Source organism: Shewanella insulae, assembly GCF_009831655.1.
Classification (GTDB): domain Bacteria; phylum Pseudomonadota; class Gammaproteobacteria; order Enterobacterales; family Shewanellaceae; genus Shewanella; species Shewanella insulae.
In genome coordinates, this window is sequence record NZ_WRPA01000012.1 from 115,344 (window position 1) to 173,014 (window position 57,671).

The window sequence follows — 57,671 nt, forward strand, 5'->3', positions numbered from 1 at the left end:
ATGATCTTGGTGGGCATGGGCGCCGCCGATGCTAACCGCAAAAACTTCGGCGCCCTGTCGCGACTGAGCGGCCACTTCATGGATAGGCTGAGGGGGCTTGGCACCCTGCGTCTGTTCCATGCGGGAGAGCGGGAGCAGAAGGCGATCGAGAGCGCCTCGGAGGAATTTCGCAGCCGCACCATTGCGGTGCTGCGCATGGCTTTTCTTAGCTCGGCGGTGCTGGAGTTCTTCGCCGCCGTCTCTATCGCCGTGCTGGCGGTCTATTTCGGTTTTAGCTTCCTGGATCATCTCGACTTCGGTCACTATGGCGCTGGTATGACGCTGTTTATCGGCCTGTTTGTGCTGATTCTGGCGCCCGAGTTTTACCAGCCCTTGCGGGACATGGGCACTCACTATCATGCCAAGGCCCAGGCCATAGGCGCCGCCGAGGCTTTGATGGATCTGCTGAATCATCAAGGGGATGAGGCTGATGATGCGCCGTGCGTGCCTTTTACAAGTGAGACGCCTTTGAGCATTAAGCTGCAAGGGGCCGAGGTGTTAAGCCCGGACGGCCAGGTGTTGCTGGGGCCGATAACGGCCGAGGTTATCGGCGGAGAGCAGCTTGCCATCGTCGGGCCGAGTGGGGCGGGCAAGACCAGCCTGCTTAACATGTTATTGGGCTTCTTATCCTATCGCGGCAGCGTCCTGATAAATGGTACGGAGCTGAGCAGCCTAGACAGGGAGAGCTATCGTTATCATCTCGCCTGGCTGGGGCAGGAGCCGCAGCTGTTTCACGGCACCATTGGCGACAACGTCGCCATGGGCAAGGAGATGTCGGATGAAGCCATCTATAAATTGCTGGACGACGCCCGTATCGGCGACTTCGTGCGGGCGCAGCCTCTTGGGCTATCTCACCCCATAGGGGAACAGAGCGCCGGGGTCTCGGTGGGGCAGGCCCAGCGCCTCTGTCTGGCTAGGGCCCTCGGTCAGTCGGCCAAGCTGTTTGTGCTCGATGAGCCGACCGCCAGCCTGGACAGCCACAGCGAGGCGGCGGTGATGCAGGCGCTTATTGATGCGCGTAAAGGCGCCACCAGTGTGCTGGTGACCCATCGCCTGGATGCCCTCATCGACATGGACAAGATCTGGGTGCTGGATGGCGGCAAGCTGGTGCAGCAGGGGGATTATCACACCCTGATGGCCGAGCCCGGGCTGTTTAGCGACCTGTGCCATCGACAGGAGGAGGCGTAATGAAACACCTGCTGCCTTTTATCAAGCTGTTTAAGCGCCAGTGGCTGATGATGCTGGTGGGATTGCTGCTGAGCCTGACCACCCTGGCGGCGGGGATCGGCCTGCTGTCACTGTCGGGTTGGTTCCTGTCGGCCACAGCAGTGGCGGGGCTGAGCGTGGTTACCGCCCAGGCCTTTAACTATTTCACCCCCGCCGGTGGGGTGCGTTTCCTCTCCATCGCTCGCACCGCCAGTCGATACGGTGAGCGTCTGGCGACCCATGAGGCCACCTTCCGCCTGTTGACCGAGCTGCGTACCTGGGCCTGGGGCAAGCTGATGCCCTTGAGCGCCAAAGATCTTAGCCATCTGCGCGGCGGCGATCTGCTCAACCGTCTGGTGGCCGACATAGATACTCTGGATCATCTCTACCTGCGGCTCATTACCCCGCTGCTGGCCTCACTGCTGATGATCGCCGCCCTGTATGGCTTTCTCGCTTGGTTCGATAGCGAGCTGGCGCTGACCCTGTGCGGCGTGCTGTTGAGTTTATGGTTCCTGCTGCCCCTGGTCTTCTATCGTTTGGGACATAGGCCGGGTATCGCCCAGCTGGAAAACCGGCGCCAGTACCGGGTATTGCTGCTGGAATATTTGCAAGGTCAGGCGGAGCTGACCCTGTTTGGCGCCGAGAAGCGCTTCAGGGCCGAGCTGGATAGCGCCCAGGAAAAATTGTTTGCCAGCCAGTCCACCATGACGGCGGTGACCGCCCTGAGTCAGGCGCTGTTGATCCTAAGCCATGGCCTGGCGCTGGTGCTGCTCCTGTATCTCGCCGCCGACGGGGTGGGAGACAAGGTGCCGCCAGGGCCGCTGCTGGCGCTGGTGGTGTTTATGACTCTGGCCTGTATCGAGATGCTGATGCCGCTGGCAGGCGCCTTTCAGCACCTGTCGGCCTGCGTGCAGGCTGCCGAACGGGTGAGCGATATCACCGAGCGTTGCCCCAGCATTGGCTATGGCGAAGAGGCTAGCCTGGCGGCGAGTCGCGGCGCCCTGTCTATTGCGGGTGTCAGTTTCGGCTATCAGCCGGGCCAACGGGTACTGGATGATTTGAGCCTTGAGGTAAAGCCGGGCGAGAAGCTGGCCCTGCTGGGGCAGACGGGCTGCGGTAAGTCGAGCCTGTTGTCACTCATCACCCGGGAGTGGATGCCCGAGTCGGGCACTATCTTGCTCGATGGTCACCCCATAGAGAGTTACAGCGAGCAGGCGCTGCGCCGCGCCATGACGGTAGTGAGCCAGCGTATCTATCTATTTGCCGGCACCCTGCGCGATAACCTGACCCTGGCACAGTTTGAACAGGCGCCAGCAGGTAGCCGAGCCGAACGCAAGGCCTGGCGTGAGGCCAACGATGCCAGGCTGATTGCTGTGCTCCAGCGCGTCGGCCTGGGGGCCTTGACTCAGGGCGACAAGCCCCTGGATAACTGGATAGGCGAGGGGGGTAGGCAGCTTTCGGGCGGTGAACGTCGCCGCATCGGCGTGGCCAGGGCGCTGCTGCGGGATGCACCGCTATTGTTGCTGGACGAGCCCACAGAGGGGCTGGATCAACGCACCGAGCGGGAGATCATGGCGCTGCTGCTGGAGTTTGCCAAGGATAAGACCATGGTGATGATCAGCCATCGACTGACGGCCATGGATAAGATGGATAGCATCCACCTGATGGAGGCGGGCAAGATCCGCATCAGCGGCACTCATCAAAACCTGCTGGCTCAGGATACCCACTACGCCAGCCTGAATCGTGTGCTAAGTTAAGGCGTCTTCTTCGCCTTGAGGTGCTAGTCCTTAGTTCTTTTAGCCCTTGTGACGGGTAATAAAAAAGCCAGTGGAAATCCACTGGCTTTTTTGTTTGTCGCTTAGTGAGAGCGCTTAACTAGAGCGCTTAGCGAGTGAGATTACTCCTCGCTGTCACCTAGAGAAAGCAGGGTGGCGTTACCACCGATGGCGGTGATGTTGTTGGTGCGCGTCTTCTCGGTGACGAAACGGCTCAGGTAGTGTGGACCACCCGCCTTAGGACCCGTGCCCGACAGGCCTTGGCCGCCGAACGGCTGCACGCCAACTACGGCGCCGATCTGGTTACGGTTGATGTAGACGTTACCCACGTTGACCTTGTCGGCTACTTCCAGGGCATGGCCCTCGTTGCGGCTGTGGATGCCAAGGGTCAGGCCGAAACCGGTCGAGTTGATGTCGTCGATCACCTTAGGCAGGTCGGCTGCCTTGTAGCGGATCACGTGCAGGATAGGACCGAAGTGTTCTTTTTCAAGCACCTTGATGGAGTCGATCTCTACGGCGGTCGGTGCCACGAAGTGACCATTCTCCGTGTCTGCGGGCAGCTCTCGCTGGTTGATCAGACGACCTACCTGCTTGATATGGTCTATGTGAGCATTGAGGTTCGCCTTGGCGGTCGCATCGATCACAGGGCCGACATCTGTCTTCACCGAACTTGGGTTGCCTATGGTCAGCTCGTCCATGGCGCCCTTCATCACGTCGATTACCCTTTCGGCGATATCTTCCTGTAGATAGAGTACGCGCAGGGCCGAACAGCGCTGACCGGCGCTGGTGAACGAAGAAGAAACCACGTCGTTAACCACCTGCTCAGGCTGTGAGGTCGAGTCCACCACCATGGCGTTCTGACCACCTGTCTCGGCGATCAGTGGGATGATGGCGCCGTCACGCTGGGCCAGGGTCAGGTTGATTCGCTTGGCGGTCACTGTAGAGCCGGTAAAGCAGACGCCGCCGATACGCTCATCGGCCGTGATGGTCGCGCCGACTGTGGCACCCGTGCCAGGCAGGAACTGCAGGGCTTCTGCCGGAATACCGGCTTCATGGGCCAGCTGCACCGCGCGGTAACCTACGATAGAGGTCTGTTCGGCAGGCTTGGCAACCACAGTGTTACCCGCCGCCAGGGCAGCAGCAACCTGACCGAGGAAGATCGCCAGTGGGAAGTTCCATGGGCTGATACAGACGAATACGCCACGACCTTGCAGGAACAGCTCGTTCAGTTCACCCGTTGGGCCAGGCAGCAGCTCTGGCTTGCCCATCATCTTCTTGGCTTGCACCGCGTAGTAACGACAGAAGTCGACCGCCTCGCGCACCTCGTCGATGCCGTCTTGAATGCTCTTACCCGCCTCACGGGTACAGAGGGCGATCAGCTCTTCACGGTTCTCTTCCAGCAGATCTGCCAGCTTCTGTAGCGCGTTGGCGCGCACTTCAACCGGGGTTGAGCACCAGCTACCGAAGGCGTTGTGGGCGCTGGCCAGGGCCTGCTCTATCGCCTGATTGTTGGCGAAGGCCACCTTGCCGACGATCTTTGTGGTGTCGTATGGGCTCTTCACCTCTACGGTGTCACCGCTGAGGGTTTCGCCATCGACGATAGGGCCGGCAGACCACTGCTGCTCTTTGAACTTGTCCAGCGCGGCGAAGAAAGGCTCAGATTCTGAGATGATGTTCATGTTGATTCCCTTAGAGTTTTTGCGCTCGGCACCGAAGATATCGATAGGCTGAACGATTTTATTGTTGGCTAGGGTTTTATAGCGTTTTAGGGTCGTCAATGGGTGGACAACCAAAGATTCGATCGGTGTCTTAGGGTCGACCAGCTTGTGCACGAACGAGGTGTTGGCGCCGTTTTCCAGCAGGCGACGCACCAGGTAAGGCAGCAGATCTTTATGGGCACCGACAGGGGCGTAGATACGTACAGTGCTTACGCCGCTCTCGGCCAGCAGGGTGTCGTACAGCTCTTCGCCCATGCCGTGTAGGCGCTGAAACTCATAAAGACGATCGCCGGCCATGTCGGTGATGGCGGCCACCGTCTGGGCGTTGTGGCTGGCAAACTGCGGGTAGATGGCGCCGCGGGTGGCGTCAGACAGCAGGTAGCGTGCACAGGCCAGGTAAGAGACATCCGTGCCTGCCTTGCGGGTAAACAGTGGGTAGCCGCCTTCGCCAGCGACCTGAGCCCACTTGAGCTCGCTGTCCCAGTAGGCGCCCTTCACCAGGCGTACAGGGATCTCATCGCCCTGATCCTTGGCCAGACGGGTGATCCAGCACAGCACGGGTAGGGCGCGCTTGGAGTAGGCCTGTACCACTATGCCCAGTAGACCCCAGCCCTTGGCGGCGTCTGAGTTATACAGCTTCTGGAAGAGTTTCAGTGACAGCTCTAGACGGTCCACCTCTTCGGCGTCGATAGAGACGCCCACTTTGAGGCTGCGCGCCTGTTGCACCAATTTAACGAGCGTGTCATACAGCTCTGTCATGGTTCTGTCTTCGTTGGCCACCTCATAGCGAGGGTGCAGCGCCGATAGCTTGATAGAGATGGTCGGGCGTGGCGCCTCGCTCTCATCGTATTCTTGGGCGCCTAGTGCCGCGATGGCATCAGAGTAATCTTGATAGTACTTCTGCGCGTCCTTCATGGTCAGGGCGGCTTCGCCCAGCATGTCGTAGCTGTGGGTGTAGCCCAGCTTGCGCTTGTCTGTGCTGTTCTTCAGCGCCTCTTGTACCGTGCGGCCGAGAACGAACTGCTTACCCATTATCTTCATCGCCGCCAGCATGGCTTGGCGGATCACAGGCTCGCCCAGACGGTTGACCAGACGGTTCAGCAGGCTGCTCGGCTTGCCATCTATATTCTTGTCCAGGGAGATGATCTTACCGGTAAGCATCAGGCCCCAGGTTGAGGCGTTGACCAGGGTCGAGTCACTCTTACTCAGGTGCTCGTCCCATTTGGCGCCGGAGAGCTTATCGTCGATCAGGGCGTCGGCGGTGGCCGCATCAGGGATACGCAGCAGGGCTTCGGCCAGACACATGAGGATGATCCCTTCTTGGGTCTCCAGGCTGTACTGCTGTAGGAAGGCATCGATACCGACCATGAGTCCTTTCTTGTCGTATTGACGCACCTTGTGCACCAGGTCATGGGCACGCTGGGTAATACGTTGAATCTCTTCGTCGCTCGAGGGAACAAGTTTAATCAGTTCAGAGAGGTATTGCTCTTCGTCGACAATATAGTTGTTGGTGATCGCTGTAAATAACTCATCTAGAGTAGCTGAGTCGTAACGACCAGTCAGAACTTCACTTGCTTTGAACATAGTAATTACTTCCACCTGGACCTAAATAGGGACAGTTTTGGCTTGAACAAAAGGTAAGTTTTCAGGCGTTTAGTATTATTTTTGTATACAATCTGGCGCCTTTCGCGCGCCGATTATACCTCCAAAATGTGACGAGGAACACTCTTGTGTGGGTGAATGTGAGCTTTGTTTGATCTCGTCCGGCCAGAAGGCGGTCGAGGCCACTGTTTATGGGGGTTACAGGCATAGCCTCTCGATGAATTAGTCGGGACTTTTATCGCTCATTCAGGCATAAAAAAGCCAGGGACTCTGCCCTGGCTTCAGTTTATCGCTTTCGAATCGTCCAGTGCGTTTTACCAGCGGTTCTTCTGGCGACGACGTGGACGCGGCAGGTAGACCAGAATCACACCGATCAACACACCTATACCGGCGATCATGCCGCCCTGCTTCATCAGCTCGAAACGCTCATCGTTCTTCAGCTTGGTTAGCTCGCGGGTGGCGCTATCGCGCTCGCTCGAGGCCTTGGCCAGGGCTTCTTCGGCATTGGCCAGTTGTGAGCGTAGCTGGCGGATCAGCTGAGTGCTGCTATCGCTCTCGTTGGTAACGCTCTCAAGCTCGGCTTTTACCTTGTCGAGTTCGGCCTGAACTTCCGGTAGCTGCACACGAAAGCTCTTGCCTGAGCTCAGCATCTTGCTGTCGACCCAGCCCTCACGGCCCTTGTGGTCGACGATCTTGGCGTAGTCGTTTTGCGTCTCACCCATGTAGGTGACGGGCTGACCGGCCTCGACGCTGCCCAGAATACGGTACTGGGTGCCCGGGCCTCCGTGAATGAAGGTGTAGACGTTATCTGAGATATAACGGGTTTGCTCTGCCGCCATCAGGGTCGATGACACTAGCATCATGGCGAGAATAGATAGGAGTCTTAACACTTTGAGTTCTCTTCAGCGAAATATTGGCACATGCTAGGGATTTAGCCCTCTATTTGCAAGTGCAACATGGGAAGTGTTACCAGGAATTAATCTTTGTAACTGCTCGGTTTGGCAGGTAAGTTGCACAGAAAAGAATAGTTGAAAACGGCAATAAAAAAGGAAGCCCTGAGGCTTCCTTTCGTTTTTCTCATTGGTAGGGCCTAGCCTAGCTAAAGATACCCTTGATCATGAAGAAGAAGATGATCGACAGACCCGCGCCCGCAGGCAGTGTCACCACCCAAGAGACAACGATGTTACGTACCACGCCTATGTTGATGGCGGCGATACCACGTGCCATACCTACACCCAGCACGGCACCGACCAGTGTCTGTGTGGTCGAGATCGGCAGACCCGTACCCGAGGCGATAACTACGGTCGAGGCGGCAGCCAGCTCGGCGGCAAAACCACGGCTAGGTGTCAGGTGAGTGATGTTCTTACCGATAGTCTGCATCACGCGCTTACCGAAGATAGCCAGACCCATGACGATACCGAAGGCACCCAGAGGTAGGATCCACCATACCAATTCGGCCTTGCTGGCGATCTCGCCACCGCTGTTTACCACAGATACAACGGCCGCTAGCGGGCCAATAGCGTTGGCGACATCGTTAGAACCGTGGGCAAACGCCATACAACAGGCGGTCACTACCATCAGAACAGCGAATACCTTTTCCACGTTGCCAAACTGGGTCTGCTGATCGGCGCTCTTGCTCATCTTAAGACGCTTGATGGCAATCATACCGCCTATGCCAACCAGTACCGCGACAACCAGGGCCAGCGAGTATGCTTCGACGTTGGTAAAGTGCAGACCCACGTGCTTGAGACCCTTCTTGATGGTCACCAGCGACATGACGAAGCCTGCCAGTGCCATGTAGAAAGGCACGTAACGCTTGGCGTTCTCCAGCGGGTTATCGGTGTTGAAGATCAGCTTCTGTACGCTTTGGAAGATGGTAAAGGCGATAAAACCTGAGATAGCAGGGGTCACGACCCAAGAACCTACGATACCCAGTACCTTGCTCCAGGCGACAGAATCGGCGCTCACACCCACGGCGGCAAAACCTACGATGGCGCCGACGATAGAGTGAGTGGTCGATACCGGCCAACCTAGTGCTGACGCTGCGACCAACCAGATACCGGCAGCCAGTAGCGCCGAGATCATGCCGTAAACCAACAGCTCAGGCGAGTCGACAAAGTATGCCGAGTCGATGATCCCTTTACGGATCGTGCTGGTTACTTCACCGCCTGCGAGGTACGCGCCGGCAAATTCGAAGATCATCGCGATGATGATCGCTTGTTTAATGGTGATCGCGTTTGAACCTACTGAGGTTCCCATAGCATTAGCGACATCGTTTGCGCCAATACCCCACGCCATTAAAAATCCAAATGCAGCCGCAATGGCGATCAGCCACGGGCCATTGGTGATTAATACATCAACCATGTTGATACCTTGATAACTTTGTTTTTAGACGCGAGCTAGCATTAGCTCTAGGCGGGAACCGACACGCTCGGCAAGGTCTGCCAAGTCTCCAACCCACTCAATTATCTTATAGAGGAACATCACATCTACAGGGTTTAGCTCATTCTCTATGCTAAACAACTGACGACGAATTTTGATTTGTAGATCGTCTGTGTCCTCTTCAATTTTGTCGAGTTCAACGATCATTTTAGCGACAAGATCGACTTCACGGCCCCTAAAACCTGTTTCGAGCAGGTCGTCGAGTTCGTTAATCGCTTGCTTAGCCTGTGCCACTGCATCGATACAGCGTGCCAGGTAAGCATTGAAAGGTTCTTGAATTGCTTCTGGGACAAGTAGTTGTCGGCCGATAATACGACCGGAAATGTCTTTCGCCTTGTTGGCGATCTTATCTTGCTGGGTAAGTAGCTCCAGTAAGTCAGTTCTTTCAACTGGCATAAACAGGCCGCCGGGCAGGGTTAAGCGGATCTCACGCTTGAGTTCATCTGCTTCACGTTCTGCTTGGCTGATTTGTTTACGAAGTTGAACAGCTTTGTCCCAGTCTCCTGCGACAGTAGCTTCAAAAAATGGTACAAGGATCGAGGCACAGTAGTGCACTTTGTCGATATGATCTTGTAATGGTTTAATTGGCGATTTTGCAAACACGCCCAAAATAGAGTTTACTGGCATTGCCGTGTACCTATTTAGGTTATTCCACTGTTGGAAAATGCGGGCGCATGTTAACCCAAGCGTCCACGTATTGAAACTGCGTTTTTATATAAAAACCGATAGTTTTTATTCTAACGAGTTATATATAAACTGCAATGCGAGATACTAATGCCCGTTTATGACACTAATATGACATTGTGAAATTTTCATTAAAGTATAATGACACATTCATTACAGTTCCGAATCCTAGATTAAAAAAGTGAGCAGCTGGCGAATGGAAGCCGAGATAGAGCTAAAACTATTTTTCCCCGAAAACAAACGCGAAGCCTTGGTATCACTGCTTAACAGTCTACCCCATAGCGATGCAAAAGGCGCAGTTCATCTGTCCAACAGTTACTACGATACCCCTGACCTTCAGCTTAGACGCTGGGACATGGGGCTGCGTATTCGTGGCCGTGACGGCCAATTTGAACAGACCATCAAGACCGCCGGCACTGTGATCGGTGGGGTGCACTCCCGTCCCGAGTACAATATTGATATCGATCAAGCAAAGGTCAATTTGTCGCTCTTCCCTAATGAGATCTGGCCAGAAGGAGCCGATATCGCCACTGTGCAGGACGAGTTGACCTCCCTGTTTGATACCGACTTTACTCGCATGAGCTGGCACATCTACCTCGACGAGAGCCTGGTCGAGGTGGCGCTGGATATCGGCACCATTATGGCTAACGGCCAGTGCGAACCTATCTGCGAGCTGGAGTTTGAGCTGCTCGCCGGCGATGCCCAGGCGTTGTTAGCCCTGGCCGAACGGGTCACGGCGGAGATCCCGGCAAGACTTGGCCGCGCCAGCAAGGCCCAGCGCGGCTATCGTCTGGCGGCCATGGCCAGTCCCTTGCAGCTAGACACGCTAGCCTTTATCGCCTTGGCGCAGAAGGGCAGCCTCAAGCAGGCCCTGATGACCCTGCTGGAAACCGGTTTAGATCGTTGGCAGCTATTGGAAGAGATGCTGCTGGAATCCCGTCAGATGGCGCGCCAGCTGCCGCTGCTGGGTTATCGCCTGCGCGCCTGTATCCGCCTGCTGCGTTGCACTTTGGCGCAGTTTTCTCTGCTGGACGAGGCTCTGCTGGAGGCCTTCGGTGCCATAGAGTCTCAGCTGAGCTTTGTCGATAAGGGGCTCAGCCTGTGTGAGCTATTAGATGGCGACGGTGCCTTGTTGAGTAACCTAAGCGAGCCAGAAGGATTGCTCGATGCGGTGCATCAGGAGCTGGCCGCCCTAGATATGCCGCGGCAGATAGATGCTATGCTCACCGATGTGACCTATGGTCACTTGCAGGTGCGTCTGGTGAGCCTCTTGATGGCGGTGAACGCCGGGCAGGTGTATATCAGCGAGCAACAGAGCCTGCAGGCCTTTGCCGATACCTTGCAGGAGGCTTCCTGGCAGCAGATCGTCTCACTCATGCCCTCCAATGCCCAGCTGAGCAGCGAAGATTATCAATCTTTTGCCAAGGCGCTGGATGAGAGCATCCTGGTTGGGGTGGCCTATGGGGAGTTGTATAAGCATAAGTCGCGGGATCAGTTCCGGGCCCCTTGGCAGGATCTGGTATTAGGCATACGTACCCTGGGGGCCTACCACTGTCTAAGGGAAACCGCCGAGGGGCAGGGGCGGGATATTAATGATTGGCTGGATAACAAGGAGCAGAGCCTGCTGTTTGCCATGGAGCACTCACGTCGTTCGGCGCTCAAGGTACAGCCTTACTGGCGCTAACTATCTAGTATCTTGATTAATTTGGCTTTTTACTCAGCTTTTACTTAGCTACTCGGCGCGATCGGCGCCGAGTCATTCGTTAGGACTTACTCTTCTCATCCAGTTGGCGCTTGAGCGTTGCTATCTCCTCAAGCAGGGTTTCTTGATTCTTCTCCATCCGCTGCAGCACCAACTCTAATTCATCGCGCATCTGCTGGCTCTGGGCCTCCTGTTGCTGCTTATTGTCCGGCGCGATGAAGATGGAGGCCATGTAACCCGAGATCACCCCGAAGAAACTTACGCCGCAGACGATCACCAATCCGCCGATGAAGTGGCCTATGGTGCTGACCGGATAGTAGTCGCCGTAACCCACTGTGGAGATGGTGACCAGGGCCCACCAGATGGCATCTTCTGCGGTATGGATATTGGCATTGGGCTCGCCGCTCTCCACTAACAGAATCATCACCGAGGAGAGGGTGAGTATGGTCACCATGGCTACCAACAGGCTGGCCAAGGTGGTCTCTTGACGCTGACGCATCAGGGGGATCAGGATAGAGCGGGTCATGCGGATCAGGCGGATCACCCGCAGTATCTGGAAGAAACGGGCCAGCCTCAGCGCTTCGATGGCGGGGATACTGGCCACCAGATCGATCCAGTGGTGCCTGACGTAGTCGCGTTTGTCCTCGGCGCGAAACAGGTTGACCAGAAAGTAGCTGATGAAGATGATGCAGATGCTGGTGTCGATGAAGAAGAGCAGGCGACGGGTCTCATCATCTAACTTGGCAAAGGTCAGCATGAGCACCACGATGACGGAGATCAATGAGAGCAGCATCATCGCCAGCTCGAAGGGGGTCGGGGTCTGGTTGATGGGCAGAAGCCAGCGCTTTTTATCGATCATGATATCGATTCCTTTTAGGCTGCGGCGCTCAAGCCGAGTTTCCCTGCGAGTCGCCCTTGAATAGTTTTCAGCCCATGATCTTATTCGTTTTCGTCGACAAAATGAACCAGGTCGTCCAATACGCGGCGTTTTATTTCCAGTTGGTCATCGGCGGTCAGGCCATACTTCTCTGCCAGCTGTTGATAATCTTCCGGACTGAGGGAAACGGTGAGGCGCGGACGCTTGGGACGCTTGGTGGTGGCGAGTCCAAGTATGCTGCGGATCTGATCCGAGGGGCTGACGCCTGCATCCAGCGCGGCCTTGCGGATAGAGTATTGAAACTTTTCGTCCAGATCGAAGGCGACCTGAGTGGCCTTGGCGGCTTTCTGATTCTGCTGCCACTGTTCGGGAAGCAGCTTCTTATTCTTGGTCATTGGCTTGCCTTAAGGTGCTGTGAATCTATCAAAGGGGGCGGCAAGACCGCCCCGTGTTGTTTATAGCTGCCCTGGCCAATATTGGCGAATATCGCTCAAGGGACGGTAGAGCGTGAGGCTGACATCTGTGTCGCCTCCTTCATACACCTCGACCTCGACGGCGCGGTTTTCCTCTTCATCCAGCAGCAGATAGCTCTCGAACGGCTCGCCCGAACTCATCCCCTCGTCTTGGGGGGGGCGCATGCCGCGATAATCGGCGCGGTGGAAATAGCCAAACTGGGCGAAGTTCACCTGATGATAGCGCTCGCCCAGCCATCCGGTGAGGGCGGCTGGGGTCTCTTTGACCTCCAGCTCGGCGTGAGTCTCCTCTTCGAAGATCTCGCTGAAGGCGTCCAGATCGAACAGTTGCTCCACCTGACTGCGGGGGAGCTTGATGGAGAAGGCCAGATAGGTTTCATCGTCTTCATCCAACGAAAGGCAGAGGCTGTCGTTGCCGTGGCCCTTGAGCACCCACTCGCAGAGCTGCTTACGCTGGTATTCGTAGGTGTTGATCCCTTCGACTCTCAGCTGTTGGCCTCGCAGTTGCTCGGGCAGGGCGAAGCTGTCATCCAGGCTGATAATATCGCCTTTTTGCAGATGATTTGGATGGTTGAGTTGGCGTTTGGGCGCCTCTTTCTTACCAAACAATCCTTTTAAGAATCCCATGAGCGGCCCTCAAGATGAATAATTAGTTAATACCAACCGCAATAAATAAATGCTCATTCTAGCTCGTAAAACCCTGTCTGGTTCTCAAGGGTTTTGCTAGGCGATTTCTGAGCACTTACTCTGATTGGCACAAAAGCACCTTGGGCGGAGCCGCAAGGTGCTGATACGAGGTGTGAATGGCCTTACTTACGGGCTTTAAGGCGATCCAGTACCGCGTTGGCATTGGATTTCTGCTCGCCGATGCCCGCCTCGGCCAGCTTGGCCTGTAGCGACTTGTCGCTGTTCTCGTCGGCCAGGGTTTCGGCAGCTTGGAGACGGTCGTCGAACTGTTGCTGACGCGCCTTGATACGCTCCAATGAGTCCTTGGCGTTTAGCAGCTTAGAGTTGCTGCTGGCGAAGGAATCGGTAATGGTCGCCGTGGCCTTCTGCACGCTTTCCGTGGTCTTGACCATGCTGAGCTGACGCTGATAGTCGGCCAGCTGGCGCTCTGTCTTACGCACCAGGTCTTTCAGACGAGTAGCATGGGCGCTGAAGTTGTCGTTTGCGCTCTGGTGCTCGGCCAGTTCCTGGTCAAGTTGAGCGATCTTTTCGGCCACTTCTAGGGCTAAGGCTTCGTTCTCTTTCTCCAGGGCCTGAGTCGCATAGCCTTCATGCTCGGCGATGGCGCGCTTAAGGCGATCCACTTCGCGGCTGGCTTGCATCTCTTTGGCCATGACGTCGGTCAGCTCGCGCTTGGCTTTGGTCAGGTGTTTCTCTGCATCACGAATTTCCTGTTCGAAGATGCGTGTCGAGTTGGCGTCGACGATACTCTGGCCAACTTCGGTGGCACCACCGCGAAAGGCGGTGAGGATCTTGTTCAGTATGCCCATAATATGACTCCTCTTGGGGTAATGGCGCCGCCTTATGCGTTGACCATTACATGACTAAATTGGTTAGCGGTTACTTTAAGAAATCGGCCAGCTCGTCGATCACTTCCAGACAGTTGTCGGACAGGACAGACAGCTCTTGCTCTATCTCTAACATGCTCGATTGCACAGACAGGGCTCCATAGACCACATACTTGTCGTCGACCTTAGCAAAGGAGGACAGTGGCATAGGGATGTTGAGTTCGAGCATGGTTTCAAACATCTCGCTGCGACGTTCTTGCTTAACTTCGTCTTCGCCCCACAGGTAGCTGATGCACAGGATTTGGTTATCCGTTACCGATACAAACACTGGGATCTCTTCGCGTCCCACAACGTTGACTTGCAGTACTTCGACGTCACCATCTATGGGATAACAATCGAATTGAAAGCCGGTGTGGCTGTTGTCGCCAAGTTCATTGAGGTGGTTGGCAATGTTGTGAATGTTCATATTTATCCTCTTTGACATATTATGTCTGCGATTAAAGATAGCACTGCGACATAATATGTCAAGCGCTATTTTCGTGTTCCATCTTACCTTCAGTCGAGCGTCAGGTTTTCATCCTCTGACCAGGCGCGTTGATGGTAGTGATATAGATGCATGGAGCCTATATCGTTGACCTTCACCTGGTCTGCATGTTCATAATAATTTTTAGGAAATTCAAACGCCGCCCTGATAAGCCCAGGCGTGAGCCAAGGGTCATCGACCGGCAGGTGTGTCATGTTCGACAGCCGCTGCCTGGCGTCCTGCCCCCTTAGGGTGCCTATGCTCCAGCCCCATTCGCCGAAACTGGGTACGTTATGGTGATACTGCTCTACCGTAAAGCCAGCAGCTTCCAGTGTCTTACCGACCGAGATGAAAGCCTTGGCGGCGTGGTAGGGGGAGGTCGACTGCACAGAGATCGCCCCATCGCTGCTCAGCAGCTCCTTGAGCTTGCGATAGAAGAGATCCGAATAGAGCTTGTTGAGATCCGGATGGCTGGGGTCCGGCAGATCCACGATTATGGCGTCAAACTTCTCGCCTCGCCTGATCAGCTTATCGGCGCCATTGAAGGCATCGTCAATCAGCAGCTCGACCCGCTCATCGTTAAAGGCGTCGCCGTTGAGCTTAAGCAGGGCATCTGCGAGCCGCTGTGGCATCTCAGGATCTCTCTCCTTGAACAGTCTCACCAGATCCGCGTCGAGATCCATCAGGGTCACCTGCTTGGGTTGCCATTCGAGTACTTGTCTCAGGCCCAATCCGTCACCGCCGCCTATGATCAACACCTTGTCATGGCGGGCGCTGGCGGCCAGGGTTGGGTGCACCAGAAAGGCGTGGTAGATATGCTCATCCTGGCTGGAGAACTGCAACCGGCCGTTGATATACAGGGAGTATACTGGCGGTAGGTGATTGCCCCGCAGGCGCTCGGTGAAGGTGAGCTGCTGAAAACGGGTCGCCTTGGCGTAGACCACCTTGTCTTTGTAGAGCAAGTTATTGAAGGCCTGATCCCACTTGGGACCATGGATGGCCAGTACCAACAATATACCTGTGGCGATCAGGTGCCCGACCAGTAGCAAGCGGTTGAAGCGGATCTTGGGCCAGAAGCGCCAGATAAACAGGAAACCCGCCAACAGGTTGAAGCTGGCGGTGAGCGCCGCGGCTAGCTGAATATCCAGGGCCAACATGAAGAGCACCCAGATGGCGGCGCCGACGCCGGCACCTATATAGTCGGCGCCATAGATGGTGCCTGCGTTATGCAGCAGGTGCTCGTCGCACAGGGACTGACGCACCCTGGCGATCAGGGGGATCTCCATGCCTATCATAAGGCCCAGCAATACGCCCCAGGCGTAGGGCAGGTATTCGCTTAGCTTCTGTAGCGTGCCGATAAAGCCGCCCTGGGGCAGCTGATCCGGCGGCAGGCCTATGGTGCTGGCGATGATGATGGGTAGCTGCTGGCCGAAGCCGATAACGGCGGCGGTGATCAGAATCGCCAGGGCGCCACAGAGGGCGACGCACAGCTCCAGCATGGCGAAGCCGGTGAAGGCGCAGCGGATCTTGCGTGCGGCGAAGGCGCCGACGCCCATGGAGACGATCATCAGGCCTATCATGGTGTAGATAGCAGCTTCTAACGCCCCCAGGATCCGCCCCGCATAGTGGGACAGCAGATATTCGTAGATGAGGCCGCAGGCGGCCAGTACCGCCATGATCCCCAGCAGCAGGAGATCGTCGAGCCAGCTTAATGATTTAACGCCTGCAGGAGCAGGCGTTGTTGTGTGTGTCGATTGCATTCGGGGTGAGCGTCTTAGGCCATCAGGCTGGTGAGGATCAGGGCGATGGCCACACTAATTGCCAGCTCGACGGTGGCGATACCTATGTTGTGCTGCTCTTCCACCTCTGCTTTCAGGTTGATATTGGCAAGCACCAGTTTCTTCACCAGGGCCAACAGCAGTGAGAGGGCGAGCAGCATGATCACCGAGAAGGTCAGCCAGCCGAGTATGTTGGTGACATAGGCGGTCGGCATGAAGACGATGAAGTGGCTGGCGGCGTTAAAGCTCAGCGCCATGGCGAGCATATAGCCGCTGTGACGAATCGCCAGTGCGGTATGCCCCTTAGTCAGGGCCTCTTGCATAGAGCTATCGTCGTGGCGCTTGGCGTAGCTGCGCTCGCGCAGACGGGTCAGCAGCACCAGCATCAGCTGTGAGATGGCAAAGGCGCTGAAGATGGCGATAAAGGTGTTCAGGGTCAGATCTTCAGCCCATAGCAGCACAGAACGTATGATGATGGCGGTGGCGATGGCGGCGGTGGCATCCACTATGGCCACTGAGATATTGCCCTTTAGGATCATGGCGTTTTTGTCTATCTCGTTCAGGGCCACCTTGTCGTGCAGGAAGCGCCCGAGCTTGATCAGAATCAGGCCGAAGATGCCGTAGGCGCTCATGCCGATGGCCTCGATGAGGTAGGACTCGGCCGCCTCACCCGTGATGGCGCCGGTGAGTACTATACCCAGGCCAGCCACGGCGCCGGCGGTGCTGATGCCGAAGGCAAAGTTGTCCCGCTCGGACAGCTCATGGGTGCTGTTTACCTTGACGGTCCAGCCCTGCAGATAACGCATGGCCGTGAGCAAGATGATGGCGATGGTCAGATCTATGGCCAAGATGATCGCTAGTTCCTGGGTCAGACCGTAGTGTTGAAAAAATGTCATCTTAATATCCTTTATTTGCCCCGACGAACACTGCGCGTCGTACGACTGCTAGAGTTTCTGAAGTTACTGTTCTTAGAGTAGTTTGAGCGGAACTTACTGCCGCCGCTTGCCCGTCCTGTGGTGCTGGCCTTGGGGGTAGAGCTGCTTTGACGCGACAGACTGCTGGAGCCTGTGCGAGACTTGGCATAGGGGCTGTCGAAACGCTTGCCCTGACGGCTGAACTGCTTCTTGGTGCGCTCGAAGGTCTGATTCTGGGCGCGGGCCTGTTTGGGCGAGGTATAGCGATAACGGCCTACGTCATTGTAGTAGCTGTAGTTGCGGCGGCTCGACCAACGGTCGTAGTAGATGGGGCCGCGGACCAGGTTGGAGAACATGGAATACATGCCATACCAGGCCCAGAAGGACATGCCGTTGCTACCTGTCTGCCAGCTGCCGTAGGCGGGGTTACCCACCAACTGGCTGCCGGCACCAAAATCTTCGCCGCCGTTGGCGAGGATATCAGCCTCACGGCTGATGGCATTGACTCTGGCGAGGGCGCCATCTGACATATCGGCCACCACGTTGACCGGATCCGACAGCATGTCGTTAAACAGGCTGGGATCGGCCGCCTGGTAGAGGTTTTCCGCCTCCGCCAATTGCTGATCGAGATCGACGAAATTATTCTCGTTGCCTAGCTCCTGTAGACGCCGCTTAAGCGAGACATACATGGGGCCCTGGCTGCTGGCGTCCTTAGACAGCTCTTGTAACAGGGGGGCGACGTCTGGCTTCTGGGAGGCGAGGATGTCGGCATATTGATTGAGTAGGTTGGCGTTGCGCACCTCGCCGTTATCCAGCATCTGACCTAAGGTGTCGACCCTTGCCTGGGCTAGCTGTTGAAACTTGGCGATCTTCTCCGGCCTGTCGTCGCCGCATCCCGCCAGGGCGAAGACCAGGGTCAGCGCGAGAACACGCATTAGCATCACTGCCATGTTTTCTCCATAAATTTAGTTGAGATTGAGACCGATAAATGAGTGATCAGTCTGCGACTTCTTTGCATAATATAGCGATAAGCTGGGTTATAGTAACCTGTAATGCAGGATAAAAAGCCATCTTTAATACCCGTAAGTAATATGGATGACAATTTTATGCCAAGATGATTACCGCTTGGTTGCATTAGCATCTTATCTATAGCATCGATGACATAATATGTCGACCATTTAAGGCTGAAGGATTTTTCTGGCGATGGAAAACATGAGCGAGCAAGCGTTACCCTATGAAGTCAATCAGGTTGCCGAGCAGCATTGGCAACGTCTCGCCGATGCCTGGCCGGATATCTCCGAACAGCTCGACCCTGAGCAGACCCGGGAGCTAAAAACCATCTTTGGCCTCAGCGACTTCGTCGCCGAGCAGTTGTGCCGCCATCCTAACTGGATAGTCTCCCTGTTCGAGGGGCAACTCAGTAGTCTTGCCCGCGACAGCTTCGGCAGCGAGCTGCACTCCATCCTGGCCGGCGCCAACGATGAGGAGCAGGTCAAGGCGATACTGCGCCGCTACCGCAATCGTCAGATGGTACGCCTCGCCTGGCGGGACTTCTTAGGCTATGCCGAACTCAACGACTCCCTGCTTGATCTCTCGGCCCTGGCCGAGGCGCTTATTATCGCCGCCCGTGACTGGCTCTATGGCCAGATGTGCCAGCAGTATGGCACCCCCTGCGACGGCGAGGGTAATCCCCAGCCCTTGATGATCTTAGGCATGGGCAAGCTGGGTGGCCGTGAGCTTAACTTCTCCTCCGATATCGACCTTATCTTTACCTTCCCCGAACACGGCGAGACCCAAGGCGGTCGTCGCAGTCAGGACAACCAGCAGTTCTTTATTCGCATGGGACAACGTCTGGTCAACCTGCTCAATCAGGTGACGGTCGATGGCTTCGTCTACCGGGTCGACATGCGCCTGCGCCCCTACGGCGAGAGTGGCCCGCTGGTGGTCAGCTTCAGCGGCCTGGAAGACTATTATCAGGAGCAGGGCAGGGACTGGGAGCGTTACGCCATGGTCAAGGCCCGCGCCCTGGGCCCCTGGAGCGCCTACAGCGACGAGCTGCATGACATGCTGCGCCCCTTCGTCTATCGCCGCTATATCGATTTCTCCGCCATAGAGTCCCTGCGTAAGATGAAGCAGTTGATCACCCAGGAGGTGAGACGCCGCCGCCTGACCGACAACATCAAGCTGGGGGCCGGTGGCATTCGCGAGGTCGAATTCGTGGTGCAGAGCTTTCAATTGATCCGTGGCGGGCGTGAGCCGGCGCTGCGTCAGCAGAGTCTGTTTGGCGCCATAGATACCCTCTATAAGCTGGGGCAGCTGGAATATCTGGCCGTGGATGAGCTCAAGCAGAGCTATCTCATGCTGCGCCGGGTGGAAAACCTGCTACAGGCCATTGGCGATCAGCAGACCCAGACCCTGCCACAACACCTGCTGGACTGGCAGCGTCTCTGCTTCGCCTTAGGCATGGCGGGTGAGGCCGAGCTGCGTACTCATATCGAGTCGGCGATGGCCAAGATACATCGCTACTTTAAGGAGACGGTAGGCGGTCAGGAGAGCGATGAGCTGGCCGAGCAGTGGACCGCCCAGCTGTGGAGCCTGGTTGATGAGGAAGACGCCGAGGCCCTGTTAAAGGAACACGGGGTGGAGGAGAGTGAGCTCTGGCCCGCCCTGAATACTTGGCGTGGTACTGTGGCCAAACGCACCATAGGCCCACGTGGCCGAGAAACCCTAGATAAATTAATGCCCTGGCTGCTGCAGGAGTTTATGCAGTTGCCGACGCCCACCAAGGCCTTCCTGCCGGTGACTAAGGTGTTGGATCAGATCCTTACCCGCACCACTTACCTCGAGCTACTGTACGAGAATCCTGGCGCTCGACAGCAGCTGGTAAGCCTGTGTCTGGCTAGCCCCTGGATTGGCGAGCAGCTGGCCAAGTTCCCCATGTTGCTGGACGAGTTGATCGATCCGGCCCAGCTCTATGACACCACCTCTCTGGATGATTATCCCAGCGAGCTGCGCCAATATCTGCTGCGGGTGCCCGAGGAGGATATGGAGCAGCAGATGGAGGCCCTGCGCCAGTTTAAACTGTCGCAGCAGCTTAAGATCGCCGCCGCCGACGTGACCGGTGTGTTGCCTGTGATGCAGGTGAGCGACCATCTCACCTTCCTCGCCGAGGCGATCATAGAGCAGGTGGTGCTGCAGGCCTGGCAGCAGGTGAGTAAGCGCCACGGCGTGCCGCCCTATCTGGCGCCTGAGGAGATGGGCTTTGCGGTGATAGGCTATGGCAAGGCGGGCGGGCTTGAGCTGGGCTATGGTTCGGATCTGGATCTGGTTTTTCTGCATAACTATACCCGAGACAGATATCCTGAGGCCCTGCAGACCAACGGCGATCGCCCCATCGACATTGGCCACTTCTATCTCAAGCTGGCTCAGCGGGTATTACACCTCTTCTCGACCCGAACCACCTCGGGCGAACTCTACGAGGTGGATATGCGCCTGCGCCCCTCGGGAGCTTCTGGGCTCTTGGTGAGTGAGATCGAATATTTCGGCAGCTATCAGCGCGAAGAGGCCTGGACCTGGGAGCATCAGGCGCTGGTACGGGCACGCTTCCTGTTTGGTGATAATCGTCTGGCCGCCCGCTTCAGCGAGCTGAGGGCCGATGTGCTGGCCATTAAGCGGGACAAGGCTGAGCTGGCCAAGGAGGTGCGTGAGATGCGCCAGAAGATGCGTACCCACCTGCTCAAGGTCGATGCGGGCTGCTTCGATCTCAAACAGAGCCCGGGTGGTATCGCCGACATAGAGTTTATCGCCCAGTATCTGGTGCTGGCCAACACCCATGACCACCCTGAGCTGGCGATCTGGTCCGACAATGTGCGTATCTTCGAGGTGTTGTCTGAGCTGGAGTTGCTGCCCCATCTGAGCGCCCAGCATCTGACCCAGGCCTACTGTTACCTGCGTGACGAGAGCCACAGGCTGACTCTGCAACAGGCGCCGGGACAGCTGCCTCAGGAGATCGTGGATCTTCATGTGCAGCGGGTGCTGGCCATCTACGAGCAGGTGCTCAATAGCAGCCAATAGCCTTTCTGCTAAACTCAAGTTAGGTCTGTGACTGATGGGGTGGGCATGTGGCTATAGGTCGGGCGTTGATCCTCGCTGTTGTGGCATTTTTTAGCTGCAATGGCGAGCTATTGGCCCTGAACAAGTTGTCGCAGCTCAGCTATTACACCGAATCCTACCCGCCCTATAACTACCGCGAGTCCCATCAGCTCAAGGGGATCGCAGTGGACCTCCTGGCCGCGGCGGCCCGCAGGGTCGACGGGCAATTCGATCTTCATCGCATCCAGCTGGTGCCCTGGGCCCGTGGCTATAAGCTGACCCGCACCGGCAAGAATACCGTGCTCTTCTCCACCACCCGCACCCCCTACCGCGAGTCGCTGTTTGATTGGGTCGGCCCCATCTCGGCGACCCGGGTGGTGATCTTCGCCCGTGCCGATCGCGAGATCAGCATTACCGATGAGGCTCAGCTCAACCGCTACACCATAGGGGTGATCGCCCAGGATATCGGTGAGCAGGCCTTGCTCGCGGCTGGCGTTGCCCGTAAGCAGCTAAGGCGAGCCCATGAGGCCACTTCCCTGGTGCATATGCTCAGGCGTGAGCGGGTCGATCTCTGGGCCTATGAGGAGGCGGTGGGGCGCTATCTGATGAAACAGGAGGAGGTAGACACCGACGAATTTGAGGTGATCTTTACCCTCAGGGTGAGCGAGCTGTATTACGCCTTTAGCCGGGATAGTGATCCCGAACTTCGCCGTCGATTGCAGCTGGGAATAGACAAGGTCAAGGCAAGCATAGAGGCCAACGGCAAGACCCAATACGAGAACATACTGGCCAAGTATCGCTAGCGCTAGTTTTTGAGCTAATCGACGCGTTTTATCAGCAGCTTACCACTACTATTCAGGCATTGGCGCGCCGCCAGGCTGAGGGCGCAGGTCACGCTCAGGCTCAGCATGACCAAGATGGCCAGCATGATAACTACCTGATATTTCACCGCGACTAATGGGTCGCTACCGCCGAGGATCTGTCCCGTCATCATGCCGGGCAGGGTCACCAGCCCCATGGTGCTCATGGCAGCGATGCTGGGGGCGAGAGCCTGCTGCAGCGCGTCCTGTATAAAGGGAAAGGTCGCCTGCCAAGGTGTGGCGCCCAGGGCGAGTCGCCCCTGATATTCCTCTGGTTTTTCTTCGAAGGCGTTAAACAGACGCTGCAGCGCCAGGATATTCCCCGAGAGGCTGTTGCCCAGTAGCATGCCTGCCAGGGGGATTAGGTACTGGGCCTGATAGACGGGTGAGGGTTGTAGCAGCGCCAATAACAGCAGTGCCAGCAGGGGGAGTAGACTGATGCTTAGGCTAAAGAGTAGTGGTAACAGTAGCCTGGCCTTAGGTAGCCGGGCACCGCCTAAGATGGCGCTGGCCCCCACAAGCAGCATGACACTCAGCCAGAGCAGATTGACCCAGAGACTCTCCAGGCTAAAGAGAAACTTGAGGTAGAAGCCGACTAACAATAGCTGAGCCGTCATCCGCGCGGCGGCCAGCAGCATCTCACCGCCCTGTTTTAGGTTAAACAGTCTGCCTATACCCAGGGGAACAAGCAGCACCAGCATGAAGAGAGCAAGCCCTAGCCAGCCGATATCCAGACTCGCCTGCATCTGAGTCGCCATGGCTTAGGCCTCACCCCCGGTGCGGTTTGCGTTCAGGTATTGGCGCGACTGCATCTCGACCAGGCGACTCATAGTGCGTCTGAACTCGAAGGCCAGGGCACCCGGTGTATAGAGTTGCTCCAGCGGCAAGCTGGCCTCGAGGTAGAGTTTGACGCCCTGATCGTAGAGCTCATCTACCAGGGCGATGAAGCGCCTGGCCGGATCGTCATTTGGGGCGTAGTTGAGCTGCCGGTCCCCCGCGGCTACCGCAGCTGCACCATCTTCTGTGCCCCTGGCGCGGATCCAGCTGCGGGGCGTGCCACCAAGAGGTGGTACTTGGCTCAGGAGCAGGGTATCGAACTGGCTGGCGATGGCTATATAGTCGAGCTGTGAGCGTGGGCCGCCGCACAGGGCGTCGAAGTCGAGCCAGAGGGTCGAGGTGCCGCGGCGAATAACGCTAATTTCTCTGCCTAAGATGGTCAGCGGAGTGTCGCTGCCACCGCCAGGCTCCAGGGCATCGAAACGCCTGGAAAACTCTCCTTCATCCTGCCGGAAATAGGTCTGTACCTTGTCGAGGTGGCGCAGGCGATGGTCCATGCCGCCATCCAGATGCAGGGCATCCGTGTGCGTTTCTAACAGGGCGATGCAGGGGAGAAACCTGTCTCTTGCCAGTCCATTCTCATAGAGGCGGTCTATTGGGGTATTGGAGGTGGCGATCAGGGTGATCCCATGATCAAACAGGGCCTCGAACAGGCCCGACAGTATCATGGCGTCGCCTATGTCGCTGACGAAGAACTCATCGAAGCAGATCACCCGGTAGCTTTGGCCGAGTCGGGCGGCGATGCGCCTGAGGGGATCGCGCTTGCCGCTCTCGGCCTTGAGTTCTTTATGGACCCGCTCCATGAAGCGATGAAAATGCAGCCTGAGGGCCATTCCTTCGGGCAGGCTCTGACAGAAGAGATCCATCAGCATAGTCTTGCCGCGACCGACGTCGCCCCACAGATAGAGGCCCTTGATCGGCGCTTGATTACTTGGATGTAGAGTGCCGAGCTTGCGAGTACCTGGCTTATGAACTCCTGGCTTATGAACTCCGGGCTTATGAGCGCCAGAAGACGTTGCTTGTAGAGCTTGATAGAGAGCTTCCAGGCGCAATATGGCCTGGTGCTGAGCCGGGTCGTCGACAAAGTTCTCCTGGGTGAGTTGATGTTGAAAACCTTGGAGGGGAGAGCGCGACATGAGATGACCCAGGTAGTGAGCGGACGGTCATTATATCAAGATGTTATGAATTAAACAGCGCCCACAGGTGGCGCCGTTTTGATGGACTATTGCATGTCTGAGCGGAGTACCAGCTCGACGCGGCGATTGCGCTGTCTGCCCGCCTCATCCAGGTTGTTGGCTACAGGTACATATTCGCCCACGCCCATGGGGCTGAGCTGGGCCTTGTTGATGCCATGGGATTGGGTGAGGGTGGCAACCACAGCCTTGGCCCGCTGCTCCGATAGCCCCTTGTTGTAGCCCTGTTGGCCCTGATCATCCGTGTGACCCACTACATAGAATCTTTGCTTGGGGTGGCTCTTAAGGTAGGTGGCTAGGGTGGTGATCACTTCATCGGCCTCGGGCAGCATCTGGTCGCTGTCGAATTTGAACAGCAGTCCATCCAGGGCCACGTGGCCCTGCTGGGTGATTTTATCCTTGAGCCCTTCGAGATCGATAACCACTCTGTCGTCGACGAGCTTAGTCTCCTCCACCACCTTAATCTCGCCCCACAGGCCGCCGCTAAAACCTGTAATATACACCATGGCGTGCACTGCGCCCTCGGGGCGATCCAGTCGATATAGGCTGTAATATTGGTTTTCATCGAAACCTATATAGATCAGTGTCTTGATTCGGCGTTCGATGAGTTTTGTTTTACCACAGGCTAAGCCCTGGCAGTGAAAGCCTCGGACAAAGCCAAGCTTTTCCAGCGCCGCCTTATAGTTGGCGTCGACCTCAAACTCCGAATAGCCTCTGGGGAGATTGTAGGCAATGTCGGTGACCTTACCCTCTAACGTCTTAACTTGGTGTTGGCCCTGTTCAACACCGTCAAATACCAAGGTCTGTGCATAACCCTGCTGCTGATATTTTTGGATATAGGCGCCGGGAAGCCTGGCGATCATAGGGTGATCTTTTGAGTTTTGGGTGTCCTTGTTGCCTCTGTCCTTAAACTCGCTCTGGCTGACCTCGCTTGTCAGGTAGGCCTGGTTGGTGGCAAGCAGATCCAGGGGTTCATCAATCACCTCGACGATATCCAGCTGTAGGCCAGCGCCGTTGTGCCAATTAGAGCCATAGACAGAGAGGTAGAGCTGTTTCTTGGCAAGCGTTAGCTTGGCAGTTAGCAGCGCGGGGGTCAGTTTGGGAATGTCGCTGAGCGGGGCTATCTGTCTTGAGAGTTTGCGGTCATCGCCGCAGGCCTTCTCCTGACACTCGAACAGTATTGTGCCGCCGAGCTTCTCTATTTGCGCCTTATAGTTGTTGACGGCGTGGGACGCCAGGTAGCTGCTTGGCAGCTTGTAATTGACCCGTTTCAGCTGACCGGCAACCGTTTGCGTCTGGTAAGTGTTCTTGTCGACGCCAATCACCAGCTCGAAGGGAGTGTAGTGGCGATCTTCTTGCTTATAAAGTTTACCTTCTGGCAGGGGCTGAAAGGGGAGGTCATTGGCCAGTGCCAGGCCGCTAAGGCCTAAGCCGCCACATAAGGCGAGTGTGCAGGCGAGAGTTTGGGGTTTCATCTTAATTCCCTTTAAGTTTCTGAAAGTCGTTTTATCAATATCTGCTTGGTCATATTGCGTGCACCAGCTAAGGCGCCGGGCAATCTGTCATTATGGTGAGCCCTTGTATAGAAGCCTGGCGTTGCATCAGGTCGGCCATGGCCTGTGGCGATAGGCCTTTGTAGAGCAAGGCAACATTTGGCTGATTTGCGAGCGGCTTCAAGGCCTCGCAGCGGGTCGGCGACATGATGGCGATCGACTCGGTCTGAGCGTCTGCCAGTGCCTGCCAGTCTTGGCTATCGACCTCCATGAAGCTGAGGTTGCCTTTTAGCGCCTTGAGGTCGCCAAAGCTGGTGATTCTACTCTGCTCTATGTTCAGCAGGCTGAGATGGCTAAGGCCAGCCAGTGCCGACAGGTCGGTCAGCACGCCGCCCTGTAGGCTCAGCATCTCCAGGTTAGACAGTTTGCTCAGCCCTTCTAGGCTGACCGAGTCGCTGGATAGGCGGCAGCTCAATGCTGTGAGGGCCTGTGCCGATGTCAGCCCCAGTTGCGAGACCTGCTGCTCGATACAGGCATCGAGCGTGTTACCTTGCAGGCCGGGCTGTTTTGGCGTCGTATTCTCTTCTCGTTGGTTAAATGCTTCACTGTCTACAGGATTTGAGCCATTAGTATTTGAATCAGTGAGGATTGCACTTGCCGCATTGGCGTCTGAAGGGTTTGCATCCGTGCCTTTAAGCTCGGACCCGTTATGAGCGGGTTTGTTTAGCTCTGGTTCGTTAAGCTCTGGTTTGTTAAGGCTAGGTTTGTTAGAGCTTAGCTCTCCAGGTTCGGATGCCGACAGGTTAGCCGCTTCTACTATTTCGGGGAGCCGCTCGGCCATAAGCCCTTCGAGCAATAAGATATCCTGGGCGACTGCTGGCATGGCCTGGGTAACATAGCAAAGCTTGCTGGTTTCCAGCAGGTTGACCAGCACGGCCGCGCGGCTCTGACCAATATTTATCGCCATCAACGCCGCATAAGCCTCCCCCTGCTCCTGGGTCTGAGTCAGGCCTTGCAGCTGGTTGAGATAGTCTTGTACCTCATCTCGGGTCTGCTGAAATTGTTCGAGTCGCTTGGGCTGATAACAGCTGGAGTTTTTGTCGATTCGGGCGAGGAAGGCGCGATAGCGCGGCAGATACTCGTTGGTCAGGGTTAACATCTTACCTGCGGTGATCGCCATCTCATCGATTAAGGCGTCTTGCAGTAACGGTCTGGCATCCTGGTATTGGTCAAGCTTGTTAGAAAAGCTCTCCATCTGCTCTTTGTGTCTGCGACGGAGCTGATGGGCGCGCTTGGTCAATGGCGTCGTTTCGAGTTGAAACTGTTTGATGGCATCTCTGTCGCTATCTTTGCCGGTTTCGGCAGAGGCTGGGCCGCTCATCGAAACTAAGCTCAGCGCCGAGGTTAGCGCGAGTGCGCGCAGCAGCTTACTGCTGAAATTGGTGATGCTTTGGGGGATCCTAAGGTCTTGATCAAATAACACGACTTAGCCTTAACAGATGCGAGCGTTGAGGGGGAAGTTAATCTAGCGATTGAGCCGCCTTGGCATAGACGCTCGTGCCTATGCCAGGGCGATTAGCCTTAGAAGTAGAGGTTGTCTACTAGCTTCTCGTTGACATAGAGCTCGCACTTATCGGCGGTGCTGCTCTTAGAGGATTGAACTATACCCGCGATGGCGCCAAAGGCACCGCCTTGCTTACCCAACACAGAGCCGAAGTAGCAGTGGCTTTTCACGGCAAAGTCTTTGTAGTTAGCCTTAAGGTTTTGGGTCGGTGTGTAAGGAGGGAATCGGCCCTGCATGATAGGGTCGCCGTTGACGCTAAGTATCAAGATGTTTTTCTTGTCGTGGTAGCTGCCGTTAAACTTGAGCACAGTGCCATCGACTTCGACCGTCTTTTCAAGTGCCATGCGCGGGCCAGGATCTGAGGCGCAGGCGGTCAATAACAGGGCCAGGGATATAGCTGAGAGTGAAGCAATTTTCATTGATATAGTCCTTTATATGGGAATAAGTTGTCCTGAGAGGCTGGATAGCTTTGAAGACAAAATGTCTCTCAATATGCTTTATTCACAACCACTTAAAATAAAACTTTAGGTTTATTCGTAGCGATCCTATCGCAAAATATTGGCCGGAAACATTATTCTTTCGGGTGTATTTTGGTGGTTAAATCGTCGAAATGCTCACCTTCATCATCTTGATGCTCTCTCGCTGAAGTCTGATCTACTTATCTCTTTTGGATAATCTCATTGATCTATTCAATTTTTTAACCCTGCGATGGCTGGAATGTTAAATCAGCGCTATGAGTGTCTGACGCTGATGCTCGCTAGCTGTCAAAATTGACGATCAGCATCAGGCTAAGGACTGATGAAAATCATCCATAGGTTCAGCAGTAAGACGCTTGCCCCCAGGGCGAGGAGAAAGCTACCCAGTCGCTCCTTGGGTGGCGTGCTTTCCTCCATGACGATAGGGTAATCGAAGAAGATGGCCAGATAGAGCAGGCTTCTGAGGGGATAGGCCATGCTGGATAAGCTATAGCTTTCTCCTCGCTTTAGCTTGATGACGAGCCTGTGGGCGCGCTTACACTCTATCTGGTTACTGTTTTGGTAGCTGTGCCAGTCGAACTGCAACTGGGCTATCTCATCTCGGCTTATGCTTTGCGACGACCCAGACTTGTTGGTCAGAAAGGGGGGCAAGGTGATGCCAGATTGGCTAATGATGATCTGCTGATTTGCCTGATTATCGGCCTCTATCCCCAGGTGCGCCTTAACCTGGCGTTTACGGATAATGGCGTAAACCAGCAGGCCCATTATGGTCAATATTGGGAAGCGCAAAAAATCGAATCTGGGGTCGACTGAAGGAATGAACAGTGCCAATAAGATGAAGGGGAGCAGACTTGTGGCGAGCAGGCACTCTTTCTTAAGCGGCAGGGCAAAGAAGTTAAACGAGATGGGGAGCTTTTTCGTACTCTGCTTGTCGAGACCTAGGTATTGACTCAAGAAGACGGTATCGAACCATTTCAGATTTTCCAGTAGGTGATTGAGTGAGTTCATCTCGATGAAAAGTCCCTTTTTCTTACCATTTATGTCGAGCATCAATGCTCAGATTGCCGCGCAATACATCAAAAAGGGCAATTAAATTGCCCTTAACTGCGCTAAGAATGTCTCAGATAATCGCTGTCGACTCAAGCCTATAGCCGTAACGAGCGGAAATACCAGCTGTCACCTATGCGTAGGTATTTGCAAGCCGTTAGGTGACCGCCGCCAAGTTCATTGCTCATATCTATCTCTACTTCCCTGGCCTCGGAGGCACCAAGTCGTTCCTTCTCTATTTGAGTTACCTTGGCTGATTCGATAGAACGTATCGTTATGGAGGAGGGCTTATCATGATAGGTCTCTATGTAACTCCCATGTCTGTCGGCGAGCTGTTTCCTCAAGGTTTTCTCACCGAAGATGCCCAGCCAGGGCTCGGGAAACTCTGTCACATAGGCGTCGAAGTCCTCTGCGGCGTAGATATCCAGCATCTTGATGCAGCGCTGAGCCAAGGGGTCATTATTGAACTCTTGCTCGGTCGATGCCTGGAGATTAGTTGATATTAGCGTTCCCGCTATTGTTCCCGCTAAGGTTCCAAATAATGCTAATGCCATCCATGGTTTGTTCATTGGTTAAGTGCCTTTTTAAGCTGATGGGCTTACAGAAAATACTCTTTAAACAGCAAGCCGGTTACTGCCACAAGGGCGACTAAGGGAAAAGCTACAAACAGGCTACGGGCGACTATGGCCAAAGAGTGTCGGCGCTTTTGCAGTGTGATTGGGTAGTCGAAATAGACCAGCAGATAAAGAAGTGGCTTAATCGGGAAGTAGAGGCTCTTTAAACAGATTGATTGGCCCGATTCGAGCGTGATGATGAGTTCACTGACATCGTAGGTGGTGCGTAGGTCGCGTGTGCTTGGCCAATAGCGCACGTCTATCTGCTTTATGGCTTGTTTCTGGATTTCTATTGGGCCAGCTTTGGTATCGATAAGGCGACTGCCGGGAATACAAAGCCTTTCAGTGTTAATCTGGCAAACTTGTTTTTTGCCCCGGCCATAGATGCTAGTGATGAGCAGTTTCTTGAGGATCAGATAACCGAAGAGGGCGGCGATATTTAGCGTAAGCCAGGCTTCTGGAGGCATCAGGCTAGGATTAATAAAGGGCAGAATGGCCAATGTCAGTGGGCCAATGAAAAAGAGCAATTCTGACGGTAAGGGCAGTGGATAGAGCAGCCTGGATGATTTAAGGCGAATATCGCTATCTCGGTTTAGTTTATTTTTTCCCTTGAAATCAGTGGTACCGAACCAAGGAGTATCGTCAAGGGCTAGCTTTTCCATGCTTATCGGGGTCCTTTTAAGCTAAGTGGGCTTGTGATTGCCGCTATTTGAGTAATCAATTATGTTGCGACTGTCGCCTTGCCGAGCGCCGCGGCAGAAGCTAGCTAAAGTTATCAATACCGTGAGTAGTTTTAACATGATTTTATCCCTGATAAAAAAATGGCCCCTAGGGGGCCATTTTGTCCTTTATTGGTTGGCCTTTGGACACTCCGTTGGTGTCTCGGCTGCTATATCGGCATACTCGGGTTGCAATATCAATGGCTGTTTCTGTGCTTTTAACGAAGCCGATTGCCCTGAGCCGTCAGCGCCGCTGGCGATGGTGACTTTATAGGTCTTATGTGTATTTGGACATAAGTCTCTACCCGTTAACGCATCACCGCTGACATTGACAACATCACCAGCAAATTCAATGTAGTAGGTGGCAATGCCGTCGTCGGCGCGAATGCCTGTTAACTGGACAGTATGTTCACCTTCCTCAAGTGAGACATTTAGTGGACCCACCTTACGTTGAGGTTGGTTGTTGTCATACATCACCTTGCTATTGACCGATAATTTAAACACATCGTCGTTAAAGTTACCATTGTCACCAAAGGTGATCAGTAGCTGGCTGGGTCCAATGAAGGGGTATTGATTACTCAATACATCGGCTACTTCCACTGTGATGTAACCTGTCACGGCGCCATTGGGCACTATGATCACTAGAGTATCTGTAGTGGCCGATTTTACTGCGGCTCTAACTCGTTCTCCATTCGCACCGCTAAAGGTAACGATATTGTCCATTGGCTGCTTACTAAAACCTATGCCACTTATCTCTATCTCTGTGCCGGGAGAAGCCTTGTTAGGCGTTATATTAGTGATCGTGAGATCTGTGCCGATAAGAATTTCATAAGGCACCTCGGCCACCTCATCTCTGTGGTGTACCTCGACTTTTAAGGGGCCTACAGCGTTCTCGATTTGGCTTATATCATTAAGGTCAAAGGTCAGTTCAGTGCCCAGTTTATTGACGCTTACGAAGCTGGTGTCGAGCTGCTCTTCACCGTTGCCCAGATCGAAGACCTTCACTTCTGGTTTTGTATCACCAAATACCCCTTTAACGACAGCCATGCCACTTCCGACTATGGTAAATCGCTTAGTTTCTTGGGTCTTCTCAATGGCTCTTGGCGTGATATCTGAGGCCTTTAGTCCCCAGGTAACGATATAGTCGAGCTTGGTAGGCACATCGACCAGATCGTCTATGGTTTTGGCCATATCGACCATAGAGTCGGCAAGCTTACTGGCTTCATATACAGAGGTAATTGTACCCCAGCCCGGAATGAACTTCTGGGCGACCTTTTGCAGCATCTTGTTGATGAAGTATTTCTCGTCAATTTCTAGCGCGGTCAGGAGCGCCATGGTGACAGGGCCATAGGAGGCGCGATTGGTTGGATCGGAGATCACGGCCTTGATCTCTTTGCTGTATAACTCCTTCCCTAGATTAGTCGCAAGAGTCTGCCAGTCGTCGAAACTTGGCTTATCCTTGGCCATTAGTTTGTCGATCTCTGTGCTGATGGCTGGCAGATATTGATAAACTGCCTTGACGATAGCCAGGGCTGTTGCCTGTTTCTTGTATTTGCTGTCGTTGAGATCTATGCCCGCCGCATCGAATAAGATGGAGTAAAACCGAATGACGACATTGTCAATAATGGTTCTTATCGCCAACATCTTACGGGCATCTTGGGCTCGTTTATCGTAGGCCTCTTGTCCTCTAAAGCTAAATGGACTGGGCCCAAAAATGCCATCAACACCAGGTGTGATGATCTGATACAAACAATCTGTGTAGACACACTTGTCGATAAGAGAGTCGCTAGACCAGAGTGAAATGCCTAACCAAGTACCAGATTGAGGCCCCATCATGCCCGAATCCCAAGGTGTAGTGATATGGTCGGCAATCGGCTTGTTGAGAGACGCTAGATCGGATTTAATCTCTCCCGTCTTGCTATCAATAGGATAGATTCTGGCGCTTAAGTAGAGTTGGCTGCGATTTCTGATCTCAACGCAGCCATCAGCATTTAATACCTGATACCACTTGGGATCGACCCCTTCGCCACAATTGTTAAGTATCTCTGTGCTGTTTTCGGCGAAGGTCGTGGCCGCCATCGACATGTCGAAGGCTTGCCAGGTGCCATTGGTTTCAGGGTAGGAGACAATGCTGGGCTCAATAGCAGAGAGCGCCTGGTTGTTACTCGAATTTTCCGCACTGTGATTCAGTGAATTGAACATCGCTACTGAGGGTGCTTTGGAAGATTTCAGCAAACTTTTCGAGGCTAATTCTGTCTTTATCTTTGACTCAAATTTATTGAGTAAATCGTAAGCCTCTGCTTTTCTCGCCTTATAGCCGAAGAAGCTGGTGTCTCTGGTTAACGCAGCTTTTGCCTCAACTAAGTAATCTTGATAAGCCTGTGTCGTCTGCACTGTTTGAATAAACTTTTCTGTGCTGACTCCTCTCGCCTCATAGTAGTAGTTCATATGAAGCACCAGGCTTGCCAAGGCCGTCGATTCGAAGCTTAATGAAATACTGTCTTGGTTCATGGAATAGACTGTACTCAGGTAGGCTTCGAGTTGCCCGTTGGCATCATGGGTATAAGTGAAAATGACTTCAGCTTCGCTGCCCATCTTCTCAAGTTCGAAGCTATTGCCATCAAAGGCTTGGGCCATCTCTGGATAGATCCCCCCAATGGCAACCAAAGGTTTGGCTGACGGTTTGAGGACACTAACGGCTATCTCTTGCGTGATGATGAAGGTAATGGGATTACTTTGACCATGCGCGTTGCTGACCGAATAGCTGCCACCGCTCAAAGATTCAGGCACTATGGTACTAATAGTGTTTTCGTCGATAAGCTGTGCGTTGACAGGTTGGTTGTTGAAGAAAACACTGGTGTCTTCATCAAAGTTGTCGCCACTTAGCGTTATTTGTTGGCTGGGTTTGAGGCTTCTTGGGTTAGAACTCATGAGTAATGGCAACGCCGCGTCGCCTATCTCAATCGGAAACGGGTCTGATTTGTTTGTGCCGGCAACAACTGAGAGTTGACCTTTACCCATGTCCTGAGGAAGTACAAAGGTTAGGTGGCTGCGTTGTGATGAGTGTTCGATCTGCTTTGGAAACAGGTTGTAAATTCTGCCGTTTATATTTACCACTAAGAGGGTATTTTCAGACGCTTGAGACAGTCCTTCTACTGTGAGTTCGAATTCGTCTCCGGCTCTGAGGTAATTTTTGATCTTATTCTGGGCAAAGAGTGTATGTAGTGATTCGATAAAGAGATCGCCAGGCTGGGTCCAGGAGACGATGTTGGCTGGAACTAAGCGCTGAACGTCATTTTTGTCGAATATATTGTCGTTGTCGTCATCGATATCCAGGTGATCGATAAATTTATCATTGTCGGTGTTAGTGGGATCATTGCTGTTGCCGCTTTCTAACTGATCATCGATACCGTTACCATCGGCATCACGCTCTAGAAAGTTGGGGGCTCCGTCATTGTCCAAATCTTCCATACCTTCGATGGTATCGTTGAAACTATCGCCGTCTGAGTCCGTATCCAACCAGTTTGGAGTGCCATCCTTGTCTGTATCTAGCCCTAGATTAGCCAGGGCCGTAGTGAACTCTATACCGTCGATAATGCCATCTTTATCTTGATCATTTTCGTTGATATCTGAACCTAAGGCAGGCTCTTTCGTATCGTCGAATCCGTCGATATCTTGATCGTTAAACATAGTCACCTGATAGGTGAGGTCGCTGCCGCCTGCATAATTCTCATCTATGATACTGAGCTGATAAGTACCTGGTGAATAGATAGGGAAGTTCACTACATAGGTATTGGCTTGCGTGTATCGATATAGCTGAATGTCATTGATGACCAGTCCGTCGGCGTCTGAGACATAAACCTGAGGCTTGAACCTTGACGAAGGAGAGGTGAAATAGGCAGTGTAGGATCGCGGTTTATCGACGTGGAATTTGAAGAGATCGCCCTTATCAAACTCTGAGTCAATGACACCTTGTACCCTGACGCCGAGATCGATTTCGATTGGGGTGGCTACCGCAGGATTGTCATTCGGCTCCTGTTCTACAAATAGAGGATAAGTACGCTTGCTGGCATCAAAAGGATAATCATCCAATTCATCTACCACGCCGTCGCCATCTTCATCCTTGTTTTCCCAGGTGCCCACCTGAGGTGGCTCTGTGGGATCGGTAGGATCCGTAGGTTCGGTGGGGTTAGTGGGATCTGTGGGGTCGACAGGATCTGTTGGCACCTCAGAGGTTGGGCCTTCTCCCTCTTCGAGTTCGCCGTTGCAACCCGTTATTGCCAGGGTCGAGCTAAGCATGAGTGCCAGCCAATGTTGCTTGGTCAGGCGAGACGTGTATTTCATCTTATATATCCCTATGATTTTACAAGGTCCAGATTTTTTGTTTGGTATTGAATATTCGGTTTAGCTGTTTCGCTGAGCTTACATTCGAAATGGGGTCTGCATACGCATCAGTCCCTGAGCCGTGAGTGCCAGATAGGTATCTCCCGTCGCCAACCCCAAGACATTACAGGCCAGTTGTTCCCGGCTTGGGTTATAAAAGGGGGAGGTCACTATCTCCTTGATGATGTAGTTGGCAAAGGGGACGATCAGCTTCTGGCACCAGCGCACCTCTATCTGTAACAGGTTGGCGTCCTGCACATTCAGTTGTCGGTTATTGCCCACATTCTTGGGGGCTGGGTCACGGAACATCAGGTTGTTGTTGGGGATCTCATGTACATAGCCTGTATGGTATTTGCTTCTTACCTTAAAGCGGTCGAAGGTCTCTCTGTCGGGGCTGAGTATGGTGATTTGGCTCTGTACAAGGCTTGCAACTCTCGCCTTGGCATAGGCCTGTACCGTGTCACCCGTGCTTGTACCGTGCGCAAATAGCGGCATCATCCCCTGGGCCAGCCCCTTGCGCATCTCATTAATGTTGCCATGATGTAGGGTGCCAGCCCGGACGGCGGCAACCGTGGCCGCATCCAGGGTGCTCTTGCTGGTATAGATAAAGGCCCACTGCACGATCAACATCATGGCAACCAGAATGATGGGGATCAGAAAGGGCAGGGCGAGGCTGAACTCGAACATGCTCTGTCCTCGCTGTTTAGAGCGTGCCCCTATCATAGCCCTGCCTGCGCCGTGCTTTGTGGCTGACTCTGCAACTGATTTAGAGCGTCAAGCAGTGCCCTGATTTGACGGCCCACTGCCGAGTCGGTATCCCCCTGGTTGCTGGCGGTATTAAGCACGTTAGTGGATTGCTTGATACGCACCAGCCCCATGTTGTACCAGGCCTTTTGGTTATTAGGTTCTAGCTCTATGCAGCGTCGATAGGCGGCGATGGCGGCTTCATGGCGGTTGGTGCGGGTATAGATGTTACCCAGGCGAAACCAGGCTGGCGCATAGTTAGGCACACTCTTTAGCACCTCGAGGTAGAGGCTCTCGGCCTGATCCAGCATGGCCAGCTTGTAGGCGTGCTCCGCCTGGGATTGAATCGCCATGATCTGCTCGTTGCCCTGGTGCTCAGGCTTCTTAGGCGTCGATGAACAGGCGCCGAGTAACGCCGTAACGGCGACGATTAGCGAGAGGCGTATTAGTTTGCCCATGTCAAAATATCTCCGGGTTTTATCTGTTTGTGGGTAGAGTTGCCTGCCGCCAGCTCCAAGACCTGGGTGGCGCCTCGGCAGGCACTGCTGCGCCAGGGCTTAAGATCGCGAGTGATCTTGAGCACCTTATTGTTTTTATTGAGGTAGACGATATCCAGCGCGTAGCGCATCCCTAGGGTGTGCACCGAGTTGCAGGGCGCTATCAGCATCCCCTGCTCGTTAGAGAGGGGGCGACGGCCCAGTAGACCCCTGAGTCTGAGCCAGGGCGTATCGGCCACAAAGACTTCGTTGATCGCCTGTCCATCTGGGGTCTTCATTTTGGTTTTCTTCATGTTAGAGCTCGTACATAAACTTCATGGCAATCGGGAAGGCCAAGATCATAAAGGTCACGGGAAAGATGAAGACGATCAGCGGGAAGACCAGCTTGACCGGCGCCTCCAGGGCCTTCTTCTCGGCGCGCTGGAAGCGTTCGACCCGGCGTTGATCCGACTGGATCCTCAGGGTCTGACCCAGGCTGGCACCGGTTCTTTCCGCCTGTGCCAGGGCGCTGACCAGGCTGTTGATCTCTGTGACTTGTACCCGGTCGGCCATGTTACGAAACGCCTGGGCACGTGACATACCGGCACGCATGTCGCGGATCACCTTCTCAAATTCGATTCGCAGTGGGCCGACGGGGCCGCGTTCGACCGCCTGGCTAAGCGCCCCAGTCATGTTCAGGCCCGCCTCGATGGACATGGTGAGGTAATCAAGGTACACGGGCAGGCTCTTGACGATCAGACCCTGGCGTTTCTTTCGCAGATCGTTGAGGGTCATTACCGGTAGGAAGTAACCCAGTACGCCTGCCAGTAGTAGGTATTGAGGCACATAGGCGTCGAGCATGGCACTACAAATGAGTGCCAGGCCCAGGCTAAACAGGGTGCTGAGAATACGTATGGCAAAATATTGCTCGGCGGTCATTATGTAGGATAAACCCGAGACCTGGAGCTTCTTGGAGACCCGCTCCAGATAGTCGACGCTGAGGTTTTCACTGACGTAGAAGGCCAGTAAACGCACCAAGGGCCAGATAAGTTTAAGACCCGGCGATAGCGGGTCCATAAATTCGCGGTTTTCCTTCGGTACTCTGCGGTAGATTCGGGCGCAGCTTACGATCAGGAAAACGAAAGAGACTACGAAACAGGCGACAATAAGATTGACCATGATTATTCCTATACGTCTATCGCGACGATCTTACGGATCGACAGGTAGCCACTGGTGAGCATGATGATGACCATGGCTATCAAGGCCCAGCCCATAGGCTCTGTGAGTATGCGACCCATGGCACTGGGCTCCATGTGGTAGAGCACCACGCCGATGAAGACGGGCAGTAGTGTCATGACGATTCCCTGCATCTTGCCCTGGGAGGTGAGTGCATCGATCTTGCCTTCCATCTCTATCTTGCGGCGCAGAGTGGCGGAGAGCCTTAGCAACACCTCGGCCAGGTTACCCCCGACCTCTCGGGAGATCTGCATGCCGGCGGTTACCAGCTGAAACTCCTCCTCGGGGATGCGTTTAAACATGTTGTCCAGCGCCGTGTTGAACTCGACCCCCAGACGTTGTTCGCGCAGGAAGAGTTGGAACTCTTGCTTGATCGGCGCCTCCATCTCTTCTGCCATAAACTCGATGGCGTTGCTGACGTTGGCGCCCGACTGCATAGAGGAGGCGATCATGTTGAGCGCATCGGGCAGCTGGTGGACAAACTTACGGCGACGGCGCTTGTGCAGGAACTGATAGGCGAAGCGCGGTAGCAGGGCCAGCACAATACTCAGCAAAATTCCCAGTACCCAGGAGCCGAAGAAGAGCCGAACGACGAAAGGCACCGCCAACAGGGTCAGCATGTTGATGACAAACAGCTGTCTCGGCTCGATAAACAGGAACATATCGAACAGGTTGGTGCGGGCCGAGCTGGTGAAGGTTTCCTGGTAGCGCTTGGCGAATCGGGTCGACAGGTGCTTAAGTGCCCACACCAACATGGTGACCGAGACAAACGCCAGCAGGGCGGCGACTAACGGACTACTCATAGCGGCTATCCTTGTCGAATACGTCCAGACGTACGGCGACCCCTTGCTTTCTCAGCTGTTCATAGAACTCAGGCAGGGTGCCGGTTGCAGTGTAATAGCCCTGCACCTTGCCCTGTTCGTCGAAGCCTGTCTGCTGGAACTTGAAGATCTCCGAGAGCTGTACCACTGAACCCTCGATACCTGTGACCTCGCAGATGCTGGTGACCCGGCGTGAGCCATCACTAAAGCGCGACTGTTGCACTATGATGTTGACCGCAGAAGTGATCTGTTCGCGAATCGCCGTGACCGGCAGATCCATACCCGCCATCATCACCATCACCTCGAGACGTGAGATACAGTCTCTGGGGGAGTTGGAGTGGGCCGTGGTGAGCGAGCCGTCGTGACCCGTGTTCATTGCCTGCAGCATGTCGAGAGCCTCGCCGCCACGACACTCACCAATCACCACACGATCGGGGCGCATTCGTAGACAGTTCTTGACCAGATCGCGGATCTCGATGGCACCCTTGCCCTCCTGGTTTGGGGGACGGGCCTCGAGAGAGACAAGGTTGGGCTGATAGAGCTGTAGCTCGGCGGCATCTTCCACAGTGACGATACGTTCGTTGTCGGGGATGAAGTTAGACAGCACGTTCAGCAGGGTAGTCTTACCCGAGCCTGTGCCCCCCGAGATGACCACGTTGCGCTTCTGTTTTACGGCGATCTCGAGAAACTCAGCCATGGCCGGGCTCATGGAGCCAAAGGCCACCAGATCGTCACAGCTCAGGCGTCGCTGCATAAATTTACGTATGGTGATGCAGGGGCCCTTGAGCGCCAGTGGGGGGATCACAGCATTCACGCGGGAACCATCCTTGAGGCGGGCATCCACCATGGGGGAGCTCTCGTCGATTCGGCGGCCTATGGGGGTCACGATGCGCTCGATGGCGCCCAGCACCGCCTGATCGTCGGAGAAGGCGATATCCGACAGGTAGAGGTTCCCTGCCTTCTCATAGAAGATCTGATCATGGCTGTTGACCATGATCTCGGTGACATCCGGATCGGCAATCAGCCCCTCGAGCGGGCCAAGGCCTATGGTCTCGTCCAGCACTTCTTTGGTCAGCGCCGAGAGCTCAATATCTTCCGGCAGCTTGAAGTTGTCGATGATCTGCTTGAGCAGCACCTCACTCTGGGCACGCAGCTCGGTGTCGCTCATCTCACTGACGTTAACCCGGCGCAGGTCCATCTGCTTGAGCAGCTCGGTATGTACCTTGCGACGCCATTCGTTACGCCTCTGAATCTGGGCGCTCTGCTCCGTCACTATCTGAGGTTGGGCCTCGACGGCGGCAGCCACAGGAGCGCTCGCCATGGGGGCGGCCTGTGTCGCTACCGGTGCAGCTGGTGGCGGTGGTGTCTCGGCGGGTGCGCTGGCCTGAAATTGCGGATCGCTGCTCTGCACCCTGAGCTGGTAATCGCCCACCTGAATCTTGTCGTTGAGGCTGAGGGGGCCAAACTCCTGGTGTTTCTCGTCGTTGACGCGCACGCCGGTGCGACTCTTGTTGTCGACGATGAAGATCCCCTCCTTATTTTGCCGCAGGGTGGCGTGATGCTTGGAGATCTTAAAGCCTCGAAGGACGATTAGCTGATCCGGGTCTTTACCCACACGGCATTCGCTGTGAATACACTGGAACTCGCCGACCTTGGTGCCTTTGGTGGTGCTGACTAAGATGTTAAACATGAGCTGCTCCTAGTCCAAGATGTAGAAAGCTTCGAGCTTGGTGGCTTCTTCCGCCATCTCAAGGCCGCGATTGAGTTGAGTGTCATGCTCCTCCTGCCCCGGATAGACCACCACGGGAGTGACGAAGATAACCAACTCAGTCTTGTCGTCTTTAAAGTCGCGAGACTTAAAGAGTTCACCCAGGATGGGGATATCACCAAGTAGCGGGAACTTATTGACTATCTTAGACATTTCGCTGTTGACCAGACCTGAGATCACTATGGTTTCGTTGTTTTTCACATTGATCACAGACTCGGTGCGGCGGGTCAGCATGCCGGGAACACCATCGACGGCTACCGAAGGGTCGATAGAGCTGACCTCGGCCATGACCCGGCTGACGATGTTTTGCTGCTCGTCCACCACGGGCTCGATATCCAACTTGATACCGTATTCTTTATATTCGACATCCACGGCGCCCAGGCCGCTGACGCTGCGGATGGGGAACTCGCCACCGGCCAGGAAGCTGGCCGACTCGCCGCTGCGGGTGGTCAGGTTAGGCTGGGCCAATAGGCGGGCATCGCCCTTTTCAGACAGTAACTGGATCTGGCTGCCGATGCCCGAGACGATACCCAGCGAGCTCCAGCCGCGGGTGTCCAGCACACCTATGTTGTCGGCAATGGCCTCGGTGATCGCCTCTGTGTATTGGCCTGGTGAGGCGACGTTGAAGATAGGGTTGGCGGTGAATCCCTTGGCCACACCATAGGCAGGACCGGCCATGGAGGTTTCCCATTTGATGCCGACGTTATTGAGGGTAGACTTGTTGAACTCGACGATCTTGACCTGCATCTTCACCATGGGCGACATGGTCTTGGCAAACTTGAGGTACTTCACCAGCGAGACTATGTTAGGACCGGCTTCGAGGATCTTCTCCAATTGCTCTTTCTGGGCCAGGTCGGCCTCGCCCTGAACTATGATCAGGCCATCGCTTTCGGAAACGGTGAGCGAGGGGAAGGCGGAAAGCATCTTCTTCACCATGGCCGTGGTGCGCAGGCTGTTGTCTGGAGTGACGGTGAGGCTGAGCTTGATCAGCTTGCCATCTTTCTGCCATAGCTGCAGGTCGGTATTGCCCGGGGCTTCGCCGATCAGCAAGACGCCCTTGTTATCGACGACCTTGGCACTGAGCACCTTGCCGTTACCCACCACGATACGCTCGACATTGGCCGCCTTATAGAGCTCGACGGCGCCGACATAGAGTTTCATGGGGCGGTTGTTGTGTGCCATGGTAGAAGCAGACAGCAGAAGGCAGATCCAAAAAAATGCGACAATTTTCAATGTTTTCATAATACGGCTTTATCTTTTTGTTGGCTGAGTTGCTCTAGCATCTCTTTGGGAAGCGGGTAGGTTTGGGTACTGGTCTTGATGCCGTTGCCACCGGTGATCACCTCGACGGCGAGCTCGTGGTTTTCTTCTTCGTGATTAAACAGCTGGCCTTCGTGCATAGAGATAAATTCCAGCGCGCTAGACTCCTTCTGGTTTCTCAGCAGGGTGACGAAGTCGCCTTTCTCTTTCGCCAGCGAGACGCGTGCGGCGTCGTTTACCGACAAAGCTAGTGTCACTGTGTTATAGGCGTTGGGGTTGTCGTATAGGGTGTCGACCAGCTCGGGATTGACATCTATGCTGCGTCTGCCGGTGGCCAGTACCGTGACATCCTCCAGCAGCAGCTGGAGTCTTTTTCGCTGGTCACCACGTCCTTCTTCTTTGAAGGCCAGAAGCAGGTCGATATGATCCGAGGGTACCAGCATGCCGGCACTCGAGTTAATCTCATCGATATCTATGGTGACGGCACGCTGCCCCTCTTTAAGAATGTCGGAGAACTGCGCCACGCGCATGCCGGGCAGATAGGTCTCGATTAGCGGGCGGCCCGGCGCCATGGGTTGTAGCAACATCTGACCGGCGATCTCGCCGAAGCGGCTAGGATGTATGGCATCCAGCGGCAGGGTATCGGCGCGGATCTGACGCACTGACATGTTGGCCTGGGAGATGATGTCCCCCTTCTGCAGGGGCTGGGTGGCAACGATCACGTCGGCCAATTCTATGTTGTCTTTGGTTAACTCGTCTCTGAGTTCCTGCTCTTTGGCTATGAAGTAGTTCTTGGTCGCCCATGCGGAAACACCACCTAAGATCAAGGCAATAACTAGCAGCACCCAATTGAAGTCAATTGATTTTAATTTCATCGTCAAACCTGAAGTTAGTTGGGGAGTATCGAGAGCGATTTCGTGTAGGCAAACGCCGTATACCACTCGGTGAGGGCATCGGCGCAGAGGTCTAGCACATTGTCATCATTGCTGACGGGGGTGAGCAGGGCGGCGACTAAGGCGCCGCATACCACCAGGTATTCGACGCTGGCCTGGCCCCGACAGCGGGTGTTGCTTAACTGCATGGGTTCATCATCCTTGTTTGACTTGATTGGCAACTATGTAAACTTGCGAATTTCGGGTGTCGAAACTGATATCGACACTATTGGTTCCCTGACGCATCTGTAGGGCGGCCTTTCCCGATTGGGTATCGAGAATGGCTGTCTCTTCTACCCATCCACGCTGCTGGTAGTGGCGGCGGTAGTAGTGGTAGTTACTGGCCAGGCTGCGGGGGCTGCTGAGCACGATAGTGCGTCCCTGCTTGTAGAGATCGGTCGAGGCTATGTCTGACAGTACGGTGGCGCCGGTGGGCTGAGGAAAAGTATTGCGTCTGACCTTGGCCAACTCATTTTCTTCCATGTTCTTGGTGATACCGACAAAGGCGGTGACGCCATCAAACTGCTGGCTGATGCGGGCGGTTAGCAGGTAGGGAGGCTGCAGGCTGTTGATCACTAAGTCACCGTTGAAGGGACGGGAATCGAAGCGTTCGCTATCCTTCTGCCAGGCTTTAGTAAAGAAGGCCGCAAGCTGGGCTTGGGTCTGAGTGTCTTTAACCACCCAGGTCTTCATAGGATAGCCGTTGTAACGCATCTCATCGGCGACTATCTCTACCTTGGCGGTGTCGGGAAAATCTATTTCTGGCCAGTCGCTTGCGTGTGTGAGGCCGGTAAATAGCGCGAGGATAAGGGGAAAAATTGATTTCATGGGATCAGCCTCCACAGTTCTTGGTGCCATAAGTACATAGGCGGTTGGCGGGCAGCACATCGGGCTCGACGAATCCCAGCTTCAGCGAGTTTGACCTGATCTCTTTGCCGAATGGGATGATGCCGATGAGGTTTTGGGCGGTGCGGATCACACCGACATCCATATAATTGGTCAGTACCAATCGTCTTACCCGGTTCTTCACATGATAGGGGCCGGCGGCGTTCCAGCCTGAGGCGAGCAGGGCGCTTTGTCCCTCGACGCTCAGGTTTAGCGAGTCGAGATCTTCCATCTCGAGGTTTTCCAGATCTGTCTTGATCTTGGTGCGATAGAACTGATCTCTGGGCAGTTTAAAGCCGGTGAAAGAGAGCATGCCCACGGCCTGCTCGACGGTCTTGCCGTAGGTGCCGGGTGTTCCTGTGCCCTGCTGGCTGCCACCAATCCTGGCCAGTTCCTGTTCATCCTTGGCCGACTCCTGCAGGTTCTTTAGCAGCAGGGTCTCTTTCCCGTCACGCTTGAGTGGATACTTAAGTAGCGGGTGGACGTTGTTGTCCCAGCTCCACTGCTCCCGCTCGCGGGTCGCGATCTTACGCCCATCTTGCTGATAGAAGCGCCAGGGAAGGTATTTCATCTGCTCTTCATCTGAACGAATGGCCACATAGAGGCCGCTACGGCGGGGCATTCTATCGGGCCGTCCCTCTTTCCAAACGGTGCGCTCCCAGGCGTTGTAATGGGCGGCTTGATCTGCCCTGTGCTGGGCGCTAGAGACCTTAGCCAGTAAGGGGAAGATGATCAGCAAGGGGATGATCACCAAGCTTAAACCCACTACGCTTTCAACCAGGGCCTGCCCCCGTTGCTGTGTATTGGTCATTAGAGCATCCTCGTAAGCGCCAGCACTGCGGTGCGCTCGCCGTTGCTGGAGTCGGTGAGACGGGTCTGCCAGAAGGGGTTATAGAGGTTGCCATATTCGTGGCGACCATCTCGTCTGGCCCAGGAAGAGGTGAGCTGCATCAGATCTTTGGGGCGTGAGTAATAGGCCTGCGCCGTCGCCAGGGCCGTCATGCGATTACCCAGCATCTTCTCGTCATTTGCCGGGTTGAGGCCATCGCCCACTAGCTGCACACTGCTCGAAGTGCCGACCTTTTTGCGTTCTTTTGAGACGACTATGGCGATATTATCTGTCTGACTTTTCTTGTTGGCGCTGCTTGAGAGGCCAAAGAAGGGGCGTACTCCATTGTAGTCGCCGCGAGTCTCTTGGGCGTAAGCAGCCAATTGGGCTCCCCTGCGGTTTATTCTGCGACTTTTTCCCCAGGTTTGGCGATCGCCTACACGGCGAATATCGGCGCGATCATCCGAGCTGGTTGAGCCCCAGCCAAGGGGGGTCTCTCTGTATCCGCGCCAGCGACAACCCGACCAGCTACAACGAAACTTGGAGAGGTGAAAACTGATGGTGTCCATAGAGGTCCAGGACTCCGCCTGACCATTCTTGTAGCTAATGAGATCGCTGCCACCGGTTTTTTGAGTCTTCCAACGCAGGGGGAACAGGGTCATCGACCAGATGCCCCCAAGTTTGTAAGTTCGCTTTTTACTGAAGGGGTCGCGGGAAGCCAGGGTCACGCCGATGAAGTCCTTAAACTGGGTCTCCTTTCTATTAGAGCCGCGACTATGGCGCTTCTGAAATGATATCCAGGTATCTTTTACATCGGCAAATAGTAGAGGGTTCTGTGCCAGATCCAGCCTCGCATCGCCATCGTTGGCCTTTACCACCTTACCGGCCGATTCGATGCTTGAGGCCATGCCGGCATAGTGGATCACCTGCTGCGAGCTGCTCAGGGTCCATAGGATGGCGTCTTCGGCGTAGATCAAGCCCTCGAAGACGGGTTGTGCCACCTGATTGATGGTGCCCACCGCCTGTTTTATGCCACGGACGACGGCACCGACATAAGGCACCCAACATAGGCTATAACAGGCATTCTGGGCGAATCTGTCTGTCATGTTAAACCAGGAGGAAAGCCCCACCATCTGCGCGATGGCGACCTGGTTTGCGACCGAGGCGCGGTTGGTATAGGCCTTGAAGTTGAAGTCTCTGGCGGCGAAGGTGGCGACGCTGTAAGCCGTGTTATCGGCGGTGTTTTGCAACTTGGTCGCGTTGAGATTGACCTTGGCCGTATTAAAACTGTAGAGCACAGACATGAGTGCGAGCGACATCAGCATTAAAGACAATGCCATGGCCTGCCCTCGCTGTCTGGAGCGCATGGTATTAGGTTTCATAGGAGTCTCTTGGCTAGTGTAGGACGAAAAGGGAGGAGTTAATCTACGCCGCTACCTGAGCCACCGCCTGAGCCGGTACCACCGCTGGCACTGTTCGCAGCTTGGTCATAGTTGCCTAGGTTGTAATCCTGGTTGGCTACACCGTTCGCAGCGGAGGCTGAACCTTGTGCTTGACCTATTTGGCCGCTAGCACTCTGGCCAGAGACTTCGGCGGAGAGGCCGGCGACCTGATTGCGTACCGTCTTGCCGAAGAAGCTGTAGACGCCAATAGCCGAGACGGCGATTAAGGCGACTATGATGATATATTCGGTCATGCCCTGACCTTTTATGTTTATCTTTTTCACCATAAGTTCCTTTTATGATCTATGGAAAGGCAAGTGCCATGGCACTTGCCTTAGTGTTGACCCCAAAAAAGTCGTGACCCCAAAACAGGTTTAACGCTTGTCGGTTTACTTAGTGCCGCCAGCGCTGCTGTTGGCAGCTTGATCGTAGCTGCCCAGGTTGTAATCCTGGTTGGCCACACCGTTTGCAGCGGTGGCTGCGCCTTGTGCTTGACCAATCTGACCATTAGCACTTTGGCCTGACATCTCGGCAGACAGACCGGCGACCTGGTTACGGATAGTCTTACCGAAGAAGCTGTATACCCCGATGGCAGACACGGCAATCAGCGCGACAATGATGATATATTCGGTCATACCTTGACCACGTTGCTTTTTATTTAACATCTCTTTTCTCCTTGAGAATATATAATTAAGACTCGGTTATTTTATCGTCATGCCTTAGTGTCTCAATTATCCCTAGGAATAATATTGCCGTGCTCAACCTACCCGTTGTTATTATTTTCTTACTTATAATTGGTTATATTTAACCAGGAGTTGTCCTCGACTCTTACAGTCGGTTTTTTTGTAAATGTTTTGTAAATGCATCTTGATGGTGTTGATTGAAACGTTCATTTTATTTGCGGCTTCTGAATTACTCAGGCCCTTACAGATAAAAGAGAGTACCTCTTTCTCTTTCTTGGTGATCCCTTGAAACAGCGCATGTTGCTCGGAGGCTTTAGCGGGTTTTTGCTGGGTCTGAATATAATGGGATAGGGCACTGAGGCTAAAAAACAGGTTGCCCTCGAGTACATTGTCAAGCATCTGCATGATGGCATGGGCCGGACTGCACTCCTCGGTCGCACCGCTAAAGCCATGTTTTATTAGGGTTAGTTCATCTTCCATCGAGAGGGTTTCGCAGATGGCAATATGTTTGCCGGCCGACAAAAGCTCGGGATCTATCTGACCGAGTTCACTATGAACGTCTTTGAAGAAGTGAAAAAGAATTTTGGGTTCTTTCTGTGGGTTGTACCAGGCCGTTAATGGCTTAATGCTGGTATTAACCTTTAAATTGAGTAGCCCGGAAATATTCTTCAATAGCTGAATGTTTTTCGGCGACTTACTTAGGGTAAATAACTCTCCATTATACATTTCACGTCCTTATGAGATTTATAATGTACTACTTTGTTACTAATAGGGTGTTTTTATTTGTTCGAGCCTAATACTTTATTATGACTAATTTATTAAACGCTCGTTTATTTTTCCATATTCTATATAAGAAGGAATTAATATCAAGTGATGATGAGCTACTACCTTCGGGCAGGTTGCATGGGATGTCAGCTTAGGATGAGACGCTGTGCTTGAAGTCGCATGCGCGAGTAGTGAGTGAGGAGCAGGATTAAGGCGGCAGATTGCCGCCTTGGCCATAGCTCGGTTTAATCGATTGATATGACATTAAGTTGCCAGTCGGGGAGCTTTTCCTCGAGATCTGGCCTGATGCGTGACAGGTCGCCGCGAATGACAATCACAGGTGCTTGGTTAAAATAGCCTTTCGCCATGGCCTGCAGGGCTTGGGGGGTTAACTGCTGCCAGCGTGTGAGTCTAGCTGTTAAGGAGTCGGCTCGTGCTTGCCTAGCCAACGCCTGGCTATAGGCTTCCACGCGTTGTTGTGGGTTATCAAGACGCAGGACTAACTGGCTAAACTGTGAGGTTTTCAGGGCAGCCAACTCTTTGTCTGAGGGGGGAGCATCGGCCGCTAAGGCAAGATGATCTAAGATACCGCGAATGAAGGCGCCTGTGTGCTGCAGTTGGGTGGCGCCATAGTATTTGAGGATACGTGCCATGGGGTTGTTAAAGCAACGACCGTAGATGCCATAGGTGAGTCCCCGTTGCTCCCTGAGATCGAAGTAGAGACGCCCAGAGACGCTACGGCCGAGCCAGCGGCTGAGGGCGTCACAGGCAAATGCCGAGGCTTCTTGATCATCTTGTCCTAGCGGCAGGTGATAGCCGATCCGCACCTGAGTCTGTACCGTGCCCGGTGCATCGATGACAAACACTTGCTTGCCATAAGGCCTAAAGGTATCGACGAATGTCTCTGTCTGCCTCTGTTGCTCGCCCAATTGACTCAGGCTAATGGCAAGTCGTTCCCTTAAGCTGTCATCCACTTGGGGGGCTCCCTCCAGCATTAGATGCCATTGGCTCTGGGCCTTGGTTTGTGCGAGTAGGGAGAGTAGCTGAGGTTCATCCAGACTTTGCTGCAGGGCCCTGTTATTCAAGGCGTTAGTATAGGGATGCTCGCCGCCGAGGATCTTCTTGGCCCAGACCTCTTCTATCTCGCTGCCGTTAAAGGCTCGAATGTGCTTATCCAGGGCGAGCTGGCGCCTAAGCCTTGGCAGATCCAGCTCGCCATAGGCATCGGACGACCAGCTTTGAGCCAAGATATCGACAGCCGGCGCCAGTTTTGATGCCGGGCATTTGAGGCTTAGTCGTAGGCCATGAATGCTAGGGTGTACGGTCAGCCCCTCTAGACAGGGCAGGTCGTGGTGATTGGCCAGTTTGACACTAAGCTGTTCGAAAGCCGTGTGCAGAATATCGAGGTTTTCATAGGGGGCATATGGACTCACGGCCAGCAGGTGTATGCCCACCAATTGCGAGGGCGTGCCGGGGAGTCGATGCAGGCTCACATGGTCTGACAGCAAGATAACCTCCGGTGACGCCATAGGCCTAAAATCGCGTCTTGCCAGCGCAGGTGCATTGGTGGGGGCGGTGAAGCTCGGCACCTTTGGGGCTTGCACCTGTGTAAAGGTCAGCCGGGTCTGCTGACAGCCGCCGCTCCAGAGGCTGCAGATGAGGATCAAGAGTAAGCTTATGGGTCTCATAGCACCTTCTCCTCCAGTGAGTCGGACAGGCCTTCGGGCAGCCACTCTAATATCGCCTTGCCCCAACGTATGTACCAGGGAGGCAGCAGGTCGAGACGAACATAGCCCGGACTCAGATACTGCCGGGTAACCCTTTTGATATCGGCCTGGGTCACGGCGTCAATTCGCTCCCAGGGGGCAGATAGGGGATGAGTCCTATCCCTCTGTTGGCTGGTGCCGAGTAGATTGGCCAGACTGACGTTGTTGTCCAGTTTTCTCAGGTGGGCGAGCAACCAACGACGTTTGAGTTGATCGAGTTCGCGAGGCGTCACCCCTTGGTTGGCCAGCAGTTCGACCATGTCTGTGATGCGCTCGCTGAGATCGTCGAGGGAAATCTTGGCTCTGGGCACCAGGATGAGATTCATCACCCCTAGATGTTCCATGGAGAGGGGGATAGAGTAATGCAGCAGGGTTTCAGGCGTCTTGAGGTTGTATCGTTCCAGCATGCTGGTGCGGTTTTGTAGCAGATAGTCTTCGACCAGCGTTAGGGCGGCGGCGTCTGGATGCAATGCGCCCACTGTGTGCCAGGCGAGTAAGATTCCGGGCCAGGGGCCGCGGCTGTCGACTATCTCGCCTCGAATCGGGCGACGCTCGACCTCTAGCGGTGTAAAGCGTGCCTGGGGATGGCTGGGGTTCTGCCAGGCGCCGAAGTATTTGTCGACCCAGTTATAGGTCTCTAGCGGCAAGTCGCCGACGATGGCCAGTTGCATGGCGTCGGGACGGTAAAAGTCATGGTGAAAACGACTCAGGCTGGCGGGCGTGGCCGCCGAGATATCGTCAACTGAGCCGATCACCGCATGGTCATAGGGGCTATCCTTTACCTGATTGAGCAGAAACGCCATGGCCGGACGAATATAGGGCTGATTGTCTATGGTGGTGGCCATCTCCTCCAGTACGGTCTGCTGCTGATTGCGCACCGTCTCCTCACTGAGTCTGGGTCGGATGAAGCGATCCGATTCGAGCCAGAGGGCCAGCTCTAATGCCTGGCTGGGAAGGTTGACGTAGTAATTGGTGGAATCGAAGAAGGTGCTGGCGTTGAAATAGCCGCTATGGGCGCTCATGGTCTGACTATAGCTGTCACCCGGTGCGTTTTCGCTACCCTTGAACAGCATATGTTCGAACAGGTGGGCGTAGCCAGATTCACCCTCTAGCTCGTTGCGCGAGCCAACCGCAAACTGGCTAGAGAGGGCGACGCTCTGTTTATTGGGCAGGGGTAATAGAAAGATGTTCAGGCCGTTATCCAGCTCATGTCGGCTAATTTGCTGCTCTAGCTGATAGAGGGGCGCGGCCAATGTCTCTAGGCTCGGCTCATCGGCCGAGGCATTCAAGCCCAGTAGGCCGAGCAGAGGGACGAGCAGGAAATTGTGGCGTAGTGGACTTGGCATCTTATTGTATTTTCTGAAATTGGCTTATTTTAATCCTATCCGTTTTGCCAGGCGGTGTAAATTACCCGAATCGACCTCGAGATCCCTGGCGGTGGCCGCCCAGTTATTATCGTGTCGAGTGAGGGTCTGGCGTATATAGTCTGCCTGAAAGGCTTCGGTGGCCTGTTTCAGATTACCGCTGAATTGCGGTGCCACGGCTTTACTGCTGCTTTGAATGGCTCGCGGCGCCGAGTTGGCAAACTCGAAATGTTCTGGATTGATGAGGCCGTTGTTGCCGGACGACTGCGCCCTGGCAAGAATGGCCGCACGGTAGATGCTGTGCTCCAGCTCCCTGACGTTGCCGGGCCATTGGTAGCCCTCTAACATGGCCAGGCTGGTGGGGCTGAGCCTCAGGGTCTGTAGCCCAAGTTGCTGACGGCAGCGCTCGACGAAGAAGCCGCTCAGCAGGGTGATATCCTGCTCCCGCTCTCTCAGCGGCGGTGCGACCAGGGGGAAGACACTGAGTCTGTGGTAGAGGTCGGCGCGAAAACGTCCTGCCAGCACCTCGTTTTTCAAATTCTTGTTGGTGGCGGCGATGATTCGAACGTCCACCTTGAGGCTGCGATCGTCACCGACTCTTTGCAGATCCCCATATTGCAATACCCTGAGCAGTTTGGCCTGTAATGTCAGTGGCAGTTCGCCGATCTCGTCGAGAAACAGCGAGCCTTTGTCGGCCATCTCGAACTTACCGCTACGGTTGCTGACGGCGCCGGTAAAGGCCCCTTTGACATGGCCAAATAGCTCACTCTCGGCCACAGATTCTGGCAGGGCGGCACAGTTGAGGTAGACCAGGGGCTCAGCGGCACGCATGGAGCCCTGGTGGATCTCGTGGGCGATCAGTTCTTTACCCGTGCCCGTTTCGCCCATGATAAGCACGTTGAGATCTGTCGGCGCCACCACGGCGATCTCCTGCTTGAGGTTGTTCATCACCTGGGACTGACCGATGATCTCCTTGGTGCCTTCCTTATTCTGGGTCGTGCCGTCGTCCTTGTCCCACTGGGCCTGCAGCGCCTGTTTCTCCAGCTTGTCGATCAGCAGGGCGTTGTTGAGAGACGCCGAGGCGATGGCGCTGATCCCCCTGAGCTGTTCATTGGTGAAGGACTTAAATTGATCCGGATCGAAGCCATCTATGGTCACGGCGCCGATTAGGCTGCCGTCGGCCAGCAGGGGCAGGCCGATACAGGCGTGTACCGTGAGGTTATCCCCCTGATTGGGGATCAGGCCGTCGTAGGGATCGGGTAGATCGCTGTCGGCGGGAAAGCGCACCACGTCACCGGCGCGGGCGATCGCCTCTAGCCTGGGGTGTTCATGAAGGACGAAGCGGCGGCCCAATACATCTGGGCTCAGGCCGTTGATCGCCAGAGGAGTGAACTGCTGCCCCTTAAACTCCAACAGCGCGGCGGCGTCGCACTGCATACTTTCCCTGATGGTGTCGAGCAGGCGCGAGAACCTGTCATGATTGGATAATCCCGAGGTGATATCTAACGCCATCCGCGTTAGTTGGGTTTGACTTAGTGCCATGGGGTCTCCGAAATGTAGCACCTATGCCAGGCTGTATCCTTCTGTACTGGCATGCTGCGGTGGTATTAGATCTTAGTATATGTCAATTTAACACTAATGTTTATTGTCATTTTTACACTTTCTTTGAGGGTAAAAAGGGGTCGCTATGACCCCTTTGTTGAGTGATGTCAGGCCTTATGCGTTAGCCGACAGTGTGGAATCGGCAACGGGCCCAGTACCCTTGGCACCGATGGCTTTCTTGATGATGTCGAACAGGAAGGCGCCTAGGAACAGACCACCTGCACCGAAGATGACGTCACCAGGGACACGCATCCATACCAGTGTCTCAACCAATGGGCTGTGGATCACCTCAGGTGAACGGGCGAACCAGTAGCCATTTTCGATGACGGCGAAGAACTGAGTCAGACCGACAGGTAGCAGTGACATGAAGACCATGGCTGCCAGACCTATGTTCAGGCTCCAGAAGGCACCCTTAAGCAGCTTGTCGCTCCATTGGATCTGACCGGTGAGACCACGCAGACAGAAGAGCATCAGACCAACACCCAGCATGCCGTATACACCCATGAAGGCAGCGTGGCCGTGGGTCGCAGTAGTGTTAAGACCCTGGATGAAGTATAGCGAGATTGGTGGGTTGATCAGGAAGCCCAGTACGCCGGCACCCACTAAGTTCCAGAAGGCGGTTGCGACGAAGAACATGATGGCCCACTTGTAGCGAATCATCCAAGGGCTGGCGTTACGCATACGGTAGCTCTCGATAGCTTCGAAGCCAATCAGTGCTAGCGGTACCACTTCCAGTGCAGAGAAGATGGCGCCCCAGGCGATCACACCCGTTGGTGTACCAGTGAAGTAGAGGTGGTGCAGGGTACCGATAAGGCCACCGGTGAGGAAGATAACCGTGGCGAACAGTACGGCGCCGTTGGCGCTACGAGCACGGATCAGGCCTAGACGTACCAGCATCAGGGCGATAACCGAGGTCGCGAAGGTCTCGAAGAAGCCTTCTACCCATAGGTGAACTACCCACCAGCGCCAGTACTCGGCGATAGCCAGGTTGGTGTGCTTGCCCATGAAGAGACCGGCACCATAGAAGAGGCCGATGGCGACACAAGAGGCGTACAGTACCCAGATAACAGGGCGCATCTCACCTTGCACCTTAAGGGCTGGGCGGATGGCGGCGGTGACCAGGGTTAGCCAGATTAATAGACCAGCGAGTAGCAGTACCTGCCAGACGCGGCCGAGATCGATATATTCGTATCCTTGATGACCGAAGAGGAAGTTGGTATCCAGGTCGAAGTATTGTTGTACACCGATCCATTCACCGGCCATTGAGCCCAGTACTACGATTACCAGGGCAACCCAGAGGACGTTGACGCCAAGGCGTTGGAACTTAGGCTCGTAACCCGATAGCGCAGGTGCGATATAGAGGCCGGTGCCAAGCCAGGCGGTGGCGATCCAGAATACTGCTAGCTGGGTGTGCCAGGTACGTGTTACTGAGTAAGGCAGGATCTCGGATAACGGAATACCGTAGAAGTTTTGGCCTTCTACCGCGTAGTGAGCCGTTATGCCCCCCAGGAGGACCTGTAGCAGGAAGAGACCGACCGCAGTAACGAAGTATTTACCCACGGCTTTCTGTGAGGCCGTTGGCTTCTTGAGGAACAGGGGATCTTCCTTGGCGGGTGTTGGCAGCTCTTCATGCTTGCCAGCCGCATGATGCCAAACCAGAGCGCCGACACCTGCGATCAGGGTCACGATACTCAGGATAGACCAGACGATGTTGTCAGAGGTTGGGGTGTTACCCAGCTGAGGGTCGAATGGCCAATTGTTTGTGTAGGTGTACTCTTGACCTTCACGTTCGGTGATGGCGGCCCAGGCACCCCAGAATAGGAAGGCGTTTAGCTGTTGACGACGCTCTAGGTCGGGTACAGTGCCTTCTTTCATCGCGTATTGTTCACGCAGAGTAGCAAGCTTAGGATCGTCACCGAAGAGAGACAGATAGTGATCCGAAACCTCTTCAATCGCCTTGACGCGGGTGTCAGACAGGCTGATGTGAATCTCACCATTGGCCGAGGTGGTCAGGCTGTTGTGGCGAAGATCGTCACGCAGAGACTGTTCGAGCCCGGCTTTCTTGATAGAGTCCAGTTCGTTAAAGCTTCTGCCATATTGCGCCTTGGCGGTGATATCTAACCAGGCCTGAGCCTCACGGTGTAGCCAGTCTGCGGTCCAGTCTGGGGCAACGTAGGAGCCGTGACCCCAGATAGAGCCCAGCTGGTGTCCGCCCATAGAGCGCCAAACCAGTTGACCGCGTTCGATATCATTTTGAGTGAACAGGGGCTGACCCTGAACATCGGTAAAGGCAGTGGGAATCGGAGGTTTCTCGCGATAGATGTCACTGCCTATGCTTAGCAGGACAGAGAAGGAAGCGATAAGTACTATCAAGAGTGCTATCGCCGTTAGCCGTTGTTTATTCATAGAGCCTCTCAGCGCAATATATTGTAGGTGTGGAGTACCCTGATATAGCAGCTAACGTGCCAACTATTTAAGTGGTTGATTATAATGGGTTAACCGTATGTTGGTGTCTTATTAAATTGTCATAATGACACTTGCATCAAAGTGTATAAATGACATAGCGTGTCAAAAAGACAGTGTGTGTTTTGTCTGTGTCGATTTGATACTTTTTGGTTGGGTGGGATGATCTATGTTGACCAAAAAGCCAACCTCAATGGCTGGCTTTATTTGGCGATTCCGTTAGGGATATAGGTAGAGCCTTCAGCGGTAATGCCTAAGCCTATATTGGCGAGACGAAAGTCTACAGCCATCTAGCGATAGAGGGACGGGTCATCCTTATTGGGGCGTGTCTTAAAGCGTCTGTGCAGCCACATATATTGCGCCGGGCTGCGGTTGATGATCGACTCTATGATGCGATTGCCCCGCTTGGCATCTTCCAGCTCATTTTCGCCGGGGAAATCCTCCAGCGGCGGCTGGATCTCTATGGTGTAGCCCTTATCGTCTTGGTTACGCACGACCACGAAAGGCAGCACCTTGGCCTTGCCCAGCTTGGCGAGGGTGGTGGCACCTGTGATGGTGGCGGCCTCTGGCACGGCGAAGAAGGGGATGAAGACGGCGCTGGAGCGGCCAAAATCCTGATCCGCCGTATACCAGATCACATCGGGATTACGCAGGCTGCGCACCATCTGCCTGAGGTCCCGCTTAGGCACAAGTCCCTTGTTGGAACGAAGACGTCCCTTCACCTGAAGGTATTCCATCAGCGGATTGTTATGGGGGCGGTAGACGCCTATGCCAGGTTGAAATTGACCGAAGATGCGTGCCCCCATCTCCAACGGCAGGCAGTGCACCGCGAAGAGGATCACCCCCTGACCGGCGGCCAGGGTCTGTTCCACGTGTTCCTGTCCCTTGATGGTCATGTGGTGCTGAATGCGCGCGTCGCTCCACCACCAAGCGTTGGCGATATCGAAGATCGCCTTACCCGTCTCTTCGAAGTTGCGGGTCAGTAAGGCCTGCTGCTCGGCTGGGCTCATCTCGGGGAAACAGAGCTCTATGTTGCGTTTGGCTGTGTTCACGCGGCTGCCGGCGATCGCCATGGCTAAGCGGCCTATGCCTTGCCCCAGTTTCATCTGGGCCTTGAGGGGCAGCAGCTGGGTCAGGCGCATGAGGCCGACGCCTAACCAGATGAGCCAGTACTTGGGATGGAAAAATTGAGCGGAGAATTGAGCGTTTTCGACCACGGTTGACCCTAAGGGAATGACAAAAATTACTGCTTATTCTAACTCAATTTGTTGGGAAAATTAGGTATAATCAGGGATTAATTTTCGCAAAAAGATAAGTGCCATATGAAGATTTCTCTGCCAGCTTTCGAAAAAGCAAACGTTCTGGTCGTCGGTGATGTGATGTTAGACAGATACTGGAGCGGCCCAACGGGACGCATTTCGCCCGAGGCGCCAGTGCCCGTGGTACGAGTGAATCAAATCGAAGACAGACCCGGCGGGGCGGCAAACGTTGCCTTGAATATCGCCAGCTTAGGTGGCCAGGTGAGCTTGGCGGGCATAGTGGGTGAGGATGAGAACGCCACCGCTTTGACTCAGGGCATTGAGGCACTTGGCGTCATGCCCAAGTGGCACACTGTGGCCGAGCTTCCCACCATCACTAAGCTCAGGGTGATGTCTCGCAATCAGCAGCTGATTCGCCTCGACTTCGAGGAGGCCTATCCGGCCGAGCAGAGTCAGGCACTGCTGGCGAGTGCAGAGAAAGAGCTGGATAAGGTGGCCGTGGTGGTGTTGTCTGACTACGCCAAGGGGGCCATCGATAAGCCAGAGGCCTTTATCGCCAAGGCTAAGGCCAAGGGAGTCAAGGTGCTGGTGGATCCTAAGGGCAGTGACTTCTCCCGTTATCGCGGCGCCAGCCTGCTAACGCCTAACATGAGCGAGTTTGAGCAGGTGGTTGGCAAGGTTGAAGATGAGGCGGATCTGGTGGCAAAGGCTAAGCGACTGCTTGCCGAGTATGATTTTGAGGCCCTGCTGGTTACGCGCTCCGAGAAGGGGATGACGCTGATCACAGTCGATGCTCCCGAGCTGCATATACCGACCGTTGCCCGCGAGGTCTATGATGTTACCGGCGCCGGTGACACAGTGATCTCGACCCTGGCCACTTCTCTGGCGGTGGGCTGTGACCTGCCGGTGGCCTGTGCCCTGGCCAACACGGCCGCGGGTATCGTGGTGGGTAAGCTGGGTACCTCTACCGTGAGTCGCATCGAGTTGATCGCGGCGTTGAACCTGAGCCATGGCGAGAGTGGCTATGGGGTCGTCAGCGAAGATCAATTGGCCTATGCCCTGGAGCAGGCCAAGCTGAAGGGCGAGCGCGTGGTGATGACCAATGGTTGTTTCGATATTCTCCATGCCGGCCATGTGAGTTATCTGCAGCAGGCTAAGGCTCTCGGTGACAGGCTTATCGTGGCGGTTAACGATGATGAGTCGGTGAAGCGTCTCAAGGGCGACGGCCGTCCGGTCAACAAGCTGGATCGCCGCATGGCGGTGTTGGCTGGGCTTGCCTCGGTCGATTGGGTGGTGCCTTTCAGCGAAGACACGCCACAGCGCATCATCTCAAGGCTGTTGCCAAGCAAGTTGGTGAAAGGTGGGGACTATAATGTCGAGGATATCGCCGGTGGCAAGGAGGTGATTGCCGCCGGAGGCAGCGTCGAGGTGCTGGGCTTCGAAGATGGCGTCTCTACCACGGCCATCATCGAAAACATCATGGCCAAGCAGTGATCCCAGAGACGTTACTGATCGCCAGTGCCTGGTTCTGGGCGCCCATGCCCACTGGCCAGGCCCTGGTGTGTCAGACGTCTCATATTCATGATTGTCTGACTCAGTTACCAAGTGAGGCCAGGGCACAACTTCCCTCCAACCCCGAGGCCCTGATGACGCAGATGGGCCGACGCGGTGCCATGGTCAGGCCTCTGGCCGATCCCGAAATTACCGGCCTGGTGTTAATGTTTGATGAGCGGCTCCCTAAGGCATACTCGGCGCTGTGGAACGGTCAGGTTTATGCCCTGCCGATAGAGCAGGCCTACGAGATGACCCTGCTTCACGAGCTGGGACATTTGGCGGTGAGTCGCTCGCGCTCTCCTTACTTACAAGCCGACGAGCTTACGCCCTATCAACACGAGTGGCTGGCGGATTTCTATCTGCTCTGGTCGTTGGCGAGAGAGGGCCAAGGCGAATCACTGGCCTGGCAGCAGTATCATAGGCGTAACCTGGAGGTGTTCGAGAGCGTGACAGCCATTTCTCACTGGTCGACGCCCATGCTCTCTCAACTGTTAGAAAGGTATAGCTGGCAGACGCTAGGGGCATTTGAGGATTTCGATTCGCTTATCGACGTCGTCTACCCAGATCTCGTTCAGTATGATCAGGAAACGCTCGATGAGTTTGCCAGCCTGCTCCAATGGCTGTTTGGCGCAGCGACCCAGGCTAAGTTGCCCCAGTATATGTTTTGGCGTAGATCCGAGATGGGTAGGTTTATTCGGCCCACAGTGAGGCATATGATGGGAGAGTTGGCCGCGGAGCAGTGGCTGACGGAGCAGGCGATGCAGGGAGATTAGTCGGCTAACTTGTGATGCCAGAAAATGAAAAGGAGCCAGAGGCTCCTTTTTTGCTTATTGCTTTCGAGGTGGACGGCGTTCGCGCAGGACGACATCTGGGTTAAAGTCGATATCACCTTCGTCGTCAATGGTAGCGAGTTGATCTTCCTGCTTAGCGATCGCGGTACTCGTTGTTGGGGTCTGCCTGACAAAGAGTAACTGATAACCAAGTTTCGCTAAGGTGTAGAAGGCGAATCGCTGTGCCGTCGTCAACCTGTCCCAATGTTCGTTAGCGTGAGCCTGAGAAACGCGCCTATCCTCGAAAGATAGCAGTCCATTATTTAGCACTTGAGTTTGCATTTTCAAAGCCTCTTTAGGAAACGCTAACATTGTTACATGATGATTATATAATCAGATGTTAATCCAATATGCAAGCGATTCACCTGACCAAAACGCGGCCTCTCAGGCTAAGTATAGCCGAAATGTTTAGATAACTTTCCATCAAAAAGCAAGGTGGTGGTGGGTAAAAAATAAACTGCAATCTA

At 54.7% G+C, this 57,671-nt stretch carries 49 protein-coding genes (1 of these 49 only partly in view); 7 read left to right on the forward strand and 42 right to left on the reverse strand.

The window, feature by feature from the left end; translation table 11 throughout:
* Together cydD and cydC are read left to right on the forward strand one after the other, a co-directional pair.
* Positions 1-1,227: the 3' portion of a heme ABC transporter permease/ATP-binding protein CydD gene (cydD, locus tag GNT65_RS13935; RefSeq protein ID WP_160797188.1), read on the forward strand. It extends 537 nt beyond the left edge of the window; 1,227 of the gene's 1,764 nt are visible here — the last part of the coding sequence; its start codon lies off the left edge, out of view; it ends in the stop codon at positions 1,225-1,227.
* Positions 1,227-3,002 carry a heme ABC transporter ATP-binding protein/permease CydC gene (gene cydC / locus GNT65_RS13940; RefSeq protein ID WP_160797190.1) on the forward strand — a complete coding sequence of 592 codons (1,776 nt, stop codon included), beginning with the start codon at positions 1,227-1,229 and terminating at the stop codon, positions 3,000-3,002. Before cydD ends, cydC begins: the two co-directional genes overlap by 1 nt.
* Positions 3,003-3,142: 140 nt before the next feature.
* Here cydC and putA read toward each other — a convergent pair whose 3' ends face one another.
* From putA to GNT65_RS13960, 4 genes are all read right to left on the reverse strand, one after another.
* Positions 3,143-6,322, reverse strand: coding sequence for a bifunctional proline dehydrogenase/L-glutamate gamma-semialdehyde dehydrogenase PutA (gene putA, locus GNT65_RS13945; protein ID WP_160797192.1), 3,180 nt, complete (start codon positions 6,320-6,322; stop codon positions 3,143-3,145).
* A 332-nt stretch (positions 6,323-6,654) separates the two neighbouring features.
* The gene (locus tag GNT65_RS13950) at positions 6,655-7,203 is read right to left on the reverse strand and encodes a TIGR04211 family SH3 domain-containing protein (protein ID WP_160797287.1); all 549 of its coding nucleotides are present in this window, start codon (positions 7,201-7,203) and stop codon (positions 6,655-6,657) included.
* A gap of 232 nt (positions 7,204-7,435) precedes the next feature.
* A complete protein-coding gene (locus GNT65_RS13955) occupies positions 7,436-8,704 on the reverse strand; it encodes an inorganic phosphate transporter (protein ID WP_160797194.1) in 1,269 nt (422 codons plus the stop codon).
* Between the two features lie 24 nt (positions 8,705-8,728).
* Positions 8,729-9,409 carry a TIGR00153 family protein gene (locus tag GNT65_RS13960; protein WP_160797196.1) on the reverse strand — a complete coding sequence of 227 codons (681 nt, stop codon included), beginning with the start codon at positions 9,407-9,409 and terminating at the stop codon, positions 8,729-8,731.
* Positions 9,410-9,662: 253 nt separating this feature from the next.
* Between GNT65_RS13960 and GNT65_RS13965 the strand changes: the two genes are divergently transcribed.
* Entirely contained in the window at positions 9,663-11,150 is a 1,488-nt protein-coding gene (locus GNT65_RS13965) for a CYTH domain-containing protein (protein WP_160797198.1), read from the forward strand.
* Between the two features lie 79 nt (positions 11,151-11,229).
* Here GNT65_RS13965 and GNT65_RS13970 read toward each other — a convergent pair whose 3' ends face one another.
* The 8 genes from GNT65_RS13970 to GNT65_RS14005 all read right to left on the reverse strand — a co-directional run bounded on the left by GNT65_RS13970 (position 11,230) and on the right by GNT65_RS14005 (position 18,197).
* Entirely contained in the window at positions 11,230-12,027 is a 798-nt protein-coding gene (locus tag GNT65_RS13970; RefSeq protein WP_160797200.1) for an ion transporter, read from the reverse strand.
* A gap of 80 nt (positions 12,028-12,107) precedes the next feature.
* Entirely contained in the window at positions 12,108-12,440 is a 333-nt protein-coding gene (locus tag GNT65_RS13975; protein WP_160797202.1) for a hypothetical protein, read from the reverse strand.
* Positions 12,441-12,500: 60 nt separating this feature from the next.
* Positions 12,501-13,145, reverse strand: a complete 645-nt coding sequence (locus GNT65_RS13980) for a DUF4178 domain-containing protein (protein ID WP_160797204.1) — start codon at positions 13,143-13,145, stop codon at positions 12,501-12,503.
* Positions 13,146-13,327: 182 nt separating this feature from the next.
* Positions 13,328-14,014 (reverse strand): PspA/IM30 family protein, encoded by a 687-nt coding sequence (locus GNT65_RS13985; RefSeq protein WP_160797206.1) that lies wholly within the window; start codon positions 14,012-14,014, stop codon positions 13,328-13,330.
* Between the two features lie 70 nt (positions 14,015-14,084).
* A complete protein-coding gene (locus GNT65_RS13990) occupies positions 14,085-14,498 on the reverse strand; it encodes a YjfI family protein (protein ID WP_160797208.1) in 414 nt (137 codons plus the stop codon).
* Between the two features lie 89 nt (positions 14,499-14,587).
* Positions 14,588-16,315: a polyamine aminopropyltransferase gene (locus tag GNT65_RS13995; RefSeq protein ID WP_160797210.1), complete on the reverse strand. Its 1,728-nt coding sequence runs from the start codon at positions 16,313-16,315 to the stop codon at positions 14,588-14,590.
* Positions 16,316-16,329: 14 nt separating this feature from the next.
* Positions 16,330-17,229, reverse strand: a complete 900-nt coding sequence (locus GNT65_RS14000; protein ID WP_160797212.1) for a DUF350 domain-containing protein — start codon at positions 17,227-17,229, stop codon at positions 16,330-16,332.
* Positions 17,230-17,240: 11 nt separating this feature from the next.
* Positions 17,241-18,197, reverse strand: a complete 957-nt coding sequence (locus GNT65_RS14005) for a DUF3053 domain-containing protein (RefSeq protein ID WP_160797214.1) — start codon at positions 18,195-18,197, stop codon at positions 17,241-17,243.
* Positions 18,198-18,450: 253 nt separating this feature from the next.
* On the opposite strand from GNT65_RS14005, the gene glnE reads away from it, so the two are divergent.
* Entirely contained in the window at positions 18,451-21,321 is a 2,871-nt protein-coding gene (gene glnE / locus GNT65_RS14010; protein ID WP_420853527.1) for a bifunctional [glutamate--ammonia ligase]-adenylyl-L-tyrosine phosphorylase/[glutamate--ammonia-ligase] adenylyltransferase, read from the forward strand.
* A 47-nt stretch (positions 21,322-21,368) separates the two neighbouring features.
* Positions 21,369-22,142, forward strand: coding sequence for a substrate-binding periplasmic protein (locus tag GNT65_RS14015; protein ID WP_160797216.1), 774 nt, complete (start codon positions 21,369-21,371; stop codon positions 22,140-22,142).
* A 14-nt stretch (positions 22,143-22,156) separates the two neighbouring features.
* Here GNT65_RS14015 and GNT65_RS14020 read toward each other — a convergent pair whose 3' ends face one another.
* The 29 genes from GNT65_RS14020 to GNT65_RS14160 form a co-directional block, all read right to left on the reverse strand.
* Positions 22,157-22,957 (reverse strand): ABC transporter permease, encoded by an 801-nt coding sequence (locus GNT65_RS14020; protein WP_244952187.1) that lies wholly within the window; start codon positions 22,955-22,957, stop codon positions 22,157-22,159.
* 3 nt (positions 22,958-22,960) lie between these two features.
* Positions 22,961-24,172 (reverse strand): cell division protein ZapE, encoded by a 1,212-nt coding sequence (gene zapE, locus GNT65_RS14025; protein ID WP_160797218.1) that lies wholly within the window; start codon positions 24,170-24,172, stop codon positions 22,961-22,963.
* Positions 24,173-24,258: 86 nt separating this feature from the next.
* Positions 24,259-25,704 (reverse strand): OmpA family protein, encoded by a 1,446-nt coding sequence (locus tag GNT65_RS14030; protein ID WP_160797220.1) that lies wholly within the window; start codon positions 25,702-25,704, stop codon positions 24,259-24,261.
* Positions 25,705-25,771: 67 nt separating this feature from the next.
* Entirely contained in the window at positions 25,772-27,205 is a 1,434-nt protein-coding gene (locus GNT65_RS14035) for a hypothetical protein (protein ID WP_160797222.1), read from the reverse strand.
* A 98-nt stretch (positions 27,206-27,303) separates the two neighbouring features.
* Entirely contained in the window at positions 27,304-27,705 is a 402-nt protein-coding gene (locus tag GNT65_RS14040; protein WP_160797224.1) for a hypothetical protein, read from the reverse strand.
* Between the two features lie 369 nt (positions 27,706-28,074).
* Positions 28,075-28,770, reverse strand: coding sequence for a hypothetical protein (locus tag GNT65_RS14045; protein WP_160797226.1), 696 nt, complete (start codon positions 28,768-28,770; stop codon positions 28,075-28,077).
* 137 nt (positions 28,771-28,907) lie between these two features.
* Complete coding sequence (locus GNT65_RS14050; RefSeq protein ID WP_160797228.1) at positions 28,908-29,378, reverse strand: hypothetical protein; 471 nt, start codon at positions 29,376-29,378, stop codon at positions 28,908-28,910.
* Between the two features lie 29 nt (positions 29,379-29,407).
* A complete protein-coding gene (locus tag GNT65_RS14055; protein WP_160797230.1) occupies positions 29,408-30,085 on the reverse strand; it encodes a hypothetical protein in 678 nt (225 codons plus the stop codon).
* Between the two features lie 186 nt (positions 30,086-30,271).
* Positions 30,272-34,486 carry an IPT/TIG domain-containing protein gene (locus GNT65_RS14060; protein WP_160797232.1) on the reverse strand — a complete coding sequence of 1,405 codons (4,215 nt, stop codon included), beginning with the start codon at positions 34,484-34,486 and terminating at the stop codon, positions 30,272-30,274.
* 78 nt (positions 34,487-34,564) lie between these two features.
* On the reverse strand, positions 34,565-35,212 hold the full coding sequence (locus GNT65_RS14065; RefSeq protein WP_160797234.1) for a pilus assembly protein: 648 nt from the start codon (positions 35,210-35,212) through the stop codon (positions 34,565-34,567).
* Between the two features lie 32 nt (positions 35,213-35,244).
* A complete protein-coding gene (locus GNT65_RS14070) occupies positions 35,245-35,727 on the reverse strand; it encodes a tetratricopeptide repeat protein (protein WP_160797236.1) in 483 nt (160 codons plus the stop codon).
* Positions 35,715-36,059 (reverse strand): DUF192 domain-containing protein, encoded by a 345-nt coding sequence (locus GNT65_RS14075; protein ID WP_160797237.1) that lies wholly within the window; start codon positions 36,057-36,059, stop codon positions 35,715-35,717. Before GNT65_RS14075 ends, GNT65_RS14070 begins: the two co-directional genes overlap by 13 nt.
* Position 36,060: 1 nt before the next feature.
* Positions 36,061-36,924 carry a type II secretion system F family protein gene (locus GNT65_RS14080; protein WP_160797239.1) on the reverse strand — a complete coding sequence of 288 codons (864 nt, stop codon included), beginning with the start codon at positions 36,922-36,924 and terminating at the stop codon, positions 36,061-36,063.
* 8 nt (positions 36,925-36,932) lie between these two features.
* Positions 36,933-37,784: a type II secretion system F family protein gene (locus GNT65_RS14085; RefSeq protein WP_160797241.1), complete on the reverse strand. Its 852-nt coding sequence runs from the start codon at positions 37,782-37,784 to the stop codon at positions 36,933-36,935.
* Positions 37,777-39,492, reverse strand: coding sequence for a TadA family conjugal transfer-associated ATPase (locus GNT65_RS14090; protein ID WP_160797243.1), 1,716 nt, complete (start codon positions 39,490-39,492; stop codon positions 37,777-37,779). Before GNT65_RS14090 ends, GNT65_RS14085 begins: the two co-directional genes overlap by 8 nt.
* A gap of 9 nt (positions 39,493-39,501) precedes the next feature.
* Positions 39,502-40,812: a type II and III secretion system protein family protein gene (locus GNT65_RS14095; protein WP_160797245.1), complete on the reverse strand. Its 1,311-nt coding sequence runs from the start codon at positions 40,810-40,812 to the stop codon at positions 39,502-39,504.
* Entirely contained in the window at positions 40,809-41,705 is an 897-nt protein-coding gene (cpaB, locus tag GNT65_RS14100; RefSeq protein ID WP_160797247.1) for a Flp pilus assembly protein CpaB, read from the reverse strand. Before cpaB ends, GNT65_RS14095 begins: the two co-directional genes overlap by 4 nt.
* Before the next feature lie 14 nt (positions 41,706-41,719).
* Positions 41,720-41,911 carry a hypothetical protein gene (locus GNT65_RS14105; RefSeq protein WP_011864453.1) on the reverse strand — a complete coding sequence of 64 codons (192 nt, stop codon included), beginning with the start codon at positions 41,909-41,911 and terminating at the stop codon, positions 41,720-41,722.
* A gap of 7 nt (positions 41,912-41,918) precedes the next feature.
* Positions 41,919-42,590, reverse strand: coding sequence for a hypothetical protein (locus tag GNT65_RS14110; protein WP_160797249.1), 672 nt, complete (start codon positions 42,588-42,590; stop codon positions 41,919-41,921).
* A 4-nt stretch (positions 42,591-42,594) separates the two neighbouring features.
* The gene (locus GNT65_RS14115; RefSeq protein ID WP_160797251.1) at positions 42,595-43,458 is read right to left on the reverse strand and encodes a hypothetical protein; all 864 of its coding nucleotides are present in this window, start codon (positions 43,456-43,458) and stop codon (positions 42,595-42,597) included.
* The gene (locus tag GNT65_RS14120; RefSeq protein WP_244952188.1) at positions 43,458-44,858 is read right to left on the reverse strand and encodes a hypothetical protein; all 1,401 of its coding nucleotides are present in this window, start codon (positions 44,856-44,858) and stop codon (positions 43,458-43,460) included. Before GNT65_RS14120 ends, GNT65_RS14115 begins: the two co-directional genes overlap by 1 nt.
* Before the next feature lie 38 nt (positions 44,859-44,896).
* A complete protein-coding gene (locus GNT65_RS14125) occupies positions 44,897-45,205 on the reverse strand; it encodes a Flp family type IVb pilin (protein WP_160797253.1) in 309 nt (102 codons plus the stop codon).
* 102 nt (positions 45,206-45,307) lie between these two features.
* Complete coding sequence (locus tag GNT65_RS14130) at positions 45,308-45,583, reverse strand: Flp family type IVb pilin (RefSeq protein WP_160797255.1); 276 nt, start codon at positions 45,581-45,583, stop codon at positions 45,308-45,310.
* A 123-nt stretch (positions 45,584-45,706) separates the two neighbouring features.
* On the reverse strand, positions 45,707-46,327 hold the full coding sequence (locus GNT65_RS14135) for a helix-turn-helix transcriptional regulator (RefSeq protein WP_160797257.1): 621 nt from the start codon (positions 46,325-46,327) through the stop codon (positions 45,707-45,709).
* Positions 46,328-46,611: 284 nt separating this feature from the next.
* Positions 46,612-48,054 (reverse strand): M16 family metallopeptidase, encoded by a 1,443-nt coding sequence (locus GNT65_RS14140; protein ID WP_160797259.1) that lies wholly within the window; start codon positions 48,052-48,054, stop codon positions 46,612-46,614.
* Entirely contained in the window at positions 48,051-49,478 is a 1,428-nt protein-coding gene (locus GNT65_RS14145; protein ID WP_160797261.1) for a M16 family metallopeptidase, read from the reverse strand. Before GNT65_RS14145 ends, GNT65_RS14140 begins: the two co-directional genes overlap by 4 nt.
* Before the next feature lie 24 nt (positions 49,479-49,502).
* Entirely contained in the window at positions 49,503-51,038 is a 1,536-nt protein-coding gene (gene norR, locus GNT65_RS14150) for a nitric oxide reductase transcriptional regulator NorR (RefSeq protein WP_160797263.1), read from the reverse strand.
* A gap of 174 nt (positions 51,039-51,212) precedes the next feature.
* Positions 51,213-53,504: a nitric-oxide reductase large subunit gene (locus GNT65_RS14155; protein ID WP_160797265.1), complete on the reverse strand. Its 2,292-nt coding sequence runs from the start codon at positions 53,502-53,504 to the stop codon at positions 51,213-51,215.
* Between the two features lie 347 nt (positions 53,505-53,851).
* The gene (locus tag GNT65_RS14160; RefSeq protein WP_160797267.1) at positions 53,852-54,778 is read right to left on the reverse strand and encodes an LpxL/LpxP family Kdo(2)-lipid IV(A) lauroyl/palmitoleoyl acyltransferase; all 927 of its coding nucleotides are present in this window, start codon (positions 54,776-54,778) and stop codon (positions 53,852-53,854) included.
* Positions 54,779-54,883: 105 nt separating this feature from the next.
* On the opposite strand from GNT65_RS14160, the gene hldE reads away from it, so the two are divergent.
* Together hldE and GNT65_RS14170 are read left to right on the forward strand one after the other, a co-directional pair.
* A complete protein-coding gene (gene hldE / locus GNT65_RS14165) occupies positions 54,884-56,314 on the forward strand; it encodes a bifunctional D-glycero-beta-D-manno-heptose-7-phosphate kinase/D-glycero-beta-D-manno-heptose 1-phosphate adenylyltransferase HldE (RefSeq protein ID WP_160797269.1) in 1,431 nt (476 codons plus the stop codon).
* Positions 56,311-57,147 carry a hypothetical protein gene (locus GNT65_RS14170; RefSeq protein ID WP_160797271.1) on the forward strand — a complete coding sequence of 279 codons (837 nt, stop codon included), beginning with the start codon at positions 56,311-56,313 and terminating at the stop codon, positions 57,145-57,147. Before hldE ends, GNT65_RS14170 begins: the two co-directional genes overlap by 4 nt.
* 54 nt (positions 57,148-57,201) lie before the next feature.
* Here the strand turns inward: GNT65_RS14170 and GNT65_RS14175 are convergent, their stop codons facing one another.
* The gene (locus GNT65_RS14175; RefSeq protein ID WP_239869114.1) at positions 57,202-57,486 is read right to left on the reverse strand and encodes a hypothetical protein; all 285 of its coding nucleotides are present in this window, start codon (positions 57,484-57,486) and stop codon (positions 57,202-57,204) included.
* Between the last annotated feature and the right edge of the window lie 185 nt (positions 57,487-57,671).

Coding starts and splice junctions, on each gene's coding strand:
- cydC (WP_160797190.1), top strand. CDS start 1,227: ATGAAACACCTGCTGCCTTTTATCAAGCTGTTTAAGCGCCAGTGGCTG.
- putA (WP_160797192.1), bottom strand. CDS start 6,322: ATGTTCAAAGCAAGTGAAGTTCTGACTGGTCGTTACGACTCAGCTACT.
- GNT65_RS13950 (WP_160797287.1), bottom strand. CDS start 7,203: ATGATGCTAGTGTCATCGACCCTGATGGCGGCAGAGCAAACCCGTTAT.
- GNT65_RS13955 (WP_160797194.1), bottom strand. CDS start 8,704: ATGGTTGATGTATTAATCACCAATGGCCCGTGGCTGATCGCCATTGCG.
- GNT65_RS13960 (WP_160797196.1), bottom strand. CDS start 9,409: ATGCCAGTAAACTCTATTTTGGGCGTGTTTGCAAAATCGCCAATTAAA.
- GNT65_RS13965 (WP_160797198.1), top strand. CDS start 9,663: ATGGAAGCCGAGATAGAGCTAAAACTATTTTTCCCCGAAAACAAACGC.
- GNT65_RS13970 (WP_160797200.1), bottom strand. CDS start 12,027: ATGATCGATAAAAAGCGCTGGCTTCTGCCCATCAACCAGACCCCGACC.
- GNT65_RS13975 (WP_160797202.1), bottom strand. CDS start 12,440: ATGACCAAGAATAAGAAGCTGCTTCCCGAACAGTGGCAGCAGAATCAG.
- GNT65_RS13980 (WP_160797204.1), bottom strand. CDS start 13,145: ATGGGATTCTTAAAAGGATTGTTTGGTAAGAAAGAGGCGCCCAAACGC.
- GNT65_RS13985 (WP_160797206.1), bottom strand. CDS start 14,014: ATGGGCATACTGAACAAGATCCTCACCGCCTTTCGCGGTGGTGCCACC.
- GNT65_RS13990 (WP_160797208.1), bottom strand. CDS start 14,498: ATGAACATTCACAACATTGCCAACCACCTCAATGAACTTGGCGACAAC.
- GNT65_RS13995 (WP_160797210.1), bottom strand. CDS start 16,315: ATGCAATCGACACACACAACAACGCCTGCTCCTGCAGGCGTTAAATCA.
- GNT65_RS14000 (WP_160797212.1), bottom strand. CDS start 17,229: ATGACATTTTTTCAACACTACGGTCTGACCCAGGAACTAGCGATCATC.
- GNT65_RS14005 (WP_160797214.1), bottom strand. CDS start 18,197: ATGGCAGTGATGCTAATGCGTGTTCTCGCGCTGACCCTGGTCTTCGCC.
- glnE (WP_420853527.1), top strand. CDS start 18,451: ATGGAAAACATGAGCGAGCAAGCGTTACCCTATGAAGTCAATCAGGTT.
- GNT65_RS14020 (WP_244952187.1), bottom strand. CDS start 22,957: ATGGCGACTCAGATGCAGGCGAGTCTGGATATCGGCTGGCTAGGGCTT.
- zapE (WP_160797218.1), bottom strand. CDS start 24,172: ATGTCGCGCTCTCCCCTCCAAGGTTTTCAACATCAACTCACCCAGGAG.
- GNT65_RS14030 (WP_160797220.1), bottom strand. CDS start 25,704: ATGAAACCCCAAACTCTCGCCTGCACACTCGCCTTATGTGGCGGCTTA.
- GNT65_RS14040 (WP_160797224.1), bottom strand. CDS start 27,705: ATGAAAATTGCTTCACTCTCAGCTATATCCCTGGCCCTGTTATTGACC.
- GNT65_RS14045 (WP_160797226.1), bottom strand. CDS start 28,770: ATGAACTCACTCAATCACCTACTGGAAAATCTGAAATGGTTCGATACC.
- GNT65_RS14050 (WP_160797228.1), bottom strand. CDS start 29,378: ATGAACAAACCATGGATGGCATTAGCATTATTTGGAACCTTAGCGGGA.
- GNT65_RS14055 (WP_160797230.1), bottom strand. CDS start 30,085: ATGGAAAAGCTAGCCCTTGACGATACTCCTTGGTTCGGTACCACTGAT.
- GNT65_RS14060 (WP_160797232.1), bottom strand. CDS start 34,486: ATGAAATACACGTCTCGCCTGACCAAGCAACATTGGCTGGCACTCATG.
- GNT65_RS14065 (WP_160797234.1), bottom strand. CDS start 35,212: ATGTTCGAGTTCAGCCTCGCCCTGCCCTTTCTGATCCCCATCATTCTG.
- GNT65_RS14070 (WP_160797236.1), bottom strand. CDS start 35,727: ATGGGCAAACTAATACGCCTCTCGCTAATCGTCGCCGTTACGGCGTTA.
- GNT65_RS14075 (WP_160797237.1), bottom strand. CDS start 36,059: ATGAAGAAAACCAAAATGAAGACCCCAGATGGACAGGCGATCAACGAA.
- GNT65_RS14080 (WP_160797239.1), bottom strand. CDS start 36,924: ATGGTCAATCTTATTGTCGCCTGTTTCGTAGTCTCTTTCGTTTTCCTG.
- GNT65_RS14085 (WP_160797241.1), bottom strand. CDS start 37,784: ATGAGTAGTCCGTTAGTCGCCGCCCTGCTGGCGTTTGTCTCGGTCACC.
- GNT65_RS14090 (WP_160797243.1), bottom strand. CDS start 39,492: ATGTTTAACATCTTAGTCAGCACCACCAAAGGCACCAAGGTCGGCGAG.
- GNT65_RS14095 (WP_160797245.1), bottom strand. CDS start 40,812: ATGAAAACATTGAAAATTGTCGCATTTTTTTGGATCTGCCTTCTGCTG.
- cpaB (WP_160797247.1), bottom strand. CDS start 41,705: ATGAAATTAAAATCAATTGACTTCAATTGGGTGCTGCTAGTTATTGCC.
- GNT65_RS14105 (WP_011864453.1), bottom strand. CDS start 41,911: ATGCAGTTAAGCAACACCCGCTGTCGGGGCCAGGCCAGCGTCGAATAC.
- GNT65_RS14110 (WP_160797249.1), bottom strand. CDS start 42,590: ATGAAATCAATTTTTCCCCTTATCCTCGCGCTATTTACCGGCCTCACA.
- GNT65_RS14115 (WP_160797251.1), bottom strand. CDS start 43,458: ATGACCAATACACAGCAACGGGGGCAGGCCCTGGTTGAAAGCGTAGTG.
- GNT65_RS14120 (WP_244952188.1), bottom strand. CDS start 44,858: ATGAAACCTAATACCATGCGCTCCAGACAGCGAGGGCAGGCCATGGCA.
- GNT65_RS14125 (WP_160797253.1), bottom strand. CDS start 45,205: ATGGTGAAAAAGATAAACATAAAAGGTCAGGGCATGACCGAATATATC.
- GNT65_RS14130 (WP_160797255.1), bottom strand. CDS start 45,583: ATGTTAAATAAAAAGCAACGTGGTCAAGGTATGACCGAATATATCATC.
- GNT65_RS14135 (WP_160797257.1), bottom strand. CDS start 46,327: ATGTATAATGGAGAGTTATTTACCCTAAGTAAGTCGCCGAAAAACATT.
- GNT65_RS14140 (WP_160797259.1), bottom strand. CDS start 48,054: ATGAGACCCATAAGCTTACTCTTGATCCTCATCTGCAGCCTCTGGAGC.
- GNT65_RS14145 (WP_160797261.1), bottom strand. CDS start 49,478: ATGCCAAGTCCACTACGCCACAATTTCCTGCTCGTCCCTCTGCTCGGC.
- norR (WP_160797263.1), bottom strand. CDS start 51,038: ATGGCACTAAGTCAAACCCAACTAACGCGGATGGCGTTAGATATCACC.
- GNT65_RS14155 (WP_160797265.1), bottom strand. CDS start 53,504: ATGAATAAACAACGGCTAACGGCGATAGCACTCTTGATAGTACTTATC.
- hldE (WP_160797269.1), top strand. CDS start 54,884: ATGAAGATTTCTCTGCCAGCTTTCGAAAAAGCAAACGTTCTGGTCGTC.
- GNT65_RS14175 (WP_239869114.1), bottom strand. CDS start 57,486: ATGCAAACTCAAGTGCTAAATAATGGACTGCTATCTTTCGAGGATAGG.